Source organism: Janthinobacterium sp. 35, from assembly GCF_002754575.1.
Taxonomy (GTDB): Bacteria; Pseudomonadota; Gammaproteobacteria; order Burkholderiales; family Burkholderiaceae_D; genus Janthinobacterium; species Janthinobacterium tructae.
On sequence record NZ_PEFN01000001.1, the window covers coordinates 5,723,307 to 5,780,977 of the forward strand.

A 57,671-nucleotide genomic window follows, 5' to 3' on the forward strand; every position below is an offset into this window, starting at 1 on the left:
GTCTTCGCGCGAGCGGTGCTGGTACATGCCCAGCGCGCTCATGCTCAGCACGATGACCAGCGCAAAGATCGTCGACGACAGGTAAATCTCGCCCACGCGCAGCACGCGGCTGCCGTCCGCCAGCCACAGCATTGAGGTCAGGGTGGCCGATAGCAGCAGGATCAGGATTTCCAGCAACAGCAATATAAACGCTGTTTTCGAGACATAATGGCTGAAGATGCGGATCATGGAGGCCTCCTGCGGCAAAGGCAGCGCGCCGCGCACAGGGCGGCTTGCTGCTGTCTTGCCATGATGGCGAACTGTTCCGCGAAGACATTGATGCGCCACAAGCTACGGCCCCAGCTATCTTTCGCTTGCAGAATTTATCTCAACACATTACCGAATGAGGGGAAATGGCATATAGTATGCTTCCCCTAAAAGAGATGAATGTCATGAAATTTGATGTAGCGATTGTCGGCAGTGGCCTGGCGGGTTTATCGGTTGCACTGCATTTAGCTGAAACGCGCACTGTCGCGATCATTTCCAAACGCGCGCTGCTCGATGGCGCCAGCAACTGGGCCCAGGGCGGGATCGCGGCCGTGCTGGACTCGGGCGACAGCCACCAGCAGCACATCGAAGACACCCTGATCGCCGGCGGCGGCCTGTGTGACGAGAGCGCCACGCGCTACATCGTCGAGCACGGCCGCGAAGCCATCGAATGGCTGATCGAGCAAGGCGTGCCATTTACGCGCGACGCTACGGCCGAGCTGGGTTTTCATTTGACCCGCGAAGGCGGACACAGCCAGCGCCGCATCATCCACGCGGCCGACGCCACGGGGCACGCCGTGCAAGTGACGCTGGAAGAAAAGGTGCGCGCCCACCCGAACATCAGCCTGTTCGAACACCATTGCGCCATCGACCTGATCACCTCGGACAAGCTGGGCATGAAGCCCACCCAGCGCAACGCGCAACCGCATTGCCACGGCCTGTACGTGCAGGATGAGCAAACCGGTAAAGTACTGACCTTTGCCGCCGAGCACACCGTGCTGGCCACGGGCGGCGCCGGCAAGGTGTACTTATATACCACCAACCCGGACACAGCCAGCGGCGACGGCATCGCCATGGCCTGGCGCGCCGGCTGCCGCGTGTCGAACATGGAATTCATCCAGTTCCACCCGACTTGCCTGTACCACCCGTATGCCAAGTCTTTCCTGATCACCGAAGCCATCCGTGGCGAAGGTGGCTTGCTGAAACTGCCGCCTGAAGCGGGCGCGGCAGCCGGCACGCGCTTCATGCTGGCCCACGATGAGCGGGCCGAACTGGCGCCGCGCGACGTAGTGGCGCGCGCCATCGACTTCGAGATCAAGAAGCGGGGCCTCGACTACGTGCACCTGGACATCAGCCACAAGCCGGCCGCATTCCTCATCGAGCACTTCCCCACCATCTACGCGCGCTGTCTGGAACTGGGCATCGACATCACCAAGCAGCCTATCCCCATCGTGCCGGCCGCCCACTACACGTGCGGCGGCGTGGTAACGGACTTGGCGGGCCGCGCCGACTTGCCAGGCCTGTACGCCGTGGGCGAAACAGCGTGCACGGGTCTGCATGGCGCGAACCGCCTGGCGAGCAATTCCTTGCTCGAATGCATAGTCATCGGCCGCGCCTGCGCGCAGGACATCGAAAGCAAGGAAAAGCTGGGCACGCCGTACCTGCCCGACTGGGATGAAAGCCGCGTCACGGATGCGGACGAGGAAGTGGTGATTTCCCACAACTGGGACGAGCTGCGCCGCTTCATGTGGAATTACGTGGGCATCGTGCGCACGACCAAGCGCCTGGAACGCGCCCAGCACCGCATCGCCCTCTTGAAGGAAGAAATCGACGAGTACTACCGCAACTTCCGCATCACGCACGACTTGCTGGAACTGCGCAACCTGGTCGACGTGGCCTCGATGATCGTCAACAGCGCCTTGTCCCGCCGCGAAAGCCGCGGCCTGCACTTCAGCCGCGATTATCCGGAAACCTTGCCGAAGGCGATAGCCAGCGTGTTGACGCCACCGCACCGGTAATGCCGGGCATCTCGGCCCTGGCCAGTTTGTGAGCCAATAGCACTACCGACCCCACAGGCAAAGAGCCGGAGGAAGCCCCATGGAACCCCGGCAAAGGCCGGGGTCGTACCCTCAGGGTACGACCCCAGTCATTGTCTTTGGGTTGAATTGCGCCCTCACTGCTCCGGCATGTCAAACTCAATCCCATCTTCCGTGTACGACATCCTGCCAGACGCCCCGGTACATTCCCCCTGCGCCACATCGGCCACATAGCGGCATTCGCTCTCCAGCCCGCCATCCGCGCGCCAGTGCCGCGTCCAGCCCTGACGTTCGCCATCGACATATTCGATCAGCTGCCTCGGCTTGCCATCGGCATACCAGGAACGCAATGCGCCCTCCTCGCGCCCGCCCGCGTTCCACTGTTTGTGCACGATCAATACGCCGGCACGGCTGAAGCGCTGTTCGCTGCGCAACACATAGTGGTCGCTGTGCGTGCGCTTGCTGGCGACCTTGCCGTCAGGATAATATTCGACGCTCTCGCCGGCAGGCTTGCCGTCCACGTAGTTGGCGCTGCGGTGCACCTTGCCATCCGGGAAATAGCTGGTGCTCGGCCCCGTCTGGATGCCGTTGTCATACTGGCTGCGGCTTTCCACGGTGCCATCGGGATAGAACAACAGCAGTTCGCCCTCCGTCTGGCCCTTGACCTGGGTCATGCGCGTGCGCAGCTTGCCATCCTGGTCGAAGGTTTCCACCAGGCCATCGGCGGGGGCGCCATTGCGGTAGGTGCGCGACTCGATCAGCTTGCCATTCTGGTGATAAGTCTGTTCCTCCCCCTCCTGCACGCCATTGCGCCACGTGTTGCGCATGGAAACCTTGCCGTCCGGGTGATATAGGGTCTGCACTCCCTCCTGCAAGCTGCGTCCCTCGCGCGCCACCTGCATCTCGACTTGTCCATGCGGGTAATACATGCTGTAGTTGCCCACCAGCTTGCCGCGCAGGTAATCGGGATCGTTGACCTGGCCGATCAGCCGCTTCGGCTCGCCTTCGCGCACGTGATAGATCTCGACTTGCCAGGTGCCCGGCGTCTTGCCTGGCGGCAGCGGCAGGAGCAGCGCATAGCGCGCCTGTTCCTTGATTTCGCCGCGCGTCAGATTGTGATTCAGGTACAGGCGCGCCTTGCCGTCGGCACAGGCTTGCGGCTCGCATCCGCCCAGCTTGCCAACTTCGGGCATGCTGAACGCGCCAGCACCGCCTGGCGCGGGACAGGATTGGATACGCATCAGCAAGGGCGTCTTGTCGCGGATCAAGGGAGCCAATTGCTGCTTCATGGCAACATACTGATCTTCATCCAGGCGTACGGAAACGGCATTCATCAGCACCTGCCTGCCGCCGCAGCCGCTGTCGCTGGCGAGGGTCAGCACATCGCCGTCGGGCGTCGCCTTGATCGCGGTGACTATTTGCCGCTGCTCAATCTCAGCGTGGGCCAGCGCCGGCAACAGCAGCATGGCGCCAAACAAATATTTCAAAGTGCGCGCCATGCCTGCTCCTTGCGCTGCAGTTCCGGCGCTGGCGGCGCTTCGCCGCAGTCGCCCTGTGCCTTGCCGGCCACATACCGGCATTCATTCTTCAGGCTGCCATCCTCGCGCCAGCTGCGGCTCCAGCCGTCGCGCCGGTCGTTCACGTAGTCGATGGCTTGCTCGGACTTGCCGCTTTCGTACCACGAGCGCGACGTGCCCTGCTCGCGCAATTGCGCATCCCAGCGTCGTTCCAGCACCAGCACGCCCTGGGGGCTGTAGCGCTGGATACTCAGCAGCCCGCCTTTGTCGCCATACTGCTGGCGACTTTGCACCTTGCCGTCCGGATAGAACTCCAGCGCTTCACCGACCGGCAGGTCGTTGACCAGCGCCATGCTGGCGCGCACGGCGCCATCGGGATAGTACTCCGCGCTGCTGCCATTGAACTTGCCCTTGCTCACTTGCGTGCGGCCCGCTACTTTTCCATCCGGGAAATACGTGAGCAATTCGCCTTCCATGCGTCCCTCGCGCAGCACAAAACTGGTACTCAGCTTGCCATTCGCGTCAAACGTCTGCACGGGACCATCCACACGCTGGCCGTCGCGGTACACGCTGGCCTCGCGCAGCTTGCCCGTGGCGTGATATTGCTGGTGCGTGCCTTCCGGCAAGCCGTGACGCCAGTTGCCACGCGATTCCAGGCTGCCATCGGCACGATACAGACTGGTGACGCCATCCTGCCGGCCCTGCCCATCCTGCGCCACCTGTTTCTCGACCTTGCCGTCCGGGTAATACGAGACATAGCCGCCCACCAGTTCCCCGGAGGCATAATCGGCCTTGTTGACGTGGCCGGACAGGCGCAGCTTGTGGCCTGCCACGCCGTAAACGTCCACCTTCCATGTGCCTGGCAGCTTGCCTTTCGGCAAGGGCAACAGCAGCACATTCGGTGCTTTTTCTTGCTCGATGGGGAAGAAACGTTCGTGCAGGTACAGCCGCGCCCGGCCATCGGCGCAGGCCGCTGGCGTGCAGGCGGCGATCTGGCGCACGATGGGCACGCTCACATCGTCCGGGCATTTTTTCAGGGTGACGAGCATCGGCGTCTTGTTGCGAATGTGCCGGGCCAGATCGGCTTTCAGCGCGTCGTACGGCGCCTCGTCCAGGTTCACCGAGCGGGCATCCATGCGTATCTGCTTGCCGCCGCAGGCCGTCGTGCCCGCAATACTGAACACATCACCGCCTTCGCTATCTGGTTCGGCCGCCATGGCTGTCACTACCAGGCGCTGCACGATGTCCGCCTGCGCCATGCCTGGGCACAGCAAGCAGGCGCCCAACACGGCGCATATTGTCTTGATTTTCATGCTATTCCTTTAATTTTCCGCCGTGACGGCCACGCCGCCCGGCACGAAGCTGACCCGGCCATCGCGGTAGCGCACCAGCACCACCACCTCGGCATCCCGCAATTGACCGTGCTGCACGGCCGGCAGGTAGGTCCAGCGCTTGACGCTATCGAGCAGCACCTTGTTGAGCATCGGCTCCATCGGCAACTCGGCCGCCGCATAGGTCAGGGTGCCGTCGGCCGCGATGGTCAGGGTCAGGCGGTTTTCACCCGTTGCGTGCTTTTCGTCCAGCACGCCATACGCAACCGTCGTCATCGTCTCGCGCTGTACTCTGCCGACCTGGTCCCGCAAGGGCGGCAAGGCCTTCAGCCTGGCTGCCAGCAGCGCGCCCTCGGCCAGTACCTTGTCCCAGCGTTTCTGGTAAGCGCCCGGCTGCGCCAGACGCAGCACCTTGGCGTTCAGATCCATGCGCTGCGTCATGCGCGCCACGCCATTGTCGGCCGGCTGACCCGGCTCGGCCGGCAAGGCATGCTCCACGGCGTAGCGGTAAGCCGTCAGTTGCGCCAGCGCCACCAGATTGACGGCATCGCCCTCGTCGCCGCCGCGCAGCTGCGCCGCGGCCGCGATGCCGAGCCAGGCCGTGCCATCCGTCGGGTGCGCCCACACGGCTTGCTCGAAGTACTGGCGCGCCGCCTGCGGTTCGTTCAGGCTCAGATGCATGCGGCCCATCGCCGCCGCCACCAGATGGTCGCGCGGGTTCGCTTGCAGCAGGTCAAGATAGGTCGCGACCAGCCCCGGCTCATAGCCGGGCACCCAGCCCAGGCCCTCCAGCAACGAGGCGCGCAGCTGCGCCTGCGTGCGGTCGACGCCGTAGTCGGACGGCTTTTCCTGGCCGGAACGGTACAACAGTTGCAAGCCGCGCGTGACGGCGTCATCGTCGCCCTTGCTGATCGCTTGCGACAGGCTGCGCACGGCCTTGCGCGCATCGGACGGCTGGAAACCGGCCGTCTTGCGCGTGCGCCAGCGAAATACTTCCAGGCCAGCCGCCTGCTCGGCCTGCGCCTGCAAGCTGGCCTTGGCCTTGGCTTCATCGGGCGACGAGGTCCAGGCCGTAAAGCCGATCAGGAACAGTACGATCAGCAGCACCACCACGGCCCAGCCCTTGCCCGTGATGCCGCCGCCAGTATTGCCCGCCACTGGATTGGCGGCGGGCGCCTGCCCCGGCGCAGTATGATGCGCACCGTGCGCGCCGCGCGGGCTGCGCTGCGGCGGCAACGATTGCTGTTGCAGTTGCATCTGCTGCGCCTGCGCCGAGGCTTGCCCGGCCGCGACGATGACCTTGTCGCGCGCGCAGGCGGCGCAACCCTGGCCGGCAAAATGCTGGTGTTCGGGATTCACGGCGCAAACGACCAGCTTGCCGCCGCTGCGCTGTGCAAAGCCACGCAACAGCTGTGCCCAGTCGGCCGCCGACGGACGCTGCGGTTTGGGGGATGGAGAAAACGCGCGGTCGAACATGGCGCGCAGCTCGGGTGGCATCAGCGCGTGGCCGCTGGTGGCGTTTGGCGCCAGCTGCTTGTGGCGTTTGACGCCATACGCATAGCAGCCGTCGCGGATACGTCCGGGAATATCGGTCGCTACTTGGGCATTGCCGGGCCGCCCGCTGTACGGGTGGATGCCGAAGTTGAGCAATTGGAAGATGACGACGGCCAGCGCGAAGCGGTCTTGCGCCATTTCCGTGCCCGCCGGCATGCCCTTGCGCTGGAATTCCGGCGCCAGGTAGTCGGCTGTGAATTGCTCGGCAGGAAAGCGCTCCGCATGGCCCTGGATGCTGAAACCGTCGCAGTCGAGCATGGCGATGTACAGCGAATTGCGGTAAAAGCGCAGGTTCACGGGTTTCAGATCGACCACGTAATGCTGCTGCTGGTGCAGCGCATCGATGACGGCGGCCAGGTTGGCGGCCAGGGTCAGCTTGGGACCGAGCCCCGTGGGCAGGCCGGCCGCGCGCGCCTGGCGTTCCTGCATGATCTGTTCCAGTTCGGCCGTCTGCGCCATGTCCAGCAGGGGCATGACGAAACCGGCAAAGCCGCCCTGGCCGTCGAACACGGCCGCCTGCGGCCATGCGATCTGCACGTAGCGCTTGCCGTTTTCCACTTGATCGGGCAACTCGGGCGACAATTCCAGCATCGCTTCGAGCTTGCGCCGGTTGGCGGCCCGGTCCAGGTGCGGGTGGTACAGCTTGGCGACCTGCGCAGGCGCGCCGGGCAACAGATACACGCTGCCCGCGCCGCCGCTCTTGACGAGTTTGCCCAGCACCAGCGTACGGACTTTATCCAGCCAGATCTTGCCGCCCGGACTCAGGCCCGGTGTCCCGCCCTGCTTCTGGCTCATGCGCGCAAGGCCAGCAGCAGGGTCTTGTCATCGCCCGTGATCTGGTGCGTGCGCGGGTCGGCCAGGGTGGATGCCAATGCTTCATTGCCCAACTCGACGTTGTCGACCGTGCGCAGATAGCCTTGCACGGCATCCATGAACGGCGCATACAGCGAACCATTGTTCTTGCTCATGGCAAAGGGCATGCAGCCGTCCGACATCAGCACCACGCCGCGCACGGACTGGGGAATGGGCAACAGGCGCAACTGTTCGCGCCAGCGCTCGCCCGACAGAAAATAGGTTTCGTTGGCGTATTCGCCATTCGAGGGCAGCGAGATCAGCTCCTTACCGTCAGCCAGCTGCGCCACGCCCAGGCCATCGCCCAGGTGGAAAAAGAAGCCGGCATCTTGCCCCATGACCACGCCCACCACAGTAGAAGCGTAGTCGTCCAGGGTGGCGTTGGCGGCGCGGGCGATGTCGTCCAGCGCGGCGCGGATTTGCGCCAGCGTGCCCGCCAGCGCGCCGTCGTGCAAGTCCTGCACGCTGGCGCCCTGCTCCAGGCGGCCGGCCAGCGCCTGCACGGTTTGCGCGGCCACAAACTGCGCGCCCTGCTCGCTGAGCCTGGCCGAACCGGCGCCATCGCAGACGATGGCCACCAACACGCCGCTGACTACCGCGTGCGCGTGCGCATCCTGGCAAGGGATGGCTTTATCCAGGTGCGCCTTGCCCGTGACGGACGCGCCGAACACGCGCCAGGTATTCTGTACTGCGGTCATGGATCAGGTGCTTACGACGGACCAGCCGTCCGTCGAAGCCAGCTGCGCCTGCGCGCCGGGACGCGACTGCGACACCACCTGCATGCTGGCGCTCAGCCACAGGAACAGTTCGCGGAACTGCAAGCCTTTCAGCTGCTTCACGCCGCGCTCGCCACGGCTGGAAAACTGCCCCAGGGTATCGATATTCGCGTGGTCGCCCACGGCGATGGGGAAGATCGCCACTTTATTCGCCTGCTCGGCCGCGCGCGCCTGTTCGGCGCCATGCTGCCATTGGTCCGTCGGCTCGCCGTCCGACATCAAAAACAGCCATGGCCGCGTGTACGCCACGCCAGCGGCGCGGAAGCGCTGCTTTTCCTGCTCGATTTCGGCCAGCGCCAGTTCCACGGCCGCGCCGGTCGGCGTGGTGCCATTCGCCTCAAGGCGGGGCGCCGTGAAATCCATGGCGTCGCACCAGTTGCTGGCCACCACCGCTTCATCGTGGGCGCCATATTGAATCACCAGGATGCGCACGCGCTTGGCGGCGATCACGTCGGACTTGAGTTCCTGTTCCAGCAAGGCCAGGCCTTCGTTGAGCAGCGAGACGGGTTCGCCATCCATGCTGCCGGAACAGTCCAGCACCAGCACCAGCGGCGTGCGTTGTTCGGTATTGTCGACCAGGGCGACGTCGGGAATCATTATTGAACTCATGGGCAATCGGAAAATGTGAAATCGGACATAGTGCGAATCTTACATCATGGCCGCATTTTTGCCGCGCGAGTTTCCTACAGAACACTATCCAGGCAGATTTGCGCAAACCATTGCAGCACCGATATCTTTGTACTATCTTGATAGCTGCCCAGGACAGATGACAGCGACCAGACCTTCCTCACAAAGGTGGGGCCGATCGCTGCGCAACACCGCCCTTACCCAGCTCCGCACTTGCACGCCTGCGGCACGCTGATGTCATCAGGAAATGGGGGCAAGCATGGGTACAGCTACCGTAACGGATGTGGGCAAACTGATCGGCGCCCTGTACGACTCGGCCTGCGGCACAGGCGACTGGCCACTGCTTGACAGCGCTGGCCTGAGCGGCCAGCAATGGCAGGAGCTCCTGCCGCATCTGCAACGCGCGCTGTGCCTGCAGCAGCGCCTGCGCGAGGCGCAACTGGCCAGCCACTGCGCGCTGGCAGCGCTCGACGCCATGGGCGCCGCCGTGCTGGTGCTCGATGCCAACCTCGGCCTGCGCTTCGCCACCCCCGCCGGCCACGCCCTGCATGCGGCGCAACTGGAACACGCCGCCCCGCCCGCCCTGGTGCGCGCCGTGCGCCTGGTGATCGCCAGCGCCGGTGGCGCGGCGCAATGTCAGTCGCTGCGCCTGGCGCGCAAGCAGCAAGCGCCGCTGGCCCTGACTCTCACCCCGCTTGCCGCTTGCCAGCCCGCCTGTGCGCTGCTGATCGCGCGCGACCCCGCACAAGCGGGCACGTCAGTCCCTGCCTTGCGCCAGCTGTTTGACCTGACGCAAGCCGAAGCGCAGGTCGGCAAGGCGCTGGCGCAAGGGGCCACCATCGAGGAAATCGCCGCCCGAAGCGGCATCAGCGTCAACACCGTCAAGACGCATTTGCACCACACCTATTTAAAGACGGATACACGGCGCCAGGGCGAGCTGATCGCCCTGATCCACGGCGCAACGGCGCACCTGGCCGTACTCGATGCATGAGGCCGTGTCATCCGATCGGATGATGCGCGGTGCAACTTGCCTGCCTACACTGGCAAGACCGGTAGGCCGCACCTTGCCAGTGTGACCACAGCGTGTGCGGACCAGCCGGTTCGGTTTCCCTGGCACCCACATCAACATCGCCGCGCCGGCAGCGGACGGCACCAATTTCAAGGATGGGCTGGAAAATGAAAACATGGATCCTGGCCGGCACCCTGGGCGTCTGCGCCCTGCTGGCAAATGCGCAATCACTACCCGACAGCCAGACCGTCACCATTCCAGGCGGGCGCCTGCAGACGATCGAACTGCCGGCCCACAGGCACTTCATGAGTGCGGAAATGTTTGCCCCGTTCCGCGGCGGCTATGAGCTGTCGAATGGCCAGGTGCTCCACCTGCGCAATGCGGGCAGCATCGGCGCCATCATGTATGCGCGCATCGATGAGCAGGACGAACACCGCATCCTCGCCAGCAGCAGCAACAGCTTCGTGGCGCTCGACCGACAACTGGCCATGCGCATCGACTTGCGCGACGATGGTAGCGTGGGTGGCGAAGTGCTGATGCGGGTGCCGGCCGAAAAACTGGCCAGCGGCGCCATCGTGCCAGCCCACGTGCAAAGCATGAGCCTGGCATCGCGCTAAGGCGGCAAGTTGCATTCCACATGGGTGACAGCCATGAGCAAACAGTACTCTGTCCAACAGCAAAACGCGCAGACCCAGGCCACCATCAAGCAGACGGCGGCCTGGTGGCGCGCGCGCCCCTTGCCCGACGCCTTGCGCCAGTGCGCCGCCAGCCATGGCGTGGCGCTGGGCACGGCCCTCATGCTCGACCTGCAACTGGCCTGGCCCGGCATGCCCGCCGTGTACGGCAAGCTGCTGAGCGCTGACGGCCACTTCATCCATTTCGAGATGGACCTCGACGACAACTTGCGCCCCCTGTCCGGCAGCGTGGCGTGGAACGACATCAGCGCCGGCTACGACCTGGCCGCACACAAACGCGGCACGGGCGTGGGTTATGGCGTGCTGTGCAAGCAGGTGCTGCAGGAATTGAATCACTGCGCGTCCTAGCGGAACGGCTGCCTTCGCATGCTATGATCGCCGTCCAGTTCATGAGACAAATGGCAACGCCACATGCAGCATCCATCCGGCGGTAAATCCCCATCCATGCTGCGCCGCACCCTGCGCCTGCTGGCCTGGCCCCTGCTGGCCCTGGTCAGCGCCGCCTGCACCAGCACCACGCGCCACCCGGCCAGCGAGCCCACGCCAGTCACCCTGCGCTTTACCTATGACGACGGCAAGCCGATGCGGCATGACGATTACCTGGCCAATGCGCGCCAGCAAACGTATATCAAGCACTGCAGCAAGATCGGCAGCACCACTGTCTGCGACGTCGGCTCGGATCCACTCTTCATGGGCGGCGACGCCCCGCTGGACGCCAACGGCGAAGTGCGCGTCACCCTGCACTCGACCGGCCCCATCGGCAACAACCCGACCAGTCTTTGCATCAAGGGCAAAGGCTACGTCTTTGATTCCGGCGACTGGAGACGCGGTCCCTTCAGCCCAGGCCAGGTGATCGAGATCCGCTACAGAATACGCGAAGTGGAAATGACGTGCCCCTGGTCATCGGGCACGCCGCCGTGGTGGGACAAGAGTTAAGCCAGCCGGGGCCGGTTGGCTTGAAAGTTACTGCAGTTCGAACTCCGCCGGAGTCAAGCCCAGCTCGCGCGCGATCTTGCTGGCCACGCGCTGCTCGTTGGCGTCGAAATTGCCGTCCGACGAAGCGACAGCGATAATCATGCGCACCAGCAAGCGCGACGCCTCCACATTCGACTTCATCTTGCCCAGCGCCTGATACGCCTTGGCTTCGCCGATATCCTTGTCGAACTCCAGTTGGCTGACATAGTCCTGGAAAGCCTTGATCACGTCCGTGGTGGTAAACACCGACAGCGCGTCATTGCTTTCAATAAACTTCACCATCTTCTGCTTCTCTTCCGCACTGACACTGCCGTCGGCCATGGCGATCAAGGCCGAGCCTGCCATCGCGGCATTCAGGAAATCCTTGTTCTTGTACTTCAGGGCTTCCGTTTTCAGTTCACTTGCTTTGGTCTTCAGTTTGGACAGAAAGGAATCGAAACTCATGGTGGTTCTCCTGGTTGGTTCAGATGAGGCAGCGCTACAGGCTACCATTACCACCCAGATGAGGGCGCGGGGGTGGAATGCAAGCAAGGGAAACCGATAATGGCAATGCCCATCCGCAACACTGGCACAGACTAACCTCAGTGATCGTTCGACAGGCTCAGCGCTTCCCAGGCGTCAATCTCGCCAGATAATTTCTCCAGCAAGGCAATTTCGGCCGCATCGCGCACGTAATCCACCTGATCCGCAGCGACTACGCGCAGTCGACGGACGTGGCCAGCTTGGCCGGCACGAGCGCCACCACCTTCCACCTGCACTTCAAACATGTGACCAGCATTTCGCCGATGCAATATCTAAAGTTGCTGCGCCTAGTGCAGGCATCGGCCACCAGCGCGGGCAATCGGCTATGAAAACGCCTCTCAGTTCGGCTGCGAATTCAAGTGCCAGTTTGGCCTGACGCCGATGGAGGAAGTCACACGAATGCAAAATAGCTTAGCGCTGCTCCCCGAGGAGGGGAGTATTTATGTATCGTCGCAGTAATACAAGAGCTATATGCGGAAAGTATCAACTCTATATCTCTGGAAACGTGTCCCTATCATTGCCAACGGATACTCTAGACGAGATCCTTCATGCATAAGATATACATGGATTCGCAAAAAAACAGCTTGAAGTCAAGGAAATATTGGGTCGAACGGATACGGATGACCAGTACATGCTAGACAATTTTCATGCTGCGAGCGAAAAAATCTATAAAGGCCAAGTTGCAGATCGAGCCTCGGCATACTTGCTGATAGCATAAAAATAGTGCATCATGTATAAATCAATTACGTGAGCGGTAGCAAAAAAGGCTATCAATGTCGGGCGCATCGCCAGACTGAGTACAGGTGGGACATCAATCACGACACGAAGACGGCTTACGCCAAATCCGTGTCCGGTGGGTCCCGATTCGGCGTAAGCCGTCTTCGTGTCTATTCAAGGTAATTGATATTGTTTACGAAGTTGCAAGATGAGTTTATCTCGCTCATTGATAGTAGACGTGCACACGTTGTGCACCTCCCAGCCATAATTTTTGTCTATGGTGGGCCAATGCGTCAAAATTTTGAGACGCCATCGCCTTCAATGCGCGATACTTTTGTAAACTGGGCTCATAATAATAATCACAAAGTTGCTGCCCTTCTTCACATGCCGGAAGAATATCCAGAGTGGAATCAGTTTAATGGATATGACGATCTTGTTGAGTTTGAACGAGATGCAGGCTGCCTATCACGCGCGATCCTTCTATTTCTTGAAAGTCCAGGTGGTTTCGCTGAACTTGGCGCTTTTTGTGTCGATGCTGTACTTGCTGAGCGATTATTTATCGTTCTTTATAGTAAATTTTATCGTGCAAATTCATTCATAGATCTAGGTCCACTTCGCTTGCTAAAACGAGTACATGGGGATTTTCAAGCCATTTGCCCTGTCGACGGAAGCTCTTTGGATGACCTTGAAGAAGTCGCCGCAGATATCGCCAACGAAGTGCTAGCAAAGAGCAATCGCTTACCAAAACAACAAATATTTGACCCAATTCAAATTCGCGACCAACTTCTTTTAATTTCTGATTTGGTTGAGCTTTTTGGCGCGCTTTCCAAAGCCGAAATAAAAAAACTACTCGAATTTTTTGAAGTGAAATTATCAACAAGCCGATTAGAGCAAGTATTAAATTTACTTTGCCTTCTGAAGGTCATAACGTTATCAGATCATTTAACAAGAGTTTTCTTCACCCCACCCAAGTCAAACCGAGAAAGTTTCATATCATTCAAACTACTCGAGTCAGATTCTCAATTGAATCGAGTGAAATTTAAATTCAAGGCGATTGCGGCAATGAAGCAAGACTCGTTTCGTCGTCAAGCATATGAGAAGGTACATGGTCGACAATAATTCAGAGCTAGTAGATATGCTTTGCGACGAACTGCCTTTTACTCGCACAGAGGCGGCAGTTTTCATTGATAGCGCCTGCCGCATGTACAAGATCCATTTCATTGAGAAAAGAAATGGAAAGGGGAAACGTTTAATTGCGCAACCCACTGCGGAAGTTAAAGAGATTCAGCGATGGATAATTAAAAAATATATAAAAAATCTACCCATTCACAATGCTGCAACTGCATATCGTGAAGGAAGGAATATTTTTGACCATGCGAGACCACATGTAAAAAATAAATATCTTTTAAAAGTAGACTTCAAAGACTTCTTCCCTTCAATACGCGCCCACAATTTTTCTAAGCATATCCGAAAACATCTTGGAATTTCAAAGCCTCTGGCGATCGATCTTGCCAGAGTACTATTCCGTCAGGATGAAAAGAGACGTCTAAGTCTGGCAATTGGCGCACCTAGTTCGCCAAGTGTATCTAATACTTTGCTATATGAATTTGATTCGCAGTTATCTATTTTTTGCCAAGCAAATAATATTCAATACACTCGATATGCGGATGATTTAGCCTTATCAACAGACACTCCAAAAATACTAGACGAAGCACTTAAATTCATCGAAAAATTAATCAAAGATATTCCATATCCAAAATTATCAATAAACAATGAAAAAACAGTTTTCACGTCAAAAAAATTCAAACGAGAACTTACCGGACTTATATTATCCAATGATGGAAGCGTCTCCCTAGGTCGAGAAAAAAAACGAATGATTAGAACGATGGCTCACAAATATTCATCTGGAGAACTACATGATTCCTTAATTGGAAGACTAAAAGGATTTTTAGCTTTCGCACATTCTATTGAGCCGATTTTTGCAGCCAAAATTCGAGAGAAAATTGGTGAGGAAAAATATAACTCACTCACAAATTTCCAAGAAACAAATCATCAAAAGAAGGTCCAAGATTTTTAAAGATCCTCTGCACTTGCAAAAAATTATCTTTTAATAATTTTAAAGACATACACACGAATCTCCTGAACTGGTACTCATAACAACGGCAACAAATATTCTCAAAAAAAAGCCGCTATCTCCCGATAGCGGCTTTTTTATTTCTACCCCAGCAACAGCGCCTTGAACCAAGGCGCCGCGCCGAAAATCGACTACCCCACAAACTTCCGTGCATTCCTGAACATGCGCATCCACGGCGAATCCTCGCCCCATGCTTCAGGGTGATACGACTGTTGAACACTCCGGAACACGCGCTCCGCGTGCGGCATCAGCACGGTGAAGCGGCCGTCTGGCGTGGTGACGGAGGTGATGCCTTCCGGCGAGCCGTTCGGGTTGTATGGATACGCTTCGGTGGCAGCGCCCTTGTTGTCCACAAAACGCATGGCTTTGCTGACTTGGGTGATGTCGCCCGTTTGCGAGAAGTCGGCGTAGCCTTCGCCGTGGGCGATAGCGATGCCGGCTTGCGTGCCGGCCATGCCGTTGAAGAAGATCGATGGGGAGTCCATCACTTCGACCATGGCAAAGCGGCCTTCGAACTTCTCCGACTTGTTGCGCGTGAATTTCGGCCAGGCGTGGGCGCCGGGGATGATGGATTTCAGGTTGCTCATCATCTGGCAGCCGTTGCAGATACCGAGGCCGAAGCTGTCCGTGCGGTTGAAGAAGCGCGCGAACTGTTCCGCCAGGCTGGCGTTGAACAGGATCGTTTTCGCCCAGCCTTCGCCCGCGCCCAGCACGTCGCCGTAGGAGAAACCGCCCACGGCGATGACGCCCTGGAAGTCGTCCAGCTTTACGCGGCCGGCAATCAGGTCGCTCATGTGCACGTCGACAGCCGTAAAACCTGCCTGATGCATCACGTACGCCGTCTCGATGTGCGAGTTGACACCCTGCTCGCGCAGGATGGCGACGCGCGGACGCACGCCGGTGGCGATGAATGGCGCAGCGATGTTCTCATTCTGATCGAACGTGACGATCGGCGACATGCCCGGGTCTTGCACGTCCAGCAGGCGGTCGTATTCGGCGTCGGCGCACGCCGGGTTGTCGCGCAGGCGGGCGATGCGCCAGCTTGTTTCGCTCCACAGGCGGTGCAGGTCTGCGCGCGGCTGGGTGTAAATCAGCTTGGCGTCGCGCGTGAATTCGATGACGTCGCGGTCGTTCAATTTGCCGATGATATGGCTGCAGGCGCCCAGGTTAAAGGTGCGCAGCACGTCCATGACGAGCGACTTTTCTTCCGCGCGCACCTGGATGACGGCGCCCAGCTCTTCGCTGAACAAGGCGCGCAAGGTCAGTTCGTTGCGGCGTTCCGCTACCTGGCCCGTCCAGTTCTTGGCGTCGCCCCAGTCGCTGGAATGCTCGCCTTCCATGGTCAGCATGTCCAGGTTGACGGACATGCCCGTGTGGCCGGCGAAAGCCATTTCCGTCAGGGTGGCGTACAGGCCGCCGTCCGAACGGTCATGGTAGGCCAGCAGCTTGTCGTCGCTATTGAGCTTTTGAATGGCGGCGAAGAAGCCTTTCAGGTCTTCCGCGCTGTCCACGTCCGGCGTTTCATTGCCTAATTGGCCCATGACTTGTGCCAGGGCGGAGGCGCCCAAACGGTTTTTGCCGCGGCCCAGGTCAATCAGGATCAAGGACGTGTCGCCCTTGTCCGTTTTCAGCTGCGGCGTGAGCGACTTGCGCACGTCCGTCACTGGCGCGAACGAGGAAACGATCAGCGACACCGGCGACGTGACGGATTTCGCCGCGCCCGTGCTCTCATCTTTCCATGTCGTGCGCATCGACAGCGAATCTTTGCCGACGGGGATGCTGATGCCCAGCGCCGGGCACAGGTCCATGCCGACGGCTTTCACCGTGTCGTACAGGGCTGCATCCTGGCCAGGCTGGCCGCAAGCGGCCATCCAGTTGGCGGACAGCTTGATGTCGGAAATGTCGGCAATCGCTGCAGCGGCGATGTTGGTGACGGCTTCGCCCACGGCCATGCGGCCCGAGGCGGCGGCGTCGATGACGGCCAGCGGCGTGCGTTCGCCCATGGCCATCGCTTCGCCCAGATAACCTTCAAAGCTCATGGTGGTGACGGCGCAATCGGCCACCGGCACTTGCCATGGTCCCACCATCTGGTCGCGCACGGTCATGCCGCCCACGCTGCGGTCGCCGATGGTGATCAGGAAGGATTTGTCGGCCACGGTCGGCAGCAGCAGCACTTTTTGCGCCACATCCTTCAAGTCCATGCCCGTCAAGTCAATCGCCGGGAAATCGTTGGCCACGTGGACCACGTCGCGCTGCATCTTCGGCGGCTTGCCCAGCAAGACGTCCATTGGCATGTCGACCGGTTCGTTGCCCAGTTCCGGATCGATCAATTTGAGTTGACGTTCTTCGGTGGCCACGCCCACGGCGGCGAACAGACAGCGTTCGCGTTCGCACATGGCTTTGAACAAGGGCAGGCTTTCCGGCGCGATGGCGAGAACATAGCGTTCCTGCGATTCATTGCTCCAGATTTCCTTCGGCGCCATGCCCGATTCTTCCAGCGGGATCTTGCGCAGGTCGAAAATCGCGCCGCGCTTGGCGTCGTTGGTGATTTCCGGGAAAGCGTTCGACAAGCCGCCCGCACCCACGTCGTGGATGGAGATGATCGGATTGTCAGCGCCCATTTGCCAGCAGGCGTTGATGACTTCCTGGGCGCGGCGTTCCATTTCAGGGTTACCGCGCTGGACGGAATCGAAGTCCAGGTCGGCCGTGTTGCTGCCGGTGGTCATCGACGAGGCGGCGCTGCCGCCCATGCCGATGCGCATGCCCGGGCCACCGAGCTGCACCAGCAGGCTGCCGACGGGGATGTCGTTCTTGTGCGTGTGCTGCGCCGAGATATTGCCGATGCCGCCGGCAATCATGATCGGCTTGTGGTAACCGAACACGGCGTCTTTGTCGACGCCGACGTTCTGTTCATACGTGCGGAAGTAGCCGCCCAGGACGGGACGGCCGAATTCGTTCGAGAACGCGGCGCCGCCCAATGGGCCTTCAATCATGATTTGCAGCGGCGACGCGATGCGCTCCGGTTTGCCGTATTGGTCCGCGTCCGCGCGGCCAGCCAATGGCGCCGTCACGGAAGCGGCCGTTTCCCAGCTGCGCACGGCGTCTGGCAGCGACAGGTTCGAGACGGTAAAACCGGTCAGGCCAGCTTTTGGCTTGGCGCCGCGGCCCGTCGCGCCTTCGTCGCGGATCTCGCCGCCCGCGCCCGTGGAGGCGCCCGGGAATGGGGAGATTGCCGTCGGGTGGTTGTGCGTTTCCACCTTCATCAGGGTGTGCGTCAGCTCGGTCGACGCCGCGTATTCGTGGTTTGCACCGCGCGGGTAGAAGCGCGACACGGTCGCGCCTTCCATGATGGACGAGTTGTCGCTGTAGGCGACGACGGTGCCCTTCGGCTGCAGTTCGTGCGTGTTCTTGATCATGCCGAACAGTGATTTTGGCTGCGCCACGCCGTCGATGGTCCAGTCGGCGTTGAAGATCTTGTGGCGGCAATGCTCGCTGTTCGCCTGCGCGAACATCATCAGTTCCACGTCCGTCGGGTTGCGGCCGGCCTTGGTGAAGGCGGCGTCCAGGTAGTCGATTTCGTCGTCCGACATCGCCAGGCCCAGTTCCGTGTTCGCCGTTTCCAGCGCGCGCTTGCCCTGCCCCAGCAAGTCGATCGATTCGAGCGGACGCGCTTCCAGGGTGCGGAACAAGTCCTTGGCGTCGTCTGCGCTGCGCAGCACGGATTCCGTCATGCGGTCGTGCAGCAGGTCGGCCACGGCCTGTACCTGCTCGTCCGTCAGTTTGCCTGCTAGAATCGCGCTGCCCAGGATGCCCGATTTCAGGTTGATGCGGAAAGCGATGCCGCGTTCGACGCGCTTGATGTGCGCCATGCCGCAGTTGTGCGCGATGTCGGTGGCTTTCGAGGCCCACGGCGAAATCGTGCCGAAACGGGGGATGACGAAGAATTCTTCGGCAGCGCCTTCCGTATTGTCAGCCTGGGCCGGCTCGCCGTACGTCAGCAAGGCGCCAAGGCGCGTGCTGTCGTCGTCGGTGAGAGGCGCGCTGGCATCGATGAAATGGACATAGCGTGCTTGTACGGCAACAATCGCAGGCGAGACGGCTTGCAGTTGGCTTAACAGACGGTGGCTACGGAAATGGGACAGGGCATTGGAACCCGGCAGTATCAACATGATTGGAAGGTGGTTGATGCAGCGTGGCTGCGGGTTAAAGGTAGGTATGACAATATCTTTCGTACGGCAAATTTCCTTTGCGCGCATTATACCCGTTTTACCCCTGCCTTATGACCGGAACTTATGGCTTTCCGGCCATTTCCGCCCTGAAAACGGCAGTTTTTGCCAACTTGCAACAACCAGCCCGTGCGACCGTCAGGCGATCACATAGCGGTTCTTGCCCTGGCGCTTGGCCAGGTACAGCGCCTCGTCGGCCAGCCGGTAGCTGTGGCCCAGTTCCTTGCCCCGGTCCAGTTCGGCCACGCCCACGCTGATCGACACGAACTGTGTCGCATGGAAAGCCTGACTGACTGCCTCGACCAGACCGCCGGCAAAGGCGACCGCCTCTTCGCGGCTGCCCGCATACACGATGCCGAACTCTTCGCCGCCCAGGCGCCCGCACAGATGGCCTTGCGCCTTGTCGGCGATGATGGCGGCCGTGCGCACCAGCACCTCGTCGCCTGCATCGTGCCCCTGCTGGTCGTTGATGATCTTGAAATCGTCGATATCGATCATCAGGAAATGCAGCATGCCGCCATGGGCCGCGCCATGCATCTGCTGGGCGCGCTGCGTGAACATGCGGCGGTTGTTCAAGCCCGTCAGGCTGTCCTGGAAGGCCAGCCGCGTCAATTCCACCTTGGAGTGATAATTACGCAAACGCAATAAACTGAAGCTGACATTCAGCGCCAGGCCGAACAGCACGCTGACGGCGATCATCAATGGCACCCAGGATTGGTCGGGCAAGCCCGCGTTGACGGGGTACAGGCCGTGGCCCACGTTCCACCAGATGCCAGCCACCACGGCAAGGTAGCTGAGGCCGCCATTGAAGATGGAGGCGATGGCCAGGGTCAGGAAGACGCCCACGGGCAAGACCCAGAAGCTGGCGTGCTGGACGGCGTCGGCCATCGTGCGCAGGCCGAAAGTCAGGGCCAGCACGGCGCAGGCGCCGGAAACGGTCAGCACGGGCAAGGTGGTGCAGCGGTAGCGCGCCACCAGGCTGGCCAGCATGCCCAGCAGCGCCAGCACGGCGTGCAGCAGGTTCGGATGATAGGGATCGGGCATCATCAGCCAGGTCAGGCTGTAGGCAATGATGCCCATCACTTGCGTGACGAGGCCGACGCGGTGCAATTCCGCAAAATAGGTGTGCTGCTGCTCGCTGTTGCCGCCAAATGCAAGGGGAACGGCAACGCGCCGCAAGGTAGACAGATCAGGAACGCGCATGACGGGTATCGACACCAGAGAGGGATAAAGCGCCCGGTAAAGCCTTGCGCACGCCTGGCCGCGACATGGCGCGGCATGCAACAAGTGTTGCATTTCTAAAATACTATCATGCTAGTCAAGAAATGGACGAAAAAACAGGCACCGGCACTGCCGCGATGGCCCCCGCGTCATGAAATACAACGCCGGACGGCGCCGGGCGTCCCTGCCCTCGCGCGGCGCGCCCGATTGCCTGCATTTTGCTGGCAGTGTCTCCCGGCTTTGCAGTATGCTGATAAAAAGTAATACTGCCACGCAGATACCTATAAGAAGAGTTCCCGCAAATGACCGAACAGATGAACGAGAGCTGAACAATGCCAGAAACTAGCGACTTATCTGTCCTGATCGTCGACCCGAATCCCAGCATGCGGGGCAATCTGCACAATATGCTGAACCAGGCGGCCATCAGCAAGGTGGAATATGCCGTCAATTCCGGCACGGCCATCCGCTTGCTGATGAAGAAACCGTTCGACATCATCCTGTGCGAATACGATCTTGGTAGTGGTACCGACGGCCAGGATGGCCAGCAATTGCTGGAAGACTTGCGCCACCACAAGCTGATCAGCCTGTGGACGATCTTCATCATGCTGACCTCCGAAGCCATCCACAGCAAGGTGATCAGCGCGGCCGAACTGACCCCGTCCGACTACATATTGAAACCGTTTACCGTCGATGTGCTGAGCGGACGCATCGCGCGCGCCATCGAACGGCGCGCCATTTTCCTGCCCACCTATCAGTTGATCGACAAGGGCGACTTGCGCGAAGCGGTGAAAAGCTGCCGCGCGGCCGAACTGCAGCACCCGCGCCTGGCGGCCGATTTCACCCGCCTGCGCGCCGAACTGCACATCGCCCTCGATGAATGGAAGGAAGCGGAACAGCTGTACGCCGACATGCTGGCCACGCGGCCCATGGCCTGGGCACACCTGGGACTGGCGCGCACCCTGTTCGAACAGCAGCGCCATGAAGAGGCGCAGGAGGCGCTGCTGCAACTGGTGGAAGCTTATCCCCGCTTCATGGCCGCCTACGATTTGCTGGCGCAAAACCATGAAGCCATGGGCCAGCAGATACAGGCGAAGAAAGTCCTCGAAGACGCGGTGGCCATCTCGCCGCACATGGTGGGCCGTCTGCGCCACCTGGGCGGCATCGCCTACGACACGGGCGATATCGGCGCGGCCGAACGGGCCTACAAGCAGGTGGTCACCAAAGCCAAATATTCGGAGTTCCGCGACCCGGAAGACCACGTCAACCTGGTGAAAACGCTGGTCAAGAAAGGCGATGCGCCGCAAGCGAGCGGCGTGCTGCGCGACATGGAGCGCTCTCTGCGGGGCAGCGCCAACGTGGAAGCCTGCCGCGCCATCTCGGCCGCCATGCTGCATGAATTGTCCGGCAACGACATCGCCGCCGCCGCCGAACTGCACCTGGCCGCCGCCGCCCTGGACACGGCGCGCGGCCTGTCGACGCAGCTGAAGGTAGGCCTGGTGCAAAGCTGCCTGAAAAACAACCTGGAGCAGGCCGCCTCCGAGGTCATGATGAAACTCGTCAACGAAGCCGACAGCGACGTGACGATGGAAGAGGCCGTCGACGTGTTTGAAAAAGCGGGCCGGCATGACCTGGCGCAAGGCATGGGCCAGCAGATCACGCACCAGGTACAGGAATTGATGCAGGATGCGGCCAGCAAGTCGGAAAGCGGCGAGCTCAAAGGAGCCGTCTTCGTGCTGCGCCAGGCCCTGCGCAAGACGCCAGGCAACCTGCCCGTGCTGTTCGCCTCCGTCGACGCCATCTTGCGCCAGCTCAACATGCTGGGCTGGGAAGCCCCGCTGGCCGAACAGGCGCAGCACCAGATGCAGGTGATCCGCAAGATCGACCCCAGGCATCCGCAACTGGAATCGCTCAAGCAGCAATACGAAGCGACGCAGCACAAATACGGTATCGCGACCTGATCTGATTGACGATTTTCGTCGTTCCACCTGTTAAGAACCTGCCTGGCGGAATGACGGTTGTTTTTCCGCGTCTCGGCAAGACCAGCTTCATCGACAGTCCCGATGCCATGTGTGAACGTAATGGGGGTGCGTGCGATCTACGCATAGGCGCATTTTCACGAAACCGATTTTCTGTGAAGTCTGCTTCGGCGCGACCACTCCCGGCGACGGCAGCCGGCCGGGAGCATGTAAGTTAGTATCGATTTTCCATCTGCATGCAGGTTTCTTGGGATAATGCCGTTTCCTGGCTTATTTTGAAAGTGCGATAGTGGCTATAACGGATGTATCGACCCTGTTCTTTGGCATGACACTCAACATGTCGATCATGGCCGTGGCGCTCCCCTACTTCATGGGGCGTGTGAACCGTGCCGCGCGGTATGCACAAGCCGGCATCATACTGCAAACGTTGGGGTGGATTTTCCTGCTGTGCTCAAACTCCTTTGAACGGGGCAGCTGGGCCGATCACCTGCTGTCGACGATGGCAATGGGCAGCGTCTCGGGCGGCATGGTATTCAACGCCATGGCCTTTCAATTGTGGTACGGGCGCAAGGCGAGTGCTCGCGCTCCAGCCGCCATCGCCATACTGATGACAGTCGGTTACAGCATCGGTTTTTCCGACTATCCATTCAGGGTAGGCTGGGCGAATGGCCTGCTGGCGTTACAGATTGCAACCATCATAGTTCCCCTGTGCCGTACGCCACAGTTGGCAGTCGGACGCTGGCGCTGGCTATTAATCATCTGCCTGACAGTTCAAATGCTGGTACTTGCCGGCCGCGCCGTGCTGGGCGCGTTCTACACCGCCGAGTTTCCGAATTTTTTTGGACCGTATCTGATCAACCGAGTGTTTGCCTTGTCATCGAACTCGATGATGATGATGTCGGTGGTGGCCATTCTTCTGGCACACCGCGACGAGGCAGCCCGGGAACTGGAACGGCTGGCGACGCTGGACGGTCTGACCGGCGCGTTGAACCGCCGCGCCTGGGTACTGAAGTCCGAGATCGACCTGGCCAGCAGCTTGCGATACAAGCAGCCGCTCGGCGTGTTGATGCTTGACCTGGACTATTTCAAGCAAATCAACGACCAGCACGGCCATGCCGGTGGCGACAGGGCGCTGCAAGTTTTCGTCGCTGGCTTACGGGCTGTCAGCCGTGTCGGCGATCTCTTCTGCCGCTACGGCGGCGAGGAGTTCTGCGTGCTCCTCAACCGTGCCGACTTTGCGTCGATCATGGCTTACGACGAACGCCTGCGGCAGTGGCTGGCGCGGCATTCGCTCAAGGAGCTGGGGTTTGAACTCTCTTACAGCGGAGGCATCGCCATGCGCATGCACAATACCGACACCATGGAGAATATGCTTGAACGTGCCGACGTCGCGCTCTACAAAGCCAAGTCGCAGGGGCGTGGCTGCACGCTTGCCAGCTCGGAAATGCTCTGCGCATAAACCGGCAGCTTTGTATGTCTGCACAGTTTGCTGAGCTGCAGTGACGTACGTTGAAAGTTTGCCAGCCGCTCCTGGGGCTTAATCCGCCCTGCGCGCCACCGTCGCCACCACCCGTTCAATCAACGCCGCAATCATCGGCCGGCAAGGCGGCAGCACACACGCCAACCTGGCAGCGGCGCGTGCTGCGTCGAGTGCATGCCCGGCGCGAAGGCAAGCCGCGCAGCTTCGATTAACGCTCGCCCCTGAGCGTGTAGTCACGTAGGTCGGATTAGCGTAGCGTAATCCGACACCATTGTTGGCGCCGTAGCGTCGGATTACGCGGCGTGTCGCCGCTAATCCGACCTACGCTTCACCCGCGCCAACACTACTAAGTAGGTCGTGGGAAATTATTGTGAAGTTATGACGAACAGAACCGGATGCTCTGCAAGGCGCCCGCTGCGACGCAGTGCGAGCACTGCTAGCAGCGGGCAACACCGCAGAGCGCCGGTTATGGAAGTCAGAAATCACAATAATTTATTGGGGGTTACTTAGTTGTATTGCGAATTTCCGACAATGACGGCGTAGACTTGAATGGTGTCAAACTACGCTCAACAAGTGAGGTCGCGGAAGCTCTTGAGAAAATCGGTGCCGACAACCCGGACATGACCGTTTCTGTCGAGGCCACCGATTCCAAATGGTATGAGTCTATCGGCAAGGCCATTTACGGTAGCCACCGGGCGGGGTTTTCAGGTGAGCGATTTCGCGTACTCATCGACGGCAAGCCTCTGGAAGCCTGACCTACACCGCCTGCTGCCGGCCAGGAGCAGCCATAGCATCTGACTTCGCCAACAAAATTTCTTATATCAAATGTCAACAATATTGTACTCGGCAGTTAATGCGCCAACTTCCTATGGAAGTTTCCTGTTCACGGTGCCACATCTTCTAATCGGGATGGCATTGCTATGGGCAAGCTGGCGCCGGAAGTGCTGGGTTAAAGGTATGAGTGGTCTTGCGGGCCTTATTGTCCAGACTTTTTTCGGAGGAATTTTCTTTTTCGTAACTGCCTATTCCATGACTGAAGGTTGGCTCGATACTTTAACCTGTCGTACTGCGCTTCGAGAAGGCAATGTATCAATAGTGACGGGGACGCTAAAAGTCAATAAAACGTTTAACAAACCTGGTTACGGATATATTGATTTCGATATTGACGGACATTCTTATACTACGCAGACTGAAGGGCCAGGGTGTGACTGTGGGTATATTCAATCGGTTGGGCGACATGTTCTACGCGCTAAGAATACTCAGGTGAAGGCACAATTACTGAATGGAAATATTCTGAGTCTAGAGTCAATTCATTGACCGAACTTCTGCTTTGGGGCCAAAGCAGACGTACACGACGGCCAGGGATAAGATGGCGCAGGTTTTCCTGGCAAGACTAATGCCACGGCTAAAGCAATGCTGCCGATGGCTTCAGCTGCTTACCTTTCAGCACAGTCGGATTACGGCCCTACCGGACCTAATCCGCCCTGCGCTCCACCCTCGCCACGACCAGTTCAATCAACTCCGCAATCAACGGCCGGAACGTGGCTGCATCGCCGCCCTGCCCCAGCATGACGGTGCGCGTGGTCAGGTGCGAGAAGACGGCGTCGAACAAAATCTGCGGCAGGTTGGAAAACGAGGTATCGGGCGCGATGCGGCCCTGGGCGCGCTGCTGCTCCAGCAGGCGCAAGATCAATGCATGCCACACTTGCGGGCCGTGCTCGTACCAGGTCTGGCCCACGGCCGGCACGGCGGCCGCGCCCGTGACGACGAGGCGGTAGAAATCCACGTGACGGGGACTGGTGACGACGGCCACCAGTTCATCGAGGATCAGCTGCAAGCCCTGTTCCAGGCCGGCTTGCGAGGTATCGAGCTGGCGCAGCGCGATGATGAAATCGGCGCACAGATATTCGACCACCGCCACCAGCAGCTCCTGCTTGCTGCCGAAGTAGCGGTAGGCGGTGGCTTTCGAGCCGCCCGCCTCGGCCACGATGGCATCCATGCTGACGCCGTCGTAGCCGGAGGCGAGGAAGAGGTCCGCCGCCGCCACCAGCAGCTTGCGGCGCCGCTCATCGCTTCGGGTACTCGGGGAAGCTGGAACGGTGCGCAACTGGGGCATGAAGCAAACTCTTACTGTGTCTTGGGAAGTGCGTATGCTATCACGTAATCTCCCCGATCCGGGCTCTGGCGGGCGCCGCCCGCCACCACCACGACGTACTGGCGGCCCGACCTGGGCGACACATACGTCATCGGCGTGCCTTGCGAACCGACCGGCATGCGCGCCTTCCACACTTCACGGCCCGTGGCGATATCCATGGCGCGCAGATAGTAATCCTGCGTGCCCGCATAAAAAACCAGGCCCGACGCCGTGCTCATGCCGCCACCCAGCGTCGGCATGCCCAGCGGGATGGGCAGCCTCGCCTTGACGCCATTGACCACCGCATCCTGCACCGTGCCGGCCGGACGCTCCCACACTTTTTTCTTCGTCTTGAGGTCGATGGCGGCAAACACGCCCCAGGGCGGGCTTTGGCAGGGTATGCCCAGCGGCGAATTGAAGGCCTTGTGGTCGATGACGAACGGCGTGCCATCCATCGGATAGGTGCTGCCCACGCCGTGGCCAGCCGTCAGCTTGGCCACGTCCACCGTTTCGCGCGGCACCAGCCTGACCACTTGCGGCATGCGGATGTCGTTGACGAACATATAGCCATTGCTTTCATCGACGGCCGCGCCGCCCCAGTTGAAGCCCCCGTAGTAGCCCGGATAAATCAGCGTTTCGCGGGTGCTGGGCGCCGTGAACTCGCCCTGGTAATTGAGCTTGCGGAAGCTGATGCGGCACGCCAGCTGGTCGAAGAAGGTGGCGCCCCACATGTCGCGCTCCGTCAGCGTATCAGCACCGAGGGCCGGCATGCCGGTGGAGTATGGCTGCGTTTTTGACACCCAGTCGCCGGCCGCGTGCTCCTGCGGCACGGCTTTTTCGATGACTTCGGCGATGGGCTTGCCCGTGCGGCGATCCAGCATGAAGATCTGGCCTCGCTTGGTCAGCTGCACCAGCGCGGGGATTTTGCCGCCCTTGCCGTCCGGGACATCGTACAGGGCCGGCTGCGCGGCCACGTCGTAATCCCAGATATCGTGGTGGACGGTTTGATACGTCCAGCGCTCGCGGCCCGTGGCCATGTCGAGGGCGACGATGGCCGACGCATATTTTTCCGTCAGCGGCGGACGCTTGCCGCCCCAGAAGTCGGGCTGCTCATTCCCCGTCGGCAGGTACACCAGGCCCAGTGCATCATCAAAAGCGGGCGCCGACCACATGTTCGGCGTGCTGCGCGTGTAGGTCTGCCCTTCCGGCGGCAGTTTGGTAATGGCCGGATTGCCCAGGTCCCAGGCCCACACCAGTTCCCCCGTGTCGGCGCTGTAGGCGCGCACGACGCCCGATGGTTCATCGGTGGAGCGACCGTCAAAGACCCAGCCGCCGAGGATGATCAGGTTGCGCGCCACCGTGGGTGCCGACGTGTAGGCGTAGTACGGCACGTTCATTTTCACTTTGCCCAGGCCGACGGTCAGGTCGACGGAGCCCTTGTCGCCGAAGCCTTCGCACTGCTTGCCCGTCTGCGCGTCGATCTGAATCAGACGCGCATCCATGGTCACTTGCACGATACGTTTGGCGCAGGCGCCCGCCACCGGCGCGCTGGCCGCCTGCATGCCGTCAAAACGGAACGGATTCGTCACTTTCGCCGGCTCGTAGTAGCCGACGCCGCGGCAGCGGTTCCATGTTTTGATGTTGGCCGGCTTCGGGTCGAAGGTCCAGCGCTGCTTGCCCGTGTCCGCGTCGAGCGCGATCACCTTGCTGGTCGGCGTACACGTATAGATGGTGTCGCCGATCTGCAGCGGCGTATTCTGCGCTTCGGAAGCGCCTTCGGCCACCTCGCCCGTGCGGTAGCTCCACGCCACTTGCAGCTGGTCGACATTGGCCTTGTCGATCTGCGTGTACGGCGCGAAGCGCGTGCCCTTCGGCCCATAACCGTAATGCGCCCAGTTGGCGCTGCCGTCATTGATGGCCGTCACGGCATCCTGCTGCGGCTGCACGGTGGCATCCAGCACGCCATGCGGCTTGAACATGGAGGCGAAACCGGCTGCCAGCACGACGGCAAACAGCGCGGCGAAACCGCGCGACTGGCCAGCGTGTGCACGACCGGCCAGCCAAGGATGCAGCAAGGCGGCGACCAGGCCGATAACGAGGAACGGCGCCAGGCGCGGCACCATGGGCCAGAAGGCGAAGCCGATTTCCCACACGGCCCACAGCAAGGTGGCCAGCACCAGCACGCCGACAACGCCACTGGCGAAGGGCTTGCGGCGCACATACAGCACGCCGGCCAGGATCAGGCCGAGACCGGCCAGCAGGTAATACCAGGAACCGCCAAGGGTGATGAGTTCGATGCCGCCCGCCGCCAGGGCCAGGCCGGAAAGTCCGAGGAAAATACCAAAAACCGCCAGCGCTATGCGCTTGCCCCTGGAGACCGCCGGGATCGCCGCCGCTCCGTTCTTTGTTGAAGTGTCCATTTTTTATCCATGACGCCTCCCCTGCCCAGGCAAACACGCCGAGGGATGGCTGATTTTTTAAATCTACGTAGTGAAACTGTACTGTACGGTTTCATTTTATGCCGATTTTTGACGCAAGGAAAGAAAATTTGATGTGGGAGCTTGATTTTTGGCGGGGATGAGGGCGTTGGGGGATTGTCGGATTACGCGCTTTCGCGCCTCGGCGGCCCCGCTAATCCGACCTACCCGACCTACCGGACTTGGCCGGGTTTAATGCGTAGGTTGGATTAGCGCAAAGCGCGTAATCCAACAAACACAGGCGCGCCGGTTGTTACAGCGATGCCATGTCGATCACAAAACGATATCTGACATCGCTCTTCACGACGCGCTCAAACGCCTCATTGATATCCTGGATGCGAATGATCTCGATATCCGACACAATATTGTGCTTGCCGCAGAAGTCCAGCATTTCCTGGGTTTCCTTGATCGAACCGATCATCGAGCCGGACAGGCTGCGGCGCGCGCCCACCAGGCCGAAGGCGTTCACGGGCGGCACGGCGCCGTCCGGGATGCCGACGATGACCATGCTGCCATCGACCTTCAGCAGGTTGATGTACTGGTTCCAGTCGATCGAGGCGCCCACGGTGCAGATGATCAAATCAAACGTCCCGGCCAGCTTTGTAAACGTTTCCGCATCGTTGGTGGCGTAGTAATGGTCCGCGCCCAGGCGCAGGCCGTCTTCGCGCTTCGACAGGGTCTGGCTCAGTACCGTCACTTCGGCGCCCATGGCGTGGGCAATCTTGACGCCCATGTGGCCCAGGCCACCCATGCCCAGGATGGCCACTTGCTTGCCAGGGCCGGCTTTCCAGTGGTTCAGCGGCGAATACAGGGTGATGCCGGCGCACAGCAGCGGCGCGGCGGCGTCCAGCGGCAGGTTGTCGGGAATCGACAGCACATAGCCTTCCTTGACGACGATGCTGTCCGAGTAGCCGCCCTGCGTGGCCGTCTTGCCATCGGCTTCGACGCCATTGTAGGTCTGGATCAGGCCTGGCATGTACTGTTCCAGGTCCACGTTGCGCGTCTTGCAGGTGGTGCAGGAATCGACGAAGCAGCCCACGCCCACGTGGTCGCCCACCTTGAACTTGGTCACATTGGCGCCGACAGCCGTGACGACACCGGCGATTTCATGGCCGGGCACCATCGGGAAGGCGGCGCCACCCCATTCGTCGCGCGCCTGGTGGATGTCGGAATGGCATACGCCACAGTATTTGATCGAGATGGCCACATCGTCTTCGCGCGGGGCGCGGCGCTCGAACGTGAACGGTTGCAGTGCGGAAGTCGGGCCCAGTGCGGCGTAGCCTTTGGCGATGGTGGTCATGAAAACTCCTTGGGTAGTGTTGCGAACGAGAGAGGCGCGTGCCGTGCATGCGATTGCACAAGTGTGCACGAGAAGCCCGCCAGCCGTTACCGCGATCCTGCAAGACCTTTGCACGATCCTCCAAATCTGCGTAAGATCAAGCCCTGCCCTTCCCTACCTGACGCATACTGGCCCACATGTCCACCCTGTCCACACAGATCCCCCCGCAAGACGAAATCGCCGCCCTGATCAGCCGCCACGCGCCGCGCAACGGCGACTACGCGACGGCCATCGGCAACCTGACGTTTCACCGCCAGGCCTCGGTCACGGAATCGCTGTTCCATGCGGCGCGCCCCAGCGTGGCCATCATCGCGCAGGGCGCGAAGGACGTCACATTGGGAAGCGAAACCTTCCATTACAGCCGCATGCAGTATCTGCTGACTTCCGTCGACCTGCCCGTGCAGGTGCGCGTGGCGCAAGCGAGCGAAGAACAACCGCATTTATGCGTGGTGCTGGGCATCGACATCGCCGACGTGGCGGCGCTGCTCGACAGTGAAAGCAGCAGCGGCGCAGCTGGCAGCGCGCAGCAGAAAATCCTGCCCGCCACGCGCGGCATATCCGTCAGCGACGTCTCGCCCGAGCTGCTCGATGCCATGCTGCGTCTCGTGCGCCTGCTGGACAAACCGGGGGAAATCGCCGCGCTGGCGCCATTGATCCGCCGCGAGCTGACCTACCGCCTGCTCAACGGCCCCGTCGGCGCGCGCCTGCGCCACATGGCGCTGGCCAGCAGCCAGTCGCACCAGGTGGGGCAAGCCATCGACTGGATCAAGCACCATTACGCGCAGCCGCTGCGCATCGAGCACCTGGCCGGCATGGCGAACATGAGCATGTCGTCGCTGCACCACCATTTCAAGGCAATTACCGCCATGACACCGATGCAGTACCAGAAGCTGCTGCGCCTGCAGGAAGCGCGGCGCTTGATGCTGGTCGAGCAGATCGACGCCGGCACGGCCGGCTACCGCGTCGGCTACGCCAGCGAATCGCAGTTCAGCCGCGAATACAGCCGCCAGTTCGGCCGCGCACCCATGCGCGACGTGGGCCAGGTGCGCGCGCAACTGAGCGGCGCCAATGCCAGTGCTGACAGGGCCTATTCCGGCTTGCCGTAGCCGCCGCCGCCCGGCGTCTCGATGACGAACACGTCACCCGCCAGCATGCCGGTCTTGCCGATATGCGCCAGGTGCTCCACCGTGCCGTCCACCCGCTCGACGTAATTGCGTCCCAGCGCGCCCGGCGCGCCGCCAGCCATGCCGAAAGGCGGATGGATACGGTTGTTAGACAGGATCGCCGCCGTCATCGGTTCAAGAAAGCGCACCCGGCGCACGCCACCATTGCCGCCGTGCCAGCGCCCCACGCCACCCGAGCCGGCGCGGATGCTGTAGCTGTCCAGCCGCACAGGGAAGCGCCATTCCAGAATTTCCGGGTCCGTCAGGCGCGAATTGGTCATGTTCGTCTGCACCACATCCGTGCCGTCGAAACCGGGACCGGCGCCCGAGCCGCCCGATATCGTCTCGTAATACTGGTACTTTTCGCTGCCAAACGTGAAATTGTTCATCGTCCCCTGCGACGCGGCCATCGCCCCCAGCGCGCCATACAGGGCGTTCGTGATGCAGGTCGAGGTTTCCACATTGCCCGAGACGACGGAGGCCGGATACTGCGGATTGAGCATGGAGCCGGGCGGGATGATGACGGTCAACGGCTTCAGGCAGCCCGCGTTGAGCGGAATATCGTCGTCGACCAGGGTGCGGAACACGTACAGCACGGCCGCCATGCAGACGGCGGACGGCGCATTGAAATTGTTCGGCAGCTGGCTTGAGGTCCCCGTAAAGTCGATCACGGCACTGCGCGCCGCGACGTCGACCCTGATCGCCGCCTGGATGCGCGCGCCGTTGTCCAGATCCAGCGCATAGCTGCCATCCTTCAAAGTGGTGATGACCCTGCGCACGGCTTCCTCGGCGTTGTCCTGCACATGGCCCATGTAGGCTTGCACGACCGGCAAACCGAAATGCGCGACCATCTTGTGCAGTTCCTCGGCCCCCTTCTGGTTGGCCGCCACCTGGGCGCGCAGATCGGCCAAATTCTGCTGCGGGTTACGCGCCGGCCAGCTGGCGCCCGCCAGCAGGGCCAGGGTTGCGTCTTCGCGCATCACGCCCGTGGCGCCGTCGACCAGCTTGAAATTGTCGATCAATACGCCCTCTTGCTCGATGCGCGTGGAGTCGGGCGGCATCGAGCCCGGTGTCGTACCGCCGATATCAGCATGGTGACCGCGCGAGCCGACATAAAACAGGATGGCCTCGCCCCTGTCATCGAAGACGGGCGAAATGACCGTCACGTCGGGCAAATGCGTGCCGCCGTGATACGGATCGTTCAGCATGAAGACGTCGCCGGGCCGCATGGCGCCCGCGTTGCGCGTCATGACGGTACGGATGCTCTCGCCCATGGAGCCCAGGTGCACGGGCATATGCGGCGCATTCGCGATCAAATGACCTTGTGCGTCAAAGATGGCGCAGCTGAAATCGAGCCGCTCCTTGATGTTGACGGAATGGGCCGTATTTTGCAGGCGCAGGCCCATTTGCTCGGCAATCGACATGAAGAGGTTATTGAAAATTTCCAGCATCACGGGGTCGGCGCCCGTCGCTGTTGGCAAACCCTTGGCGTGCCGCTTGGGCAAGGCGACGACCCTGCGCAAGATCAAATGCCCGTGCGCCGTCACGTCGGCACGCCAGCCCGGTTCGATGACGGTGGTGGCGTTGGCATCGCTGACGATGGCCGGTCCATCGATGGCGTCGCCAGGACGCAGACTGTCTGCCCCATACAGGCCGCTGTCGCGCCAGGCGCCGGCGCAGTACATGGCCACCGTCGCCAATGGCGCCAGCGCGCCGGCGCGCGGCGCATGGACCGGCGTGGCCACTGCCGGCGCATCGGACGCGCCGATGGCTTCCACGGAAATGGCTTCGACGATCAAGGCGCGCGCCGGCATCAAAAAGGAAAAGCGCTTTTTGTATGCCGCCTCGAACTGCGCCTGCATGCCCGTCAGCGTATCGAACAGCACGACGAGGGCCGTATCCGTGCCTTCATAGCGCAGATGCACGCGCGACACCAGCGCGATGCGGCCTAGCTGCACGCCCTGGCGCAGCAAGTCGCCCCGCGCCAGCTCGCCCAGTTGCGCGAATTCGCCCGCCAGGTCCTTGCCCAGTGCCGCCTCGATGGCCTGTTCGCGCATGGCGCTCTGGTCGGCCAGGCCCATGCCGTAGGCCGACATCACGCCCGCCAGGCCGTGGATGAAGACGGTGCGCATGCCCAGCGCGTCGGCCACCAGGCAGGCGTGCTGGCCGCCCGCACCGCCAAAGCTGGTGAGCGTGTATTCGGTAACGTCGTGACCGCGCTGCACGGAAATCTGCTTGATGGCGTTGGCCATGTTCCCTACGGCGATGGCGACATAGCCTTCGGCCACCTGTTCCGGCGTGCTATCTACCGTACGGGCCAGCGCTGCGAACTGGGCGCGCACGGTGGCCGCGTCCAGCGCCTCATCGGCGTCGGGGCCGAAGACGCGGGGAAAGAAGGCCGGCTGCAGCTTGCCCAGCATGACGTTGCAGTCGGTGACGGCCAGCGGGCCGCCGCGCCGGTAGCTGGCGGGGCCGGGGTTGGCGCCAGCGCTGTCCGGCCCCACCTTGTAGCGGGCGCCGTCGAAGTGCAGGATGGAGCCGCCGCCGGCGGCCACCGTGTGAATGCTCATCATGGGCGCGCGCATGCGCACGCCGGCGATCTGCGTCTCGAACACGCGTTCGAATTCGCCCGCGTAATGCGACACGTCCGTCGAAGTGCCGCCCATGTCGAAGCCGATGACTTTATCGAAACCGGCCAGCGCGCTGGCGCGCACCATGCCGACGATGCCGCCCGCAGGGCCGGACAGGATGCTGTCCTTGCCCTGGAAGGCGCGCGCATCGGTCAAGCCGCCGTTCGACTGCATGAATTGCAGGTGCACGCCGGGCAGCTCCATCGCCAGCTGGTCGACATAGCGGCGCAGAATCGGCGACAGATAGGCGTCGACCACCGTGGTGTCACCGCGCGCCACCAGCTTCATCATGGGGCTGACCTCGTGCGACACGGACACTTGCGTAAAACCGGCCTCGCGCGCCAGCTGCGCCACCCGCGCCTCGTGCGCGTGGTAGCGGTAGCCATGCATCAGCACGACGGCGATGGCGCGCACGCCGCGCGCATAAGCCTGTTCCAGCGCGGCGCATGCGGCTACTTCATCGAGCGGCGTGACCACCTCGCCGTGGGCACCCAGGCGTTCATCGATTTCGATCACGTCGCCGTATAGCAGTTCCGGCAAGATGATCTGGCGCGCGAACAGCTGCGGGCGGTTCTGGTAGGCGATGCGCAAGGCGTCGCGAAAACCGCGCGTGATGGCCAGCACGGTCGGTTCGCCCTTGCGTTCGAGCAGCGCATTGGTGGCCACCGTCGTGCCCATCTTGATGGCGCCCACCTGTTCCACGGGCAGCGGCGCGCCAGCGGCAAGGCCCATCAGCCGGCGCATGCCAGCCAGCGCCGCGTCGCGGTACTGGCCCGGGTTTTCCGACAGCAGTTTATGCGTGGCCAGGCTGCCGTCGGGACGGCGCGCCACGATGTCCGTAAAGGTGCCGCCCCGGTCGATCCAGAATTGCCAATCCATCGTCCTGCCCCCGTACTTATGTGAGATGGCTATTGTAGCCGCCAAACAGGGGGGCGTTTCAGGCGTGTGCGCCTTGCCTTTCACCCGGTTCGGCCTTATGTTGAAGGCATGCTGACTAACGGAACACGCTCCATGCCCCTGATCGACTCTGCAACACCGCTGTATTCCATCGCCGAACTGCGCGCCATCGAACAAGCCGCCATGCGCGACCTGCCGCAAGGGCTGCTGATGCAGCGCGCGGGCCAGGCTGCCGCCAGTGCCGCCTTGAAGCTGCTGCACGCCCATGAAGACGGCGACGACGCGGGCCACCGGCGCGTACTGGTGCTGGCCGGCCCTGGCGACAACGGCGGCGATGCGCTGGAAGCGGCCGCGCACCTGGCCGCCAGTGGCACCGAGGTGCTGATATGGCTGGCGCCCGAGGCACAAGCCACCTCGCCCGAGCGCGAACAGGCCCTGAGCCGCGCCCGCAACAGCGCCGCGCGCCTGATGGAAGCGGCAACGTCCACGGCGTCGGCGGCGGTGGGCGCGGCGCCGTGGCACCTGGTCATCGACGGCCTGTTCGGTATCGGCGCGTCGCGCCCCCTGGACGGCGAATGCCGCGACATGGCGCAGCTGGTCAACAATCTGGCATGCCCCGTGCTGGCGCTCGACGTGCCCAGCGGCCTGCACGCGGACACGGGCGCCATCGACGGCGTGGCCATCCGCGCCACACAGACGCTCACCTTCATCGGCGACAAACCGGGCCTGCACACGGCGAATGGCCGCGACTATGCGGGCGAAGTGGAAGTGGCCGCGCTGGCCATCGATCCCTCCCTGCTGCCGCCTGCCAAGGCGCAGCTGGGCGGCCTGCACCTGTTCGCCCGCCAGTTGCAGCCACGCCAGCAAAACACGCACAAGGGCAGCTACGGCAGCGTCGCCATCATCGGCGGCGCGCACGGCATGGCGGGCGCGCCCATCCTGGCGGCGCGCACGGCCCTGCATGCGGGCGCGGGGCGAGTGTATATCGCCTTTCCCGACACGCCGCCCGCGTTTGACAGCGGCCAGCCGGAGCTGATGTGCCGCCGCGCCCAGGACGTGGATTTCTCGGGCCTGCACTTTGCCGCCCTGGTGGCGGGGCCAGGCCTGGGCGACGACGGCGATACGGTGGAACTGCTGCAGCGCACGTTCGAGAGCGACAGCCCGCTGCTGCTCGACGCCGATGCGCTGAACCTGATGGCGGCCGAGCCGGAACTGCAATCGGCGCTGGCCGTGCGCACGGGCGCGGGCGCGACGATCTTGACGCCGCACCCGCTGGAAGCGGCACGCCTGCTCGACATGACGGTGGCCGAGGTGCAAGCCGACCGCCTGGGCGCGGCGCGCCAGCTGGCGGCGCAGCTGGGCGTCATCGTCGTATTGAAAGGGTCGGGCACGGTGATCGCCGCGCAGGATGGCAGCGTGGTGGTCAACAACACGGGCGGCCCCGCGCTGGCGACGGCCGGCACGGGCGACGTACTGTCCGGCCTGTGCGGCAGCCTGCTGGCGCAGGGCTGGCCCGAATGGGAAGCGGCGCTCGGCGCCGTCTGGCTGCATGGGGCAGCCGCCGATGCGCTGGTGGCGGCAGGCAGCGGCCCCATCGGCCTGACGGCCGGGGAACTGATCCCGGCCATCCGCAAGCTGATCAATGCGTTGTCGGCATAAGCGTATGGCGTGGGTGTGTTGGATTACACTGCGCTAATCCAACCTACACCTCGGAGGTCTGGTAGGTCGGGTAGGTCGGATTAGCGCGCAGCGCGTAATCCGACAAACACCAGCAGCAATCACACCAGCCTGCCCGCCGCAATCGTAATTGTTCGCCCGCAGCGGGCCGCAATGGAACTGTCATGCGTGACCAGCACCAGGGTCGAGCCCCGTTCGCGGTTCAGCTCGAACATCAGCTGGATCACGGCCTCGCCCGTGGCCGCATCCAGGCTGCCCGTCGGCTCGTCGGCGAACAGCAGCGGCGGTTGCGTCACAAAGGCGCGCGCCAGGGCCACGCGCTGCTGCTCGCCGCCGGACAGGTATTTGGGATAATGCTTCAGCCGGCTGCCCAGGTTGACTCTGCCCAGCATGGCTTGCGCCTTTTCCTTCGCGTCAGGATCGCCGCGCAATTCCAGCGGCAGCATGACGTTTTCCAGCGCCGTCAGGTGGGCCAGCAGCTGGAAGGACTGGAACACGAAACCAAGCTTTTCCTTGCGAAAACCGGCGCGGCCGTCTTCATCGAGGGCGAAGATATCGGTGCCATCGAGGATGACCTTGCCCTCGCTGGGCGTGTCCAGGCCGGCCAGCAAGCCCAGCAAGGTGGACTTGCCGGAACCGGAGGCGCCGACGATGGCCAGCGTCTCGGCCGTTTGCACGGTAAAATCGACTTGATGCAGGATGGTCAGCTCACCATCGGCATCGGGTACGCGCTTGGCCAGCTGGACCACTTCGATGGCCGGCCGGGCATTTTGGCTGTTTTGACTGTTGAGTGCGGCGGGCCGCTGGGCCGCAGCGTCTGATGGGAGAAAACTGGTGGAAGTCGCTTTAGGGAATTCGGGCATGCTGATCTATCTTAAAAAAATTCGTGAACAAATGAGTGTCAAGGACAGCAGCCGCATGCGGCGGCGCACGCTGTCCCTGCTTCCTGCGGCAGCCCTGCTGCTGGTGTCAGGCATGACGAACGCCTATTCTGCACCAAAAACGCTGCTGGTGCTCGGCGATAGTCTCTCGGCCGAATATGGCCTAGCGCGGGGCACGGGCTGGGTGGCGCTGCTGGAACAGCGGCTGGCCGCGCAAAAGAACGACACGCGCATCGTCAACGCCAGCATCAGCGGCGAGACCACCAGCGGCGGCCGCGCGCGCCTGCCCGCCCTGCTGACGAAGCACCAGCCCGACGTCGTGCTGATCGAACTGGGCGCCAACGACGGCTTGCGCGGCTTGCCCGTGGCAGCCGCCGAAGCGAATCTGCGCGCCATGGGTGAGGCCGCCAAAAAATCGGGCGCGCAGGTGGTGCTGGTGGGCATGCGCATGCCACCGAACTATGGCCGCGCCTATGGGGAGCAGTTTTACGGCGTGTACGGCAAGCTGGCGAAGGAATGGAAGGCGCCGCTGGTGCCCTTCATGTTCGAAGGCATCGCCGACCAGCCGCAGCTGTTCCAGGCCGACCGCATGCACCCGAATGCGCAAGCGCATCCGACGATTTTGAAAAATATCTGGCCGCAACTGGCGCCGTTGCTGAAAGCCAAGTAAGCCAGCCAATGTGGCAGACAAAAAAATAGCCGCTCAAAAGCGGCTATTTTTATGGGCTAAAACTAATTACGGTGCTTCTGGCGCTGCGGCGGCCGGGGCGGTGACCGGCTTGACGATCTTCACCTTGGCTTTGGCTTTCAGGTATTCGACGTAATCGAACATTTCCTGTTGTGCCAGGATGCCGCTGATCTGGTCTTTCTCTTGCTGGCGGCGCGCTGCATCCACTTGCGCCGGCTGTTGCACCTTGCCGATGCGGTAGATGCCGTAGCCCAGGGCTGGCAAGTCCACGCCCACGTAGGCTGGCAGCTTGCTCGTGTCAGCTTTCATGACTTGCGCGATGGCGGCGCGGTTGATGCCGTCGAGCTTGCTGCGCGACACCCATTGTGCGGCGCCGAAACCGGTCGCATCACCGGAAGCTTTCAAGGCGGCCAGCTTGGTTTCGCCGGCTTTCTTCGCCAGCTTTTCCGCTTCTTCCATCGTCACGCGCTGACGGATCATCGCTTCGACTTCAGCCAGCGGACGCTTGCTGGCTGGCTTGAATTCCACTACGCGGCCAGCGATCAGCACGTTCGGTGCAACGGTAACGGCTTCCGTGTTGCGCTTGTCTTTCAGCGAATCGTTCGAGAAGATGGCGGTCAGGAACTTGGCGTTGTTGAACGGCGCCTTGCCCAGTGCTGGCGACGGCGTGCGCGACAGGTTGGCGACGCTTTCCACTTTCAGTTTCAGCTTGTCGGCCACCGGTTTCAGGCTGTCCGATTGGTCATACACAGTCTCGGTAAAGACGGTAGCCATTTCCGAATACTTCTTGGCGGCAAATTGCTTGCGCAAGTCGGCCGTGATTTCGCCACGTACTTCGTCCAGCGCTTTCACGTGCTGTGGCTTGAGCGAGGTGACGGTCAGGATGTGGTAGCCGAAATCGGAAGCGACGACATCGCTGATTTCGCCTTGCTTGAGTTTGCTTACCGCGCTCAGCAGTGGTGCCGGCAAGCCATCCTTGCCAATCACGCCCAGGTCGCCGCCCTGTTCGGCGGAAGCCGGGTCTTCCGACTTGGCCTTGGCCACGGCGGCAAAGCTGGTTGGCGTTTTGCGCACGTCAGCCAGGATGGCTTCAGCCTTGGCCTTGGAGGCTGCCTTGTCGGCGGCCGAGGCGTCTTTCTTGACGGCTACGAGGATGTGGCTGGCCTGGCGCGCTTCTGGCGTCGTATAGGCTTTCTGGTTCTTCGCGTAGTAGCCGGTGACGTCGGCCTCGGTGACGTCGACTTGTTCGCCGGCAGCGCTGTCGTCCAGCACGACGTATTCGATTTTGGCTTGTTCCGGAATTTCGAAGAACTTGCTGTTCTTGTCATAGAAAGCCTTGATCATGGCGTCCGTCACTTTGACTTCCGACACGTACTGGGCGATCGGCAGCAGCAGTTCCTGCACTTCACGCTCTTCCGAGGTGATGTCGGACAGGCGCTTGGAGACAGTGCTCGGCGCGAAGGCGGTGCCTTGCACGGCGCCAGCCAGTTGCTGCAGGGCCATATCGCTGCGACGGCGCGCATCGTACATTTGCGGCGTCATGCCTTGCGCGGCCAGCATGGCCTTGTAGCGTTCCAGGTCGAATTTACCGTCCGGCAAGGTCAGGCCTGGGATTTCCAGCACTTCCTTTTGCAGTACGGCATCGCTGATGACCAGGTGGCTGCGGCCCACTTCGGCAGCCACGGCGCGCTCGGCGATCAGGTTGTCGAGGATGCTCTGGCGCGCTTCCGGCGTGTCGAACATTTTCTGGTCGAACTGCTCGCCCATCATCTGGCGGTAGCGGTCGATCTGCTGGCGTTGCGCTTCTTCATATTGCTGCTGCGTAACGACCTGGTCGCCGACCTTGGCGATGGTGTTCGCTTCATCGCCGAAGCTTTGGTAGCCGCTGATACCGACCAGTGCAAAAGACGGGACGATGACCAGCATCAAGAGAAACTGCATCAAGCGTCGATGGGTACGAATAAATTCAAACATGGTCAGCCAATTCGGGATGAGTGGATCACTATAAAAAAAGGCGAACATGCGTTCGCCTTGATTTCTTCGGCGGAATGGACGGGACAGATGTCCACTTCCCCTTTAGATTCAACAACTTGGCGCTGGAACTAAAGCAGGATTCTGACGCCCAAGCCATTATCTCCTGATTCTACAATGCCCATAGCGCTATAGCAAGAGTAAATCAGGGCGCGCGCCCTGCCCTGGCGCCGCGCAGACGGCAAGGCGCCGGGCTCGCGCATTTAACCGGACGCAGCTTAAGGCGGATTTAAACGCAGGTGTTTTTATTCAAAACGGCAGGACGGGATTTTAAAAGCAGGCGCGCCGAGATAATCTGGCGCTGAAAAAGAAAAACCCGCGCTACTTATTCAGCAGCGCGGGCTTCTATATTCTGGCGGAGCGGACGGGACTCGAACCCGCGACCCCCGACGTGACAGGCCGGTATTCTAACCAACTGAACTACCACTCCTTAAGAGCGTATTTTTTTGGCGGAGCGGACGGGACTCGAACCCGCGACCTCCGACGTGACAGGCCGGCATTCTAACCAACTGAACTACCACTCCGAAAAATACACAGTACTACTTTCATTTGCATCCAGGCTTGCCGTTCGAAGAACTTCAACCCTGAAATCGCGGCACCCGAAAGCGCCGCCAAATGTTTCCGGTGATTGTCACCTCACCGAAGTCCGTTAGTTTACAGCATCCTTCAAAGCTTTACCAGCTTTAAATTTTGGAACTTTTGCTGCTTCGATCGTGATCGCTTCTTTCGTACGCGGATTGCGGCCGGTACGCTCAGCGCGTTCGCTGACCGAGAAAGTGCCAAAACCAACCAGCGTTACGCTGTCGTTGTTTTTCAAAGTTTCCGTCACGCCGCCGATAACAGCGTCGAGTGCGCGCGCAGCGGCGGCTTTGGAAATGTCAGCTTTTTCAGCAATGTGGTCGATCAATTCAGTCTTGTTCACTAGCATCCCCAATTACAAAGGTATAAAACGATTACCGTATCGTTGCGGCACTTTTGGCACCACAGCTGTCCGGCGAAAAAAATGTGCAGGCGTATTAAACAAGCCACACTGTATATGTGTCAAGCGCTTTGGGGGCGCAATTCACGTTTCAATATAAAACAAGCGCTCTAAAAGCGCTTGTTTGGGGAAAACAGGGGTAAAACGTTAGTGTTTTACCACCTCGCCAGCCGCGTCAGGCTTGGCCGCAGCGGCCGTGACAGCCTCCACTGCAGCGACTTCGACCAAGGGTTCCGGCATGCGCTCGAGGGCGATTTCCAGCACTTTATCGATCCAGCGCACGGGCACGATCTCCAGCTTGTTCTTGACGTTGTCCGGAATTTCGGCCAGGTCTTTCACATTCTGCTCTGGAATCAGGACCGTCTTGATGCCGCCGCGATGGGCCGCCAGCAGCTTTTCTTTCAGGCCGCCGATCGGCAACACTTCGCCGCGCAAGGTGATCTCGCCCGTCATCGCCACGTCGGCACGCACGGGGATGCCCGTGTAGACCGATACCATCGCCACCGTCATGGCCGCGCCAGCCGAAGGACCGTCCTTCGGTGTCGCGCCTTCCGGCACGTGGATGTGGATGTCGCTCTTCTCGAACACGTCCGCCTTGATGCCCAAGCGCTGTGCCCGGCTGCGCACCACCGTGCGGGCGGCCTCGATCGACTCTTTCATGACGTCGCCCAAGGTACCGGTGCGGATGATGCCGCCTTTGCCCGGCATCGACACGGCTTCGATGGTCAGCAGATCGCCGCCCACTTCCGTCCATGCCAGACCGACCACCTGGCCTACCTGGTTTTCTTTCTCTGCGACACCGAAATCATAGCGGCGCACACCGAGGAATTTATCCAGGTTCTTCGAGTTGACGATGACTTTCTTGTCGGATTTCTTCAGCAGCAGCATCTTCACTACCTTGCGGCAGATCTTCGACACTTCACGCTCGAGCGAACGCACACCGGCTTCCCGCGTGTAGTAGCGGATGATGTCGCGTAGGGCCGACTCGGCCACCGAGATTTCCTCTTCCTTCAAGCCATTGTTCTTGATCTGCTTCGGCAGCAGATAGCGCTGCGCGATGCTGGTCTTTTCATCTTCCGTGTAACCGGACAGACGGATCACTTCCATGCGGTCAAGCAAGGCTGGCGGAATATTGTACGAGTTCGACGTGGCCACGAACATCACGTCGGACAAGTCGAAATCGACTTCGATGTAATGGTCGGAGAACGTGTGGTTCTGTTCCGGATCGAGCACTTCCAGCAGGGCCGACGAAGGATCGCCACGGAAATCGGCGCCCATCTTGTCGACTTCATCGAGCAGGAACAGAGGATTGCGCACGCCGACTTTCGACAGCGATTGCAGAATCTTGCCCGGCATCGAGCCGATGTAGGTGCGGCGGTGGCCGCGGATCTCGGCTTCGTCGCGCACGCCGCCCAGGGCCATGCGCACGAACTTGCGGTTCGTGGCGCGGGCGATGGACTGGCCCAGCGAGGTCTTGCCGACGCCAGGAGGACCGACGAAGCACAGGATAGGCGCTTTGAGCTTGTCGACGCGCTGTTGCACCGCGAGGTATTCCAGGATGCGTTCCTTGACCTTGTCGAGGCCGTAGTGGTCGCCCTCGAGCACTTTTTCCGCATTCGCCAGGTCGTTATTGACCTTGGATTTCTTTTTCCAAGGCAAGTTGACCAGGGTGTCGATGTAGTTGCGCACGACGGTGGCTTCGGCCGACATCGGCGACATCAGCTTGAGCTTTTTCAGCTCGTTGGTAGCCTTGTCGAGCGCTTCCTTCGGCATTTTGGCCGAAGCGACTTTTTTCTCCAGCTCGTCGAGGTCGGCACCATCTTCGCCCTCGCCCAGCTCTTTCTGAATCGCCTTGACTTGCTCGTTCAGGTAGTACTCGCGCTGCGATTTTTCCATCTGGCGCTTGACGCGACCACGGATGCGTTTTTCCACTTGCAGGATGTCGAGCTCGCCTTCGAGTTGACCCAGCAGGTGTTCGAGGCGCTTGGCCACGCTGAAAATTTCCAGGATGACTTGTTTTTGCTCCAGCTTCAGGGGCAGATGCGCGGCCACCGTGTCGGCCAGGCGGCCGGCATCGTCGATGCCCGACAGGGACGCGAGGATTTCCGGTGGAATCTTTTTGTTCAGTTTGACGTACTGGTCGAACTGCTGCACGATCGCGCGGCGCATGGCTTCGACTTCCGACTCGTCGCCCGGCTCGGACTCGAGCGGCGTCAGGTCGGCGATGAAGTGCGTCGGCGCATCGCTGATGTGGTTGATACGGGCACGCTGCGCGCCTTCGACCAGCACCTTGACGGTGCCATCGGGCAGCTTCAGCATTTGCAGAATATTGGCGACACAGCCAATTTCATAGATATCCGAAGGGGACGGCTCGTCCTTCGCGGCTGCTTTTTGAGCGGCAAGCATGATGCTCTTGCCCTGCTCCATCGCAGCTTCCAGCGCCTTGATCGACTTTGGACGGCCAACGAACAGCGGTATCACCATATGCGGGAAAACGACGACATCCCGCAACGGCAATAACGGCAGTTGAGTTTGCTCAGTTAATTTGGAAGTTGTCATGGCGTACCTTATAGAAAGCGTGTTTACGATGTTGGCGCTCGCTGCCAAAACACAAGACCGGCGAGAATAAATAATTCTGTGAAACAAACATAAAGTCTATTTCGCAAAACACACCCGCATGACTGTAACAAATGCAGTTTTAACAGTAAAAAAGCCACACGCAGCTAAGCGCCGCGAGTGGCTTTACGATTGAAGCCTGCACTCATTGATTTAAATTGTACTGCCATGCATTAAGGAATCAAAATCCTTTTTATGCATTTGTCTCGGCAGTAATCAATTTTCTCCGGAGGCCTTGGCAGTCTCTTGATAAATCAACAAAGGTTTGGCGCCACTGGTGATGGTATTTTCGTCGATGACGACCTTCACTACATTTTGTTCGCTCGGCAGTTCGTACATGACATCCAGCAAAGCATGTTCCAGGATGGAACGCAGGCCACGGGCACCGGTCTTGCGCGCCAGCGCCTTCTTGGCGATTGCATGCAGGGCGGCCGGACGAATCTCCAGTTCCGCGCCTTCCATCTCGAGCAGCTTCGAATACTGCTTGATCAGCGCATTCTTTGGCTCGACCAGGATCTGGATCAGCGCCTCTTCCGTCAATTCCGCCAGGGTGGCGATGACGGGCAGACGGCCCACCAGTTCCGGGATCAGGCCGAACTTGACCAGATCTTCCGGTTCCGCTTGCAACATCAGTTCGCTGGCCGAGCTTTGCGACTTGCTGCGCACCGTGGCCGAGAAGCCGATGCCGCTCTTTTCGGAACGGTTGGCGATCACTTTCGACAGGCCGTCAAAGGCGCCGCCACAGATGAACATGATGTTGGTCGTGTCGATCTGCACGAAATCCTGGTTCGGATGCTTGCGGCCGCCTTGTGGCGGCACGGAAGCCATCGTGCCTTCGATGAGTTTCAACAAGGCTTGCTGCACGCCCTCGCCCGACACGTCGCGCGTGATGGACGGATTGTCGGACTTGCGCGAAATCTTGTCGATTTCATCGATGTAGACGATGCCGCGCTGGGCTTTCTCGACGTCATAGTTGCAGCTTTGCAGCAGCTTCTGAATGATGTTTTCCACGTCTTCACCCACGTAACCGGCTTCGGTCAGGGTGGTGGCGTCGGCGATCACGAACGGCACGTTGAGCATGCGCGCCAGGGTCTGTGCCAGCAGGGTCTTGCCCGAGCCGGTAGGACCGACCAGCAAGATGTTGCTCTTGGCCAGTTCGATGTCGTCTTTCTTGCCCAGGTGCTTGAGGCGCTTGTAATGGTTGTACACCGCCACCGACAGGATGCGCTTGGCAGTCTGCTGGCCGATCACGTACTGATCGAGCAAGGCGGCAATTTCTTGCGGCGTCGGCAGGTCGGATTTGGTACCGGTCACCGTTTCGATGCTCGACGTTTCATCACGGATAATGTCGTTGCACAGGTCGATGCACTCGTCGCAAATGAACACGGACGGGCCGGCGATGAGTTTCTTCACCTCGTGCTGGCTTTTGCCGCAGAACGAGCAATACAGTAATTTTTCGCCGCTAGAGGATTTTTTGTCTGACATAAGGCATTTTGGTTGGAACTGCATTAACAATATTGCAAAATCGCAAGCCGGAGTGCGGTAGTCGCCCGCAAAGGCAGCCACCCATGGCGCAAGCCAACAACGTGCACAAGCTCCATGCTACCCGAAATAAAAGCGAAACGCCCGAACGTTTGATCGCCCGGGCGTTAACTTACGTACTTAGCAATACCGGTAGGGGCTCATCAAGCGCGGCTGGTCAACACTTTGTCGATCAAACCATACTCAACGGCCTCGTCGGCGGACATGAAACGGTCGCGGTCGGTGTCCTTGGCGATCTGTTCGATCGACTGGCCCGTGCGCTCGGCCATGATGCCGTTCAAGCGGGTGCGCAGATAAAGGATTTCCCTTGCCTGGATCTCGATGTCGGACGCCATGCCTTGCGAACCACCGGACGGCTGGTGAATCATGATGCGCGAGTTCGGCAGCGAGAAACGCTTGCCCTTGGCGCCAGCGGCCAGCAGGAAAGCGCCCATCGAAGCGGCCATGCCCGTGCACAGGGTCGAGACGTCCGGCTTGATGAACTGCATGGTGTCGTAAATGGCCATGCCGGCCGAGACCGAACCACCTGGCGAGTTGATGTAGAGCGAGATTTCCTTTTCCGGATTTTCGCTTTCCAGGAACAGCAGCTGGGCGACAACCAGGTTGGCCATCTGATCATTGACCGGGCCGACCATGAAAATCAAGCGTTCCTTCAGCAGGCGCGAGTAAATATCATACGAGCGCTCGCCGCGACCGCTTTGTTCCACCACCATCGGCACCAGGCCGAGCATCTCTGTGTCCAGCGCCGGATTACGGTTCATACCTGTCATTTCATTTCCTTGTGAAGCAGTTAGAGGGTGCTACCAACACCTTGGAACACCAAACAAAACCTACTGCGCGTCGCGATTTGCGGCCTCCGATGCTCACTGTGCATTCGCACAGCTCCGCTTCTCAGCCACAACTCCCATCCGCTCGCTACGGTTTTTGTTTGGTGTCAAAGGCAATAATGGCATCCGGATACCAACTGGTTTACGCTTGTGCGTTGCTTCCCATCAGTTCGTCGAAAGCAACTGCTTTCGTCGTGACTTTCGACAGGCCCAACACGTAAGTGACGACGTTTTCTTCCAATACAAGGGCTTCGATCTCACCCAGACGACGACGGTCGCTGTAGTAGTACTTCAGTACTTCGCGTGGATCTTCGTAGCTTTGGGCGAAATCTTCGATTTGCGCCTTGACTTGCTCAGGCGTCGCCTGCAGGTTGTTGTCGCCTACCAGTTGCGATAGGATCAGGCCCAGGCGTACGCGACGCTCGGCTTTTTCTGCGAACAGTTCTGCTGGGAAAGGCACGTCCTTGACGTTCATGCCGCGCTGCGCCATGTCTTGACGGGTCATTTCGGCCAGGCGCTCGGAATCTTGAGCGATCAGCGTTTTTGGCACGTCCAGCTCAGCAACTTTGATCAGCGCGTCCATGACGGCTTCCTTGTTGCGTGCTTTTACGCGGCCAGCGACTTCACGCTGCAGGTTGACTTTGATGTCTTCGCGCATTTTGGCCAGGTCGCCATCGGCAACGCCCAGGGACTTTGCGAATTCGGCATCGACTTCCGGCAGGTGCGCCCATTCCAGCTTTTGCAGCGTGATGGTGAACGAGGCGGTTTTGCCGGCCACGTCCTTGCCATGGTAGTCCTCAGGGAACGACAATGGGAAAGTCTTGGACTCGCCCACTTTCAGGCCCAGGGTCGCGGCTTCGAATTCTGGCAGCATGCGGCCTTCGCCCAGCACGAAAGCGTAGCCTTCAGCTTTGCCGCCTGGGAATTCAACGCCGTCGATCGAGCCGACGAAGTCGACGGTCACGCGGTCGCCGTTGGCAGCGATCGGCTCACCGCCGTCACCGTGTTCGCCAGCTTCGCCCTTGGTGTGGAAGTGCACGCGCTGCTTGCGCAGGATATCGATGGTCTTGTCGATTTCGGCTTCCGACACTTCGGCTTGCACGGTTTCGATTTCAACGGCCGTCAGGTCGCCGATGGCGACTTCCGGATACACTTCGAAGGTTGCATCGAAAGCCAGCTGGCCTTCGGCTGCTTCTTCTTTCGGCACGATGTTCGGGAAACCGGCCACGCGCAGATTGTTTTCGTTGGCGGCGTCGTTGAACGCGCGGCCGACTTTATCGTTCAGCACTTCGGATTCAATTTGGTAGCCGTATTGTGCTGCGACCATTTTCAACGGCACTTTGCCCGGACGGAAGCCCGGTGCCTTAGCCGTACGGGCTTGCACTTTCAGGCGCTTCTCAACTTCCGTGCGGACGTCCGTCAGCGGGAAGGAGATCGTGATACGACGTTCGAGTTTGCCCAAGGTTTCGACTGCAGTTGCCATGTAAAAAATCGTCCAAAAAATAAACACTGTTGGTGCGAGAAAAGAAGACCCGACCCCTTGCGCCATCACTGGCGGCAAGACATGGGTCCAGCTTCACTCGCTCGCATATTCATCTGTAAAAGTACTGAAAACAGGACGATGGACCTGGTCTACCCGGCTGAGGGAAAAACCCGCACCAGGCACCAAACAATCCGCCGCTTCCAGTACTGCGACAGGGCTCCGAGCGTCCAGCCTTGCTTCCAAGTAAATGCAAGGCCGGCCATCATTCGGTAAAGCGTGGCATTATAACAAAGGACTTCGGGAAAGTGGCTGGCTTTGCAGCCCGGCCACAGAGGATGCCAGCGGCGGCGAATGAATCGCCACAGCCTGGGTTGCCCTGTCTTTACTCTTGCCCCGGCTTTTCTTACTTCGCCAGAGACAGGCTTTCCAGCCTGCTTCGTTCATTAGTATATGCGAACTGTCGCTCCGTCCGAAACAAAGAAATGCGCTCTTGACGAAGATTTCAGTCAAAAAACCTTTGATTTACCTCAATTTGGCCATTTTTCAGGCAAACCTAAGCCACCGCTACGCACTCCAAGTGAATTTAGTGGAGAAAATATCATGAGCGATAGCGCACCCGGCGGTTCCAGCAACGCCAAAGCCAAGCTGCAAATGGTTCTCAGCCGCCTGCTCGACGGCGTAAGCGATGACGACCTGCAAAAAATCCAGACGGAAGTCGATGAAATGGAATTGCGCATGCAGGGAGACGGCCATCACGACCACGACCACCCCACCGCCGCCTGATCCGGCAGTGGCTGCGCTTGCCGTGCGTGCCGCAGCACCGGATGCGGACGTGCTGACCGCCGTGGAAACGGCGCTGGCCAGCCACCGCGCCTTTGGCGACAGCAACTATATCCGCGACCAGCTGGCCGTCGCCTACCGGCGGCGCCTGCACAAGCTCGGTGGCGCCCTGCCCGAGGCGGACAGCCTGGCCACGCTGCTCGATGCGGCGCCACCCGTGCGCCGGCGCCAGTTGCTGGGCGACACGGTGCTGCGCTGCGCCGTGCAACACGCCATGCGCCAGTTGCATCTGGGCGACGAGTACGGATTGCCTTTGCCGCAATGCGCGGCGCTGTTCCAGGAGGCCCACGCGCATCTGCAGGCGGGCTTTCCCGGCGGCCCGCTGGTGGCCCATTTGCCGCCCATGGCGCGCCTGCACAAAGAGGGTAGCGGTAGCCCGCAAAACGAAGACACCTATCTATGGCATGCCTGGCAGCAAGGCACGCCGTATGCGCGCGCCTTCCTTGCCGTGATGGAAGATAACTACGGCGCGCCGCTGTCCACGCCCACGCCGCAGGAACGGGTCCTGCTGCACCGCGGCCTGCGGCTACTGGAAACCCTGCTGCCCCGCCTGACGGCCAGCGCGCTCTCTCATGTGCAATTGATCGCCTTGTTTCCCAAGCTGGGCACGTGGCGCGGCAAGGCCTCCAGCTCGCAATTTCGCGTCAATGGCAGCGTGTTCCTGAACCAGGAACTGATCGGCAACCCCTGGTGGCTGGCCGAGCACTTGCTGCACGAATCCCTGCACCAGAAACTGTACGACTTCCGCCACGGCCATAGCCTGCTGGCGCCCGATTATGCGCGCGAGGATGGCGCCAAGGTCTGTTCGCTGTGGAATGCGCCCGATGATGACGGCAATCACTATTGGGATGCCCACCGCGCCCTGGCTGCCTTTCATGTGTATGTCCACCTGGCCTTGCTGTGCCTGCAGGCCGAGCGGCAGGAAGCGGCGCTGGCACCACAGTACGGCCCCATCGGCCAGCACATGAGCGGCAGACGGCGCGCCATCGACCGCGCCCGCTACCTGGGCGAGCAATTGCAAAGCACTACCTGGCCGGAGCTGGGACTGGCGGGGCGGCACATGACGCACTGGCTGCTGGATGTGCTCGACGCGCTCGACACGCAACGGCGTCCCAGCGGCGCTACCCTGCATCTGCTGCTCGACCTGTACGAGCGCCAGAGCCGCAAGCTCGATACTTATCTGGCGCAACAGCCGCCGCCCCGAAGCGACACGTTGGGCCTGCAGGCGCAGCAAGAGCTGGCGATGACGGAGCAGGCGCTGCACCTGCTGAACAGGCAACTACCAACGTCCACGTGGTCGCAAGAGCAACACTGGCCGCAGGCGCGGCAACACGTGTTGCAGGCACTTTGGCCGCTGACTGAAGATGATAAATTGATGGAAAGAAGGGGCTACCCGCATGCGCAGACGCTGATTGCGCAGATGGTGCAACTATCGAGCCGGCAACTGGCCGCGCTCGGCGCACTCGGTTGATGACTGCCTTGGAGCATATCTTGATGGTGCTGCACTTCCGGGCTGGAACAACCCGGATTGGTGCGGATGGGGAGACTCGAACTCCCAAGCCGAAGCACTGGCTTCTAAGACCAGCGTGTCTACCAATTCCACCACATCCGCATTTTGTACTACTTGGTACTACTTGCTTCCCTGATTTTAACAACTCGGGAACGATCTGGCTACCGTGGACTGATAGTGCAAGCCCTCGGCAAAGCAAAGGCGGCATTCTACTGGATTTCCCAGAGGAATGCCGCCTTTTTTTGCTGCGCCTCAGAGAGCGCCACCGGTCAGTGTGGCGGCATCTTTACCCCAAAAGCAAGCACTGGGGTCGTACCCTGAGGGTACGACCCCGGCATTTTCGCCGTTTGGGTGAATTACACAGCTGGCGTACTCGCTTCTCTTGCCGACGGCTCCGGCTTCTTGACCCGGAACCAGGCCGCATACAGAGCCGGCAGGAACAGTAAAGTCAAGGCCGTCGCCAGGATCAGCCCGCCCATGATGGCCACCGCCATCGGGCCCCAGAAGACGGAGCGCGACAAGGGAATCATGGCCAGTGCGGCGGCGGCGGCCGTCAGCACGATGGGGCGGCAGCGGCGCACGGCCGAGTCGATGATGGCATCCCATGGCGCCGAGCCATCGTTGATGTCTTGCTCGATCTGGTCGACCAGGATCACCGAATTGCGGATGATCATGCCGAATAGCGCGATGATGCCCAGGTTGGCCACAAAACCAAGTGGCCGGCCCAGCGCCAGCAAGGCAAAGGCAGCGCCCGCCACGCCCAGCGGCCCCGTCAGAAACACCAGCAGGGAACGCGAAAAACTGTGCAGCTGCAGCATCAGCAAGGTGAAGATGATGAAGATGGCCAGCGGCAGATTGGTGGCAATCGACGCTTCCGCCTCGCCGCTGTCGGCCGCCACGCCTTTCACGGTGATGCGGTAGCCGTCCGGCATCTTGGCCCGCAAGGCGTCGAGCTGCGGCGCCAGCTGCGTCGAGACTGTCGCGCCCTGGATGCCGTCGACCACGTCCGACTGCACGGTAATGGCCCATTCGCGCTTGTCGCGCCAGACCACGCCCGGCTCCCACACGAAATGCACGCGGGCCAGCTGCGAGATGGGCACGGACTTGCCTGTTGCCGTCGGAATATTCGTGTCATTCAGCACGGAAATCGTCGCCCGCTCGGCCAAAGGCTGGCGCACCTGGATATCGATCAGCTTGTTGTCTTCGCGGAACTGCCCGATGACGGTGCCCGAGAGTATCGTATTGGCCGCCTGCATCACGGTTTTCGAGGTGACGCCCAGCGCACGCATCTTGTCCTGATCCAGGTCCAGGCGCAGCACTTTCACCGACTCATTCCAGTTGTCATTGACGCCCAGTGTGTTCGGATTGGCGCGCATGATGTCCTTGACCTGGTCGGCGATGGCGCGCACGCCCGCCACTTCCGGCCCCGTGACACGGAATTGCACGGGATACGGCACCGGTGGTCCGTTCGGCAACAGTTTTACCCTGCCCCGCACTTCCGGGAAATCCTTCTTGAAGACATCGATGATCTTCTGGCGCAGCTGCTCGCGATCCGCCAGGCTCTTCGGCAGGATCACCACTTGCGACACATTGGTCTGCGGGAAGATCTGGTCCAGCGGCAGGTAGAAACGGGGGCTGCCCGTGCCCACATAGCTGGTGACGCTGTCCACGCCGTCGAGCTTGCCCACAAACGCCTCGAATTTCTTCACCTGCTTTTCATTCGCGGCAAAGGTCGTGCCTTCGGGCGACCACAGTTCCACCATCAGTTCAGGACGGCTGGAATCGGGGAAGAATTGCTTTTCGATAAAGTTGAAGCCGTAAATGCCCAGCGCAAAGATGGCCAGGGTGGCCGCTATCGTCGTCTTGCGCCATTCCACGCACCAGGTGACGGCGCGGCGGAAGCGGCGGAAATTCGGCGTATCGAACAATTCATGGTCGTTATGCGCGTGCGGTTTCACTTTCAGCAAGACGTAGCCGATGTAGGGCGTAAAGACGACGGCCACCACCCACGAGATGATCAGGGCCAGCGCATTCACCGAGAACAGGGAGAACGTGTATTCGCCGGCGGCCGACTTGGCCAGGCCGATGGGCAAGAAGCCCGCCACCGTGATCAATGTACCCGTCAGCATGGGCATCGCCGTCGAGGTGTAGGCGAACGTGGCCGCGTCGAAACGCGACATGCCCTCTTCCATCTTGCGCACCATCATTTCGACGGCAATGATGGCGTCATCGACCAGCAAGCCCAGCGCGATGATCAGAGCGCCCAGCGAGATCTTGTGCAAATCGATGTCGAGCAGGCGCATGAACAGGAAGGTCACGGCCAGCACCAGGGGGATGGTCAGCGCCACCACCAGGCCCGGGCGCACGTCGATGCGCAGCGGTTTTGTATGCAAGCCCAGCGCGACAAAGCTGACGGCCAGCACGATCAGAATGGCTTCGACCAGGGTATGCACGAACTCGCCCACGGAGGCAGACACGGCTTCCGGCTGGTTCGACACGCGCTGCAACTCTATACCGACCGGCAACTCGCTCTTCATGCGCGTCACCGTTGCTTGCAGGGCCTTGCCCATGTCGATGATGTTGCCGCCCTTTTCCATCGATACACCCAGGCCGATCACTTCCTTGCCGTTGAAACGCATCTTGTCCTTCGGCGGATCGACGAATTCGCGTTTCACCGTGGCAAAGTCGCCGAGGCGGAAGGTGGTGCCGTTGGCGCGCAGCTCCAGGTTTTCCAGGTCCTTGACGGTCAGCATGGCGCCCGTCACGCGCACTTGCAGATTATCCGTCGGCGTCACCAGCACGCCCGTGGCATTGATGCTGTTTTGCGCGGACAATTGCTGCACGATGGCGTCAAATGGAATGCCCAGCTGGGCAAATTTCTTGTGCGAAAAGATGATATTGATCTTTTCATCCTGCACGCCGAACAGTTCCACCTTCGATACCTGCCCCACGGCCAGCAGTTCCTGGCGTACCTTGTCCGCGTAATCCTTCATTTCCGCGTAGGTAAAACCGTCGCCGGACAGGGCGAAGATGGAACCATACGTGTCGCCGAACTCGTCATTGAAGAACGGGCCCACGACGCCGGCCGGCAAGGTGCCCTGGATATCGCCGATCTTCTTGCGCACCTGATACCAGGCGGCCGCCGTTTCCTTGGGCGGCGCCGATTCGCGCAACTCCAGCAGGATCAAGGTTTCGCCGGGCTTCGAATAGCTGGTGATCTCGTCGATATACGGCGTTTCCTGCAGTTTCTTTTCCAGCTTGTCCGTTACCTGCTCGGCCATCTGCAGCGCCGTGGCACCGGGCCAGTACGCTTGCAAGACCATGGCGCGGAAGGTAAACGGGGGATCTTCATCCTGGCCCAGGCTGGCATAGCTGAGCATGCCGCCGATCAGCAGCACGGCCATCAGGTAGCGCGTCAGCGGGATGTGTTCGAGGGCCCAGCGCGACAGATTGAAGCCGCCCTTCATTTGGCCGCACCCACACTGACGGGGGCCGCGGCCACATCAGGCTTGCTGGCCAGTTCGGCGCCCAGAATCGAGACTTTCTGCCCAGGCTTGAGCAGGTTGACGCCGGCCGTGACCACCGTCTGGCCCGCTTTCACGCCCGAGGTCAGCAGCAACTCATTGCCCGCCACGCCACCCACCGTCACCGGCACCAGCTTCACGGCGCCGTTTTCCACCACCCAGACGGAGCTTTGCGACTTTTCATTGAACAGCGCCGTCAGCGGCACCTTGATCTGCGGCGTGGCCGTCTGCGAAGCGAACTGCACCACGGCCGTCATGCCCAGGCGCGCTTGCGGCGCGTCCGGGATGCTGACCTTGGCCAGATAGGTGCGCGTGGCGGCATCGGCCACGGGCGACACGACACGTATCTTGCCGGGCAAGCCTTGCTTCGGGTCGGCCCACAGGCGCACCACCACATCCTTGACGCCGCGCAAGGTGTCAACCTTGTCTTCGGGAATGCCGATCACGACTTCCTTCTCGCCGCTCTTGGCCACTTGCACCACGGGCGCACCGGGCGCCACCACCTGCCCCACTTCGGCCTCGATGCGCGTGACGACGCCATCGACGTCGGCCAGCAAGCTGGCATAGCCGGACTGGTTGGCCTGGCCACGATACAGGGCTTGCGCCGCTTCCACGTTCGCCTGCGCCGCCTTGTAGGTGGCATTTTTGCCATCGAGCACGGCCTGGCTGACGAAATTTTTCTCGCGCAAATCCTGGTAGCGCTTCAATTCCGCGCGCGCCAGGTCGCGGCTCGTTTCCGCGCTGACCAGCGACGCCTTGGCCTGGGCCTGCGACAGCTGCAAGTCGACGGGATCGAGTTGCATCAGCACTTGCCCCTTTTTCACGCTGGCGCCCACCTCGACCTGGCGCGCGACGATCTTGCCGCCCACGCGGAAGCCCAGCTGCGACACCACGCGGGGCACGACCTCGCCCGCCAGCTCGGCACTCACATCAACATTACTGCTAGACAACACGATCGCGCGCACGGGGCGCACGTCTTCCACTTTGACGGCGGGCTTGGAACAGGCCGCCAGGCTCAGCGCCAGGGCGGCGGCGGCGATCAGCCGCAGGGCGGGCAGCGCGGGTGCACCGGTCTCGCGGCGCAGGGTTTTCAGGGCAAACAAGGTATTTTCCTTTACTATGCGGGCTGTAATATTTTTATGCGGAGAAACTTTTTGCTTGCCGATGGGGATAAGCCAAATTTTTTCGCACGCGATATCCTTAAATTTGTGACAATATCAGCTTGATCATGACAGGGAGTGACTCCCTCTAATGACTTTCTGGTTATTAATTATAATCGTGCGTAAAAGTTTTTAGTGACTTTTGCGTCATTAATCTTGAGCCGTACAACGTCCGCCACATTCCAGCGTTTGAGGGGTGCCGGACAAACGCAAGACTAGAGAAGCGTGTTCAATGCCTGTAGACCATTACGAAAATTTTCCTGTTGCATCATTTTTACTGCCGCGCCGCCTGGTGCCCGCCGTCGAAGCCATCTATGCCTTCGCCCGCAGCGCCGACGACCTGGCCGATGAAGGCGACGCCACGCCGGCCGAACGCCTGGCCGCTCTGCACGCCTACGAAGAGGCGCTGGGCCGTATCGCACGCCACGAAGGCCATGCAGGCGAGAACGCCGCCATGTTCGAACGCCTGGCCGCCGTCATCGCCAAACACCAGTTGCCGCTGAAACCGTTTTACGATCTGTTGTCGGCCTTCAAGCAGGATGTGCAAACGACGCGCTACGCCAGCTACGACGACGTGCTCGATTACTGCGCCCGTTCCGCCAACCCCGTGGGGCTGCTGATGCTGCACCTGTACGGCGCGGCCGATGAACAGAATGTACGCGATTCCGATGCCATATGTTCAGCTTTGCAACTAATTAATTTCCTGCAAGACGTCGCCATCGACCAGCAAAAAGAGCGCATCTACCTGCCGATGGAAGACCTGAGCCGCTTTGCCGTCTCCGCCGCCGCCTTCGAGCGGCCCGAGGCGCACGGCAAGTGGAGCGCCCTGATGCGCTTCGAAGTGGCCCGCACGCGCGCCCTGATGCTGTCCGGCGCGCCCTTGGCCCTGCGTTTGCGCGGGCGCATCGGCTGGGAACTGCGTCTGGTGGTGCAAGGGGGCTTGCGCATCCTCGAAGCCATCGAAGCGGTCAATTACGACGTGTTCCGGCGCCGCCCGAAACTGGAAAAGCGCGACTGGCTGATCATTTTCTGGCGCGCGCTGCGCATGTCGCGCAAAAGCCTGCATCAAGAGACACAAGTAAAAACGGCTTTTCCCCCGTCGCCCACTCTGTAAGACGATAGAATAGCGGCTTCGATCTGCAACCCTTGCTCTTTTGACTATGTCTCCCGACGAATACTGCCAACAAAAGGCCGCCCAGAGCGGCTCCAGCTTCTACTACAGCTTCCTGTTCCTGCCGGCCGAACGCCGCAAGGCCATCACGGCCCTGTACGCGTTCTGCCGCGAAGTCGATGACACGGTCGACGACTGCACGGACGAAGCCGTGGCACGCACCAAGCTGGTCTGGTGGCGCAAGGAAGTCAAGGCCATGTACGAGGGCAACCCCACGCATCCCGTGATGCGCGCGCTGCAGCCGCACCTGGCCGTGTATCAACTGGAAGAAAAGCATTTGCAGGCCATCATCGACGGCATGGAAATGGACTTGAACCAGACCCGCTACCTCGATTACCAGGCCATGAGCCGCTATTGCTGGCACGTGGCCAGCGTGGTGGGCATCTTGTCGGCCAGTATCTTCGGCGCGACCCGCCCGGAAACGCTGCTGTACGCGGAAAAACTGGGCCATGCCTTCCAGCTGACCAACATCATCCGCGACGTGGGCGAAGATGCGCGCAAGGGGCGCATCTACCTGCCGATCAGCGAATTGCAGCAGTTCAATGTGACGGCGGCCGACCTGCTGAACGCGCGCCACAGCGAAAATTTCGAAAACCTCATGCGTTTCCAGGTGGCGCGCGCGCAAAAGGCGTATGACGAAGCCTTCGCCCTGCTGCCGGCGGAAGACCGCCGCGCCCAGCGCCCGGGCCTGATCATGGCCGCCATCTACCGCACCGTGCTCAATGAAGTCGAGCGCGATGGCTACCACGTGCTGAAACAGCGCATTTCGCTCACGCCGATCCGCAAACTGTGGCTGGCCTGGAAGACCTGGGTTCGTGGCTGAGAGTAACGTGAAGCAACGCTACGCCGTCATCGGTGCCGGCTGGGCCGGCTGCGCGGCGGCCATGGAACTGGCGCGCGCCGGCCATTCGGTGAGCGTGTTCGAGGCGGCGCGCACCCTGGGCGGTCGCGCGCGCCGCGTCGAAAGAGAAAATACCGTACTCGACAACGGCCAGCACATCTTGCTGGGCGCCTACACGGAAACCTTGCGCCTGATCAAGCTCGCGGGCCAAGACCCTGCCGAACTGATCCTCACCCTGCCCCTGCAGATGCGCTATCCGGCAAACTCCGGTGGCATGGATTTTCTGGCGCCGCGCCTGCCCGCACCGCTGCACCTGGCGTGGGCCCTGCTGCGCGCCAAAGGTTTGCAGCGCGCCGACAAGCTGGCCCTGATGCGCTTTTCCACCGCCATGCGCACGATGGGCTGGCAGTTGTACAACGATTGCTCGGTGACCGAGTTGCTGCAGCGCTTCGACCAGACGGATCGTTTGAACCGGCTGATGTGGCACCCGCTGTGCCTGGCAGCGCTGAATACCCCGCCCGAGCGGGCCTCGGCCCGCGTCTTCCTCAACGTGCTGCGCGACAGCCTGGGGGCGAGCCGCCGGCGCGCCTCCGACATGCTGATCCCGAAGGCGAACCTGAGTGCCCTGTTGCCCGAGGCGGCTGCCCGCTATGTGGAACAGCATGGCGGCGCAGTGCGCACGGGCGCCAAGGTGGACGCCTTGCACGCCTTGCCCGATGGCCGTTGGAGACTCGATGACGGCGTCGATGACGGGGGAAGCTTTGATGGCGTGATCGTCGCCACCTCATCCGTGCAGGCTGCCAGCCTGCTGCAAGACTTGCACGACGCACGCCTGGCCGACGTCATCAATCGCATGCAGGCGTTCACGCCGGAAGCCATCAGCACCTGCTACCTGCAGTACGACGCCAGCGTGCGCCTGGACTTGCCGTTTTACGCGCTCGTCGATGCGCCAGAACAACAGCACTGGGGCCAGTTCGTCTTCGACCGGGGCCAGCTTGACGCAAGCCAGGCGGGCTTGCTGGCCGTCGTCATCAGCGCCTCCGGTCCTGCCGCCGAGCAAGGCCATGGGCCGCTGGCGCAAGCCATCGCGGCGCAACTGGCGCAAGTATTGCAGCGTCCGGAACTGGCGCAGCCCGTCTGGACCCAGCTGATCACGGAAAAGCGCGCCACCTTTGCCTGCACGCCCGATTTATTGCGTCCCGACAACGCCAGCGGCATGCCGGGCTTGCTGCTGGCGGGCGACTACACGGCCAATGCTGACCGGAAGCAAGACTATCCTGCCACCATCGAGGCGGCCGTGCGCAGCGGCGTGGCGGCCGCCAGGGGCGTCACCACGGGCAAGGCGTCACAACAGACTTGACGCTGCATCCTGCCCTGGTGTCGCTCGCCCCCGCGAAATTGCATTCTGTCGCACCGCGCTGGTGCGCCAGGCCGCGCTTGGGTACAGTCTGATCATCGACAACGGCCATGCCACGGGGAATACCATGCACACCACCTTGCACTTGAAAAACAGCTTGAAAGCCCTGGCGCTGCTCGCGTGTGTGGCACTGGCCACCCTGACCATCATTCACGGACAGCAAACGCCA

The 57,671-nt window shown here is 61.0% G+C and carries 42 protein-coding genes and 3 tRNA genes (2 of these 45 cut by a window edge); 19 read left to right on the forward strand and 26 right to left on the reverse strand.

The window, feature by feature from the left end; all coding sequences use genetic code 11:
• Nucleotides 1-228, reverse strand: partial view of a TIGR03013 family XrtA/PEP-CTERM system glycosyltransferase gene (locus CLU93_RS25505; protein WP_099764597.1) — the beginning only. It extends 1,161 nt beyond the left edge of the window; 228 of the gene's 1,389 nt are visible here — the first part of the coding sequence; the start codon lies at nucleotides 226-228; the stop codon falls past the left edge of the window.
• A gap of 203 nt (nucleotides 229-431) precedes the next feature.
• Here CLU93_RS25505 and nadB point away from each other — a divergent pair, with 203 nt between their 5' ends.
• Nucleotides 432-2,045, forward strand: a complete 1,614-nt coding sequence (nadB, locus tag CLU93_RS25510) for an L-aspartate oxidase (RefSeq protein WP_099763893.1) — start codon at nucleotides 432-434, stop codon at nucleotides 2,043-2,045.
• Nucleotides 2,046-2,200: 155 nt separating this feature from the next.
• Here nadB and CLU93_RS25515 read toward each other — a convergent pair whose 3' ends face one another.
• The 5 genes from CLU93_RS25515 to CLU93_RS25535 are packed head-to-tail and all read right to left on the reverse strand — an operon-like array spanning nucleotide 2,201 to nucleotide 8,702.
• Nucleotides 2,201-3,562: a toxin-antitoxin system YwqK family antitoxin gene (locus CLU93_RS25515; protein WP_180287942.1), complete on the reverse strand. Its 1,362-nt coding sequence runs from the start codon at nucleotides 3,560-3,562 to the stop codon at nucleotides 2,201-2,203.
• Entirely contained in the window at nucleotides 3,547-4,893 is a 1,347-nt protein-coding gene (locus tag CLU93_RS25520) for a toxin-antitoxin system YwqK family antitoxin (RefSeq protein WP_099763895.1), read from the reverse strand. Before CLU93_RS25520 ends, CLU93_RS25515 begins: the two co-directional genes overlap by 16 nt.
• A 9-nt stretch (nucleotides 4,894-4,902) precedes the next feature.
• Nucleotides 4,903-7,260 (reverse strand): hypothetical protein, encoded by a 2,358-nt coding sequence (locus CLU93_RS25525; protein ID WP_099763896.1) that lies wholly within the window; start codon nucleotides 7,258-7,260, stop codon nucleotides 4,903-4,905.
• Entirely contained in the window at nucleotides 7,257-8,015 is a 759-nt protein-coding gene (locus CLU93_RS25530) for a PP2C family serine/threonine-protein phosphatase (RefSeq protein WP_099763897.1), read from the reverse strand. Before CLU93_RS25530 ends, CLU93_RS25525 begins: the two co-directional genes overlap by 4 nt.
• Before the next feature lie 3 nt (nucleotides 8,016-8,018).
• Entirely contained in the window at nucleotides 8,019-8,702 is a 684-nt protein-coding gene (locus CLU93_RS25535; protein WP_099763898.1) for a vWA domain-containing protein, read from the reverse strand.
• A 277-nt stretch (nucleotides 8,703-8,979) separates the two neighbouring features.
• Between CLU93_RS25535 and CLU93_RS25540 the strand changes: the two genes are divergently transcribed.
• The 4 genes from CLU93_RS25540 (at nucleotide 8,980) to CLU93_RS25555 (ending at nucleotide 11,360) form a co-directional block, all read left to right on the forward strand.
• Nucleotides 8,980-9,711 carry a helix-turn-helix transcriptional regulator gene (locus CLU93_RS25540; RefSeq protein ID WP_180287943.1) on the forward strand — a complete coding sequence of 244 codons (732 nt, stop codon included), beginning with the start codon at nucleotides 8,980-8,982 and terminating at the stop codon, nucleotides 9,709-9,711.
• Nucleotides 9,712-9,896: 185 nt separating this feature from the next.
• A complete protein-coding gene (locus tag CLU93_RS25545; RefSeq protein ID WP_099763900.1) occupies nucleotides 9,897-10,346 on the forward strand; it encodes a hypothetical protein in 450 nt (149 codons plus the stop codon).
• 33 nt (nucleotides 10,347-10,379) lie between these two features.
• Nucleotides 10,380-10,772: a hypothetical protein gene (locus CLU93_RS25550; protein WP_099763901.1), complete on the forward strand. Its 393-nt coding sequence runs from the start codon at nucleotides 10,380-10,382 to the stop codon at nucleotides 10,770-10,772.
• Nucleotides 10,773-10,835: 63 nt separating this feature from the next.
• Nucleotides 10,836-11,360 (forward strand): hypothetical protein, encoded by a 525-nt coding sequence (locus tag CLU93_RS25555; protein ID WP_143451815.1) that lies wholly within the window; start codon nucleotides 10,836-10,838, stop codon nucleotides 11,358-11,360.
• Between the two features lie 27 nt (nucleotides 11,361-11,387).
• Here CLU93_RS25555 and CLU93_RS25560 read toward each other — a convergent pair whose 3' ends face one another.
• Together CLU93_RS25560 and CLU93_RS28700 are read right to left on the reverse strand one after the other, a co-directional pair.
• Nucleotides 11,388-11,843 (reverse strand): tellurite resistance TerB family protein, encoded by a 456-nt coding sequence (locus CLU93_RS25560; protein ID WP_099763903.1) that lies wholly within the window; start codon nucleotides 11,841-11,843, stop codon nucleotides 11,388-11,390.
• Nucleotides 11,844-11,980: 137 nt separating this feature from the next.
• Entirely contained in the window at nucleotides 11,981-12,166 is a 186-nt protein-coding gene (locus tag CLU93_RS28700; protein WP_257225151.1) for a hypothetical protein, read from the reverse strand.
• A 661-nt stretch (nucleotides 12,167-12,827) separates the two neighbouring features.
• Here CLU93_RS28700 and CLU93_RS27970 point away from each other — a divergent pair.
• Both CLU93_RS27970 and CLU93_RS25575 read left to right on the forward strand, forming a co-directional pair.
• Entirely contained in the window at nucleotides 12,828-13,757 is a 930-nt protein-coding gene (locus CLU93_RS27970; RefSeq protein ID WP_143451816.1) for a retron St85 family effector protein, read from the forward strand.
• The gene (locus tag CLU93_RS25575; RefSeq protein WP_180287944.1) at nucleotides 13,744-14,715 is read left to right on the forward strand and encodes a retron St85 family RNA-directed DNA polymerase; all 972 of its coding nucleotides are present in this window, start codon (nucleotides 13,744-13,746) and stop codon (nucleotides 14,713-14,715) included. Before CLU93_RS27970 ends, CLU93_RS25575 begins: the two co-directional genes overlap by 14 nt.
• A gap of 188 nt (nucleotides 14,716-14,903) precedes the next feature.
• On the opposite strand, the gene purL is transcribed toward CLU93_RS25575, so the two are convergent.
• Both purL and CLU93_RS25585 read right to left on the reverse strand, forming a co-directional pair.
• Nucleotides 14,904-18,941 (reverse strand): phosphoribosylformylglycinamidine synthase, encoded by a 4,038-nt coding sequence (gene purL / locus CLU93_RS25580; RefSeq protein WP_099763906.1) that lies wholly within the window; start codon nucleotides 18,939-18,941, stop codon nucleotides 14,904-14,906.
• Nucleotides 18,942-19,136: 195 nt separating this feature from the next.
• Entirely contained in the window at nucleotides 19,137-20,201 is a 1,065-nt protein-coding gene (locus tag CLU93_RS25585; RefSeq protein WP_143451817.1) for a GGDEF domain-containing protein, read from the reverse strand.
• 350 nt (nucleotides 20,202-20,551) lie between these two features.
• On the opposite strand from CLU93_RS25585, the gene CLU93_RS25590 reads away from it, so the two are divergent.
• From CLU93_RS25590 to CLU93_RS25600, 3 genes are all read left to right on the forward strand, one after another.
• The gene (locus tag CLU93_RS25590; RefSeq protein WP_099763908.1) at nucleotides 20,552-22,177 is read left to right on the forward strand and encodes a response regulator; all 1,626 of its coding nucleotides are present in this window, start codon (nucleotides 20,552-20,554) and stop codon (nucleotides 22,175-22,177) included.
• Nucleotides 22,178-22,532: 355 nt separating this feature from the next.
• Entirely contained in the window at nucleotides 22,533-23,654 is a 1,122-nt protein-coding gene (locus CLU93_RS25595) for a GGDEF domain-containing protein (protein WP_243420212.1), read from the forward strand.
• A gap of 566 nt (nucleotides 23,655-24,220) precedes the next feature.
• Complete coding sequence (locus CLU93_RS25600; protein ID WP_099763910.1) at nucleotides 24,221-24,430, forward strand: hypothetical protein; 210 nt, start codon at nucleotides 24,221-24,223, stop codon at nucleotides 24,428-24,430.
• 719 nt (nucleotides 24,431-25,149) lie between these two features.
• Here the strand turns inward: CLU93_RS25600 and CLU93_RS25605 are convergent.
• The 3 genes from CLU93_RS25605 to CLU93_RS25615 all read right to left on the reverse strand — a co-directional run bounded on the left by CLU93_RS25605 (nucleotide 25,150) and on the right by CLU93_RS25615 (nucleotide 29,586).
• A complete protein-coding gene (locus CLU93_RS25605) occupies nucleotides 25,150-25,791 on the reverse strand; it encodes a TetR/AcrR family transcriptional regulator (RefSeq protein WP_099763911.1) in 642 nt (213 codons plus the stop codon).
• A gap of 11 nt (nucleotides 25,792-25,802) precedes the next feature.
• Entirely contained in the window at nucleotides 25,803-28,229 is a 2,427-nt protein-coding gene (locus tag CLU93_RS25610) for a membrane-bound PQQ-dependent dehydrogenase, glucose/quinate/shikimate family (protein WP_099763912.1), read from the reverse strand.
• Between the two features lie 310 nt (nucleotides 28,230-28,539).
• A complete protein-coding gene (locus tag CLU93_RS25615) occupies nucleotides 28,540-29,586 on the reverse strand; it encodes an NAD(P)-dependent alcohol dehydrogenase (protein ID WP_099763913.1) in 1,047 nt (348 codons plus the stop codon).
• A gap of 176 nt (nucleotides 29,587-29,762) precedes the next feature.
• On the opposite strand from CLU93_RS25615, the gene CLU93_RS25620 reads away from it, so the two are divergent.
• The gene (locus CLU93_RS25620; protein ID WP_180287945.1) at nucleotides 29,763-30,731 is read left to right on the forward strand and encodes an AraC family transcriptional regulator; all 969 of its coding nucleotides are present in this window, start codon (nucleotides 29,763-29,765) and stop codon (nucleotides 30,729-30,731) included.
• On the opposite strand, the gene CLU93_RS25625 is transcribed toward CLU93_RS25620, so the two are convergent.
• Nucleotides 30,713-34,297, reverse strand: coding sequence for a hydantoinase B/oxoprolinase family protein (locus CLU93_RS25625; RefSeq protein WP_099763914.1), 3,585 nt, complete (start codon nucleotides 34,295-34,297; stop codon nucleotides 30,713-30,715). The two genes, CLU93_RS25620 and CLU93_RS25625, sit on opposite strands and share 19 nt — an antisense overlap.
• A 132-nt stretch (nucleotides 34,298-34,429) precedes the next feature.
• On the opposite strand from CLU93_RS25625, the gene CLU93_RS25630 reads away from it, so the two are divergent.
• A complete protein-coding gene (locus CLU93_RS25630; protein ID WP_099763915.1) occupies nucleotides 34,430-35,974 on the forward strand; it encodes an NAD(P)H-hydrate dehydratase in 1,545 nt (514 codons plus the stop codon).
• 119 nt (nucleotides 35,975-36,093) lie between these two features.
• Here the strand turns inward: CLU93_RS25630 and CLU93_RS25635 are convergent, their stop codons facing one another.
• Entirely contained in the window at nucleotides 36,094-36,855 is a 762-nt protein-coding gene (locus CLU93_RS25635) for an ABC transporter ATP-binding protein (protein ID WP_373629866.1), read from the reverse strand.
• On the opposite strand from CLU93_RS25635, the gene CLU93_RS25640 reads away from it, so the two are divergent.
• Nucleotides 36,854-37,543 (forward strand): arylesterase, encoded by a 690-nt coding sequence (locus tag CLU93_RS25640; protein WP_099763916.1) that lies wholly within the window; start codon nucleotides 36,854-36,856, stop codon nucleotides 37,541-37,543. The two genes, CLU93_RS25635 and CLU93_RS25640, sit on opposite strands and share 2 nt — an antisense overlap.
• Before the next feature lie 66 nt (nucleotides 37,544-37,609).
• On the opposite strand, the gene CLU93_RS25645 is transcribed toward CLU93_RS25640, so the two are convergent.
• The 8 genes from CLU93_RS25645 to tig all read right to left on the reverse strand — a co-directional run bounded on the left by CLU93_RS25645 (nucleotide 37,610) and on the right by tig (nucleotide 47,039).
• A complete protein-coding gene (locus tag CLU93_RS25645) occupies nucleotides 37,610-39,535 on the reverse strand; it encodes a SurA N-terminal domain-containing protein (protein WP_180287946.1) in 1,926 nt (641 codons plus the stop codon).
• 410 nt (nucleotides 39,536-39,945) lie between these two features.
• Nucleotides 39,946-40,022: transfer RNA gene (locus tag CLU93_RS25650), tRNA-Asp, on the reverse strand.
• Nucleotides 40,023-40,039: 17 nt separating this feature from the next.
• Nucleotides 40,040-40,116, reverse strand: a tRNA-Asp gene (locus tag CLU93_RS25655).
• 125 nt (nucleotides 40,117-40,241) lie between these two features.
• Nucleotides 40,242-40,514 carry an HU family DNA-binding protein gene (locus CLU93_RS25660; RefSeq protein ID WP_010398442.1) on the reverse strand — a complete coding sequence of 91 codons (273 nt, stop codon included), beginning with the start codon at nucleotides 40,512-40,514 and terminating at the stop codon, nucleotides 40,242-40,244.
• Between the two features lie 204 nt (nucleotides 40,515-40,718).
• Nucleotides 40,719-43,130 carry an endopeptidase La gene (gene lon / locus CLU93_RS25665; protein WP_099763918.1) on the reverse strand — a complete coding sequence of 804 codons (2,412 nt, stop codon included), beginning with the start codon at nucleotides 43,128-43,130 and terminating at the stop codon, nucleotides 40,719-40,721.
• 273 nt (nucleotides 43,131-43,403) lie between these two features.
• Nucleotides 43,404-44,672: an ATP-dependent Clp protease ATP-binding subunit ClpX gene (clpX, locus tag CLU93_RS25670; RefSeq protein WP_010398446.1), complete on the reverse strand. Its 1,269-nt coding sequence runs from the start codon at nucleotides 44,670-44,672 to the stop codon at nucleotides 43,404-43,406.
• A 200-nt stretch (nucleotides 44,673-44,872) separates the two neighbouring features.
• A complete protein-coding gene (gene clpP / locus CLU93_RS25675) occupies nucleotides 44,873-45,490 on the reverse strand; it encodes an ATP-dependent Clp endopeptidase proteolytic subunit ClpP (RefSeq protein ID WP_373629889.1) in 618 nt (205 codons plus the stop codon).
• Nucleotides 45,491-45,698: 208 nt separating this feature from the next.
• On the reverse strand, nucleotides 45,699-47,039 hold the full coding sequence (gene tig / locus CLU93_RS25680) for a trigger factor (RefSeq protein WP_099764600.1): 1,341 nt from the start codon (nucleotides 47,037-47,039) through the stop codon (nucleotides 45,699-45,701).
• A gap of 600 nt (nucleotides 47,040-47,639) precedes the next feature.
• Here tig and CLU93_RS25685 point away from each other — a divergent pair.
• Nucleotides 47,640-47,822 carry a hypothetical protein gene (locus CLU93_RS25685; protein WP_099763919.1) on the forward strand — a complete coding sequence of 61 codons (183 nt, stop codon included), beginning with the start codon at nucleotides 47,640-47,642 and terminating at the stop codon, nucleotides 47,820-47,822.
• 7 nt (nucleotides 47,823-47,829) lie between these two features.
• A complete protein-coding gene (locus CLU93_RS25690) occupies nucleotides 47,830-49,350 on the forward strand; it encodes a hypothetical protein (protein WP_099763920.1) in 1,521 nt (506 codons plus the stop codon).
• A gap of 58 nt (nucleotides 49,351-49,408) precedes the next feature.
• On the opposite strand, the gene CLU93_RS25695 is transcribed toward CLU93_RS25690, so the two are convergent.
• From CLU93_RS25695 to CLU93_RS25705, 3 genes are all read right to left on the reverse strand, one after another.
• A tRNA-Leu gene (locus tag CLU93_RS25695) sits at nucleotides 49,409-49,491 on the reverse strand.
• 254 nt (nucleotides 49,492-49,745) lie between these two features.
• Nucleotides 49,746-52,856: an efflux RND transporter permease subunit gene (locus CLU93_RS25700; protein WP_099763921.1), complete on the reverse strand. Its 3,111-nt coding sequence runs from the start codon at nucleotides 52,854-52,856 to the stop codon at nucleotides 49,746-49,748.
• On the reverse strand, nucleotides 52,853-54,016 hold the full coding sequence (locus CLU93_RS25705) for an efflux RND transporter periplasmic adaptor subunit (RefSeq protein WP_099763922.1): 1,164 nt from the start codon (nucleotides 54,014-54,016) through the stop codon (nucleotides 52,853-52,855). Before CLU93_RS25705 ends, CLU93_RS25700 begins: the two co-directional genes overlap by 4 nt.
• A 289-nt stretch (nucleotides 54,017-54,305) precedes the next feature.
• On the opposite strand from CLU93_RS25705, the gene hpnC reads away from it, so the two are divergent.
• The 4 genes from hpnC to CLU93_RS28335 form a co-directional block, all read left to right on the forward strand.
• Nucleotides 54,306-55,187 carry a squalene synthase HpnC gene (gene hpnC, locus CLU93_RS25710; RefSeq protein ID WP_099763923.1) on the forward strand — a complete coding sequence of 294 codons (882 nt, stop codon included), beginning with the start codon at nucleotides 54,306-54,308 and terminating at the stop codon, nucleotides 55,185-55,187.
• Nucleotides 55,188-55,233: 46 nt separating this feature from the next.
• Entirely contained in the window at nucleotides 55,234-56,067 is an 834-nt protein-coding gene (hpnD, locus tag CLU93_RS25715) for a presqualene diphosphate synthase HpnD (RefSeq protein WP_096235300.1), read from the forward strand.
• Between the two features lie 7 nt (nucleotides 56,068-56,074).
• Complete coding sequence (gene hpnE / locus CLU93_RS25720) at nucleotides 56,075-57,445, forward strand: hydroxysqualene dehydroxylase HpnE (protein WP_306595228.1); 1,371 nt, start codon at nucleotides 56,075-56,077, stop codon at nucleotides 57,443-57,445.
• A gap of 124 nt (nucleotides 57,446-57,569) precedes the next feature.
• A protein-coding gene (locus CLU93_RS28335; RefSeq protein ID WP_165829442.1) for a hypothetical protein crosses the window boundary here: on the forward strand, nucleotides 57,570-57,671 show its 5' portion. The gene runs 54 nt beyond the window's last position; only the first 102 of its 156 coding nucleotides appear in the window; the start codon lies at nucleotides 57,570-57,572; its stop codon lies off the right edge, out of view.

Excerpts from the sequence above, each read along its gene's own strand:
- CLU93_RS25610 (WP_099763912.1), bottom strand. The coding sequence starts at position 28,229 with ATGGACACTTCAACAAAGAACGGAGCGGCGGCGATCCCGGCGGTCTCC.
- purL (WP_099763906.1), bottom strand. The coding sequence starts at position 18,941 with ATGTTGATACTGCCGGGTTCCAATGCCCTGTCCCATTTCCGTAGCCAC.
- CLU93_RS28700 (WP_257225151.1), bottom strand. The coding sequence starts at position 12,166 with ATGTTTGAAGTGCAGGTGGAAGGTGGTGGCGCTCGTGCCGGCCAAGCT.
- CLU93_RS25540 (WP_180287943.1), top strand. The coding sequence starts at position 8,980 with ATGGGTACAGCTACCGTAACGGATGTGGGCAAACTGATCGGCGCCCTG.
- CLU93_RS25590 (WP_099763908.1), top strand. The coding sequence starts at position 20,552 with ATGCCAGAAACTAGCGACTTATCTGTCCTGATCGTCGACCCGAATCCC.
- tig (WP_099764600.1), bottom strand. The coding sequence starts at position 47,039 with ATGGCAACTGCAGTCGAAACCTTGGGCAAACTCGAACGTCGTATCACG.
- hpnC (WP_099763923.1), top strand. The coding sequence starts at position 54,306 with ATGCCTGTAGACCATTACGAAAATTTTCCTGTTGCATCATTTTTACTG.
- nadB (WP_099763893.1), top strand. The coding sequence starts at position 432 with ATGAAATTTGATGTAGCGATTGTCGGCAGTGGCCTGGCGGGTTTATCG.
- CLU93_RS25575 (WP_180287944.1), top strand. The coding sequence starts at position 13,744 with ATGGTCGACAATAATTCAGAGCTAGTAGATATGCTTTGCGACGAACTG.
- CLU93_RS25630 (WP_099763915.1), top strand. The coding sequence starts at position 34,430 with ATGCCCCTGATCGACTCTGCAACACCGCTGTATTCCATCGCCGAACTG.
- CLU93_RS25595 (WP_243420212.1), top strand. The coding sequence starts at position 22,533 with ATGTCGATCATGGCCGTGGCGCTCCCCTACTTCATGGGGCGTGTGAAC.
- CLU93_RS25640 (WP_099763916.1), top strand. The coding sequence starts at position 36,854 with ATGCTGATCTATCTTAAAAAAATTCGTGAACAAATGAGTGTCAAGGAC.
- CLU93_RS25535 (WP_099763898.1), bottom strand. The coding sequence starts at position 8,702 with ATGAGTTCAATAATGATTCCCGACGTCGCCCTGGTCGACAATACCGAA.
- CLU93_RS25560 (WP_099763903.1), bottom strand. The coding sequence starts at position 11,843 with ATGAGTTTCGATTCCTTTCTGTCCAAACTGAAGACCAAAGCAAGTGAA.
- CLU93_RS25620 (WP_180287945.1), top strand. The coding sequence starts at position 29,763 with ATGTCCACCCTGTCCACACAGATCCCCCCGCAAGACGAAATCGCCGCC.
- CLU93_RS25615 (WP_099763913.1), bottom strand. The coding sequence starts at position 29,586 with ATGACCACCATCGCCAAAGGCTACGCCGCACTGGGCCCGACTTCCGCA.
- CLU93_RS25555 (WP_143451815.1), top strand. The coding sequence starts at position 10,836 with ATGCAGCATCCATCCGGCGGTAAATCCCCATCCATGCTGCGCCGCACC.
- CLU93_RS25635 (WP_373629866.1), bottom strand. The coding sequence starts at position 36,855 with ATGCCCGAATTCCCTAAAGCGACTTCCACCAGTTTTCTCCCATCAGAC.
- CLU93_RS25525 (WP_099763896.1), bottom strand. The coding sequence starts at position 7,260 with ATGAGCCAGAAGCAGGGCGGGACACCGGGCCTGAGTCCGGGCGGCAAG.
- lon (WP_099763918.1), bottom strand. The coding sequence starts at position 43,130 with ATGACAACTTCCAAATTAACTGAGCAAACTCAACTGCCGTTATTGCCG.
- CLU93_RS25685 (WP_099763919.1), top strand. The coding sequence starts at position 47,640 with ATGAGCGATAGCGCACCCGGCGGTTCCAGCAACGCCAAAGCCAAGCTG.
- CLU93_RS25605 (WP_099763911.1), bottom strand. The coding sequence starts at position 25,791 with ATGCCCCAGTTGCGCACCGTTCCAGCTTCCCCGAGTACCCGAAGCGAT.
- CLU93_RS25515 (WP_180287942.1), bottom strand. The coding sequence starts at position 3,562 with ATGGCGCGCACTTTGAAATATTTGTTTGGCGCCATGCTGCTGTTGCCG.
- CLU93_RS25520 (WP_099763895.1), bottom strand. The coding sequence starts at position 4,893 with ATGAAAATCAAGACAATATGCGCCGTGTTGGGCGCCTGCTTGCTGTGC.
- CLU93_RS25585 (WP_143451817.1), bottom strand. The coding sequence starts at position 20,201 with ATGCGCGTTCCTGATCTGTCTACCTTGCGGCGCGTTGCCGTTCCCCTT.
- hpnD (WP_096235300.1), top strand. The coding sequence starts at position 55,234 with ATGTCTCCCGACGAATACTGCCAACAAAAGGCCGCCCAGAGCGGCTCC.
- CLU93_RS25530 (WP_099763897.1), bottom strand. The coding sequence starts at position 8,015 with ATGACCGCAGTACAGAATACCTGGCGCGTGTTCGGCGCGTCCGTCACG.
- CLU93_RS25545 (WP_099763900.1), top strand. The coding sequence starts at position 9,897 with ATGAAAACATGGATCCTGGCCGGCACCCTGGGCGTCTGCGCCCTGCTG.
- CLU93_RS25645 (WP_180287946.1), bottom strand. The coding sequence starts at position 39,535 with ATGTTTGAATTTATTCGTACCCATCGACGCTTGATGCAGTTTCTCTTG.
- CLU93_RS25700 (WP_099763921.1), bottom strand. The coding sequence starts at position 52,856 with ATGAAGGGCGGCTTCAATCTGTCGCGCTGGGCCCTCGAACACATCCCG.
- clpP (WP_373629889.1), bottom strand. The coding sequence starts at position 45,490 with ATGAACCGTAATCCGGCGCTGGACACAGAGATGCTCGGCCTGGTGCCG.
- CLU93_RS25550 (WP_099763901.1), top strand. The coding sequence starts at position 10,380 with ATGAGCAAACAGTACTCTGTCCAACAGCAAAACGCGCAGACCCAGGCC.
- clpX (WP_010398446.1), bottom strand. The coding sequence starts at position 44,672 with ATGTCAGACAAAAAATCCTCTAGCGGCGAAAAATTACTGTATTGCTCG.
- CLU93_RS25625 (WP_099763914.1), bottom strand. The coding sequence starts at position 34,297 with ATGGATTGGCAATTCTGGATCGACCGGGGCGGCACCTTTACGGACATC.